This is a genomic window from Brevibacillus sp. NRS-1366 (assembly GCF_050467985.1).
In genome coordinates this window covers 279,597-337,267 of sequence record NZ_JBITPN010000017.1, presented here as the reverse complement: position 1 = coordinate 337,267, position 57,671 = coordinate 279,597, and the positions used below count along the sequence as shown (strand labels likewise).

General features: G+C 46.8%; 58 protein-coding genes (2 of these 58 cut by a window edge). 15 read left to right on the top strand and 43 right to left on the bottom strand.

Annotated elements, in window-relative coordinates:
• Window positions 1-298, top strand: partial view of an aminopeptidase gene (locus ACIFQN_RS10760; RefSeq protein WP_429833016.1) — the 3' end only. 929 nt of this gene lie to the left of the window's left edge; the window shows 298 of its 1,227 coding nt (coding positions 930-1,227); its start codon lies off the left edge, out of view; its stop codon occupies window positions 296-298.
• 228 nt (window positions 299-526) lie between these two features.
• Here ACIFQN_RS10760 and ACIFQN_RS10755 read toward each other — a convergent pair whose 3' ends face one another.
• The 16 genes from ACIFQN_RS10755 to ACIFQN_RS10680 all read right to left on the bottom strand — a co-directional run bounded on the left by ACIFQN_RS10755 (window position 527) and on the right by ACIFQN_RS10680 (window position 17,022).
• A complete protein-coding gene (locus ACIFQN_RS10755; protein WP_429833015.1) occupies window positions 527-775 on the bottom strand; it encodes a hypothetical protein in 249 nt (82 codons plus the stop codon).
• A 56-nt stretch (window positions 776-831) separates the two neighbouring features.
• Complete coding sequence (locus tag ACIFQN_RS10750) at window positions 832-1,203, bottom strand: hypothetical protein (protein WP_429833014.1); 372 nt, start codon at window positions 1,201-1,203, stop codon at window positions 832-834.
• A gap of 418 nt (window positions 1,204-1,621) precedes the next feature.
• On the bottom strand, window positions 1,622-2,233 hold the full coding sequence (gene cdaS, locus ACIFQN_RS10745; RefSeq protein ID WP_429833013.1) for a sporulation-specific diadenylate cyclase CdaS: 612 nt from the start codon (window positions 2,231-2,233) through the stop codon (window positions 1,622-1,624).
• Window positions 2,234-2,328: 95 nt separating this feature from the next.
• Window positions 2,329-3,090 (bottom strand): LamB/YcsF family protein, encoded by a 762-nt coding sequence (locus tag ACIFQN_RS10740; protein ID WP_429833212.1) that lies wholly within the window; start codon window positions 3,088-3,090, stop codon window positions 2,329-2,331.
• Window positions 3,091-3,094: 4 nt separating this feature from the next.
• Window positions 3,095-4,102: a biotin-dependent carboxyltransferase family protein gene (locus ACIFQN_RS10735; RefSeq protein ID WP_429833012.1), complete on the bottom strand. Its 1,008-nt coding sequence runs from the start codon at window positions 4,100-4,102 to the stop codon at window positions 3,095-3,097.
• On the bottom strand, window positions 4,099-4,815 hold the full coding sequence (gene pxpB / locus ACIFQN_RS10730) for a 5-oxoprolinase subunit PxpB (protein WP_429833011.1): 717 nt from the start codon (window positions 4,813-4,815) through the stop codon (window positions 4,099-4,101). The genes ACIFQN_RS10735 and pxpB overlap by 4 nt, the downstream gene beginning before the upstream one ends.
• Window positions 4,816-4,890: 75 nt before the next feature.
• Entirely contained in the window at window positions 4,891-5,538 is a 648-nt protein-coding gene (gene pcp, locus ACIFQN_RS10725; protein WP_429833010.1) for a pyroglutamyl-peptidase I, read from the bottom strand.
• Window positions 5,510-8,713: a M14 family metallopeptidase gene (locus tag ACIFQN_RS10720; protein ID WP_429833009.1), complete on the bottom strand. Its 3,204-nt coding sequence runs from the start codon at window positions 8,711-8,713 to the stop codon at window positions 5,510-5,512. The genes pcp and ACIFQN_RS10720 overlap by 29 nt, the downstream gene beginning before the upstream one ends.
• Before the next feature lie 12 nt (window positions 8,714-8,725).
• Window positions 8,726-9,640 (bottom strand): ABC transporter permease, encoded by a 915-nt coding sequence (locus tag ACIFQN_RS10715; RefSeq protein ID WP_429833008.1) that lies wholly within the window; start codon window positions 9,638-9,640, stop codon window positions 8,726-8,728.
• Window positions 9,637-10,572 carry a nickel ABC transporter permease gene (gene nikB, locus ACIFQN_RS10710; protein WP_429833007.1) on the bottom strand — a complete coding sequence of 312 codons (936 nt, stop codon included), beginning with the start codon at window positions 10,570-10,572 and terminating at the stop codon, window positions 9,637-9,639. The genes ACIFQN_RS10715 and nikB overlap by 4 nt, the downstream gene beginning before the upstream one ends.
• Window positions 10,573-10,642: 70 nt before the next feature.
• Complete coding sequence (locus ACIFQN_RS10705) at window positions 10,643-12,229, bottom strand: ABC transporter substrate-binding protein (protein ID WP_429833006.1); 1,587 nt, start codon at window positions 12,227-12,229, stop codon at window positions 10,643-10,645.
• A 65-nt stretch (window positions 12,230-12,294) separates the two neighbouring features.
• The gene (locus tag ACIFQN_RS10700; RefSeq protein ID WP_429833005.1) at window positions 12,295-13,281 is read right to left on the bottom strand and encodes an ABC transporter ATP-binding protein; all 987 of its coding nucleotides are present in this window, start codon (window positions 13,279-13,281) and stop codon (window positions 12,295-12,297) included.
• Window positions 13,282-13,287: 6 nt separating this feature from the next.
• Window positions 13,288-14,286, bottom strand: a complete 999-nt coding sequence (locus ACIFQN_RS10695) for an ABC transporter ATP-binding protein (RefSeq protein WP_429833004.1) — start codon at window positions 14,284-14,286, stop codon at window positions 13,288-13,290.
• The gene (locus ACIFQN_RS10690; RefSeq protein WP_429833003.1) at window positions 14,286-15,068 is read right to left on the bottom strand and encodes an IclR family transcriptional regulator; all 783 of its coding nucleotides are present in this window, start codon (window positions 15,066-15,068) and stop codon (window positions 14,286-14,288) included. The genes ACIFQN_RS10695 and ACIFQN_RS10690 overlap by 1 nt, the downstream gene beginning before the upstream one ends.
• 159 nt (window positions 15,069-15,227) lie before the next feature.
• On the bottom strand, window positions 15,228-16,109 hold the full coding sequence (locus ACIFQN_RS10685) for a YitT family protein (RefSeq protein WP_429833002.1): 882 nt from the start codon (window positions 16,107-16,109) through the stop codon (window positions 15,228-15,230).
• A gap of 103 nt (window positions 16,110-16,212) precedes the next feature.
• Complete coding sequence (locus tag ACIFQN_RS10680; RefSeq protein WP_429833001.1) at window positions 16,213-17,022, bottom strand: alpha/beta fold hydrolase; 810 nt, start codon at window positions 17,020-17,022, stop codon at window positions 16,213-16,215.
• A gap of 198 nt (window positions 17,023-17,220) precedes the next feature.
• Between ACIFQN_RS10680 and ACIFQN_RS10675 the strand changes: the two genes are divergently transcribed.
• From ACIFQN_RS10675 to ACIFQN_RS10660, 4 genes are all read left to right on the top strand, one after another.
• Window positions 17,221-17,496, top strand: coding sequence for a hypothetical protein (locus ACIFQN_RS10675; protein ID WP_429833000.1), 276 nt, complete (start codon window positions 17,221-17,223; stop codon window positions 17,494-17,496).
• Window positions 17,497-17,772: 276 nt separating this feature from the next.
• On the top strand, window positions 17,773-19,377 hold the full coding sequence (locus ACIFQN_RS10670; protein ID WP_429832999.1) for an SWIM zinc finger family protein: 1,605 nt from the start codon (window positions 17,773-17,775) through the stop codon (window positions 19,375-19,377).
• Window positions 19,374-22,238, top strand: a complete 2,865-nt coding sequence (locus ACIFQN_RS10665) for a DEAD/DEAH box helicase (RefSeq protein ID WP_429832998.1) — start codon at window positions 19,374-19,376, stop codon at window positions 22,236-22,238. The genes ACIFQN_RS10670 and ACIFQN_RS10665 overlap by 4 nt, the downstream gene beginning before the upstream one ends.
• 1 nt (window position 22,239) lies before the next feature.
• Entirely contained in the window at window positions 22,240-22,377 is a 138-nt protein-coding gene (locus tag ACIFQN_RS10660; RefSeq protein ID WP_429832997.1) for a hypothetical protein, read from the top strand.
• A 31-nt stretch (window positions 22,378-22,408) separates the two neighbouring features.
• Here the strand turns inward: ACIFQN_RS10660 and ACIFQN_RS10655 are convergent, their stop codons facing one another.
• The 6 genes from ACIFQN_RS10655 to ACIFQN_RS10630 form a co-directional block, all read right to left on the bottom strand.
• Window positions 22,409-24,688, bottom strand: a complete 2,280-nt coding sequence (locus ACIFQN_RS10655) for an EAL domain-containing protein (protein ID WP_429832996.1) — start codon at window positions 24,686-24,688, stop codon at window positions 22,409-22,411.
• A 247-nt stretch (window positions 24,689-24,935) separates the two neighbouring features.
• Complete coding sequence (locus ACIFQN_RS10650) at window positions 24,936-25,718, bottom strand: (2Fe-2S)-binding protein (protein WP_429832995.1); 783 nt, start codon at window positions 25,716-25,718, stop codon at window positions 24,936-24,938.
• Window positions 25,719-25,758: 40 nt separating this feature from the next.
• Window positions 25,759-27,507 (bottom strand): ABC transporter ATP-binding protein, encoded by a 1,749-nt coding sequence (locus tag ACIFQN_RS10645; protein ID WP_429832994.1) that lies wholly within the window; start codon window positions 27,505-27,507, stop codon window positions 25,759-25,761.
• Window positions 27,508-27,710: 203 nt separating this feature from the next.
• Complete coding sequence (locus ACIFQN_RS10640) at window positions 27,711-27,824, bottom strand: hypothetical protein (protein WP_429833211.1); 114 nt, start codon at window positions 27,822-27,824, stop codon at window positions 27,711-27,713.
• A 32-nt stretch (window positions 27,825-27,856) separates the two neighbouring features.
• Window positions 27,857-28,309 (bottom strand): YheC/YheD family protein, encoded by a 453-nt coding sequence (locus tag ACIFQN_RS10635; RefSeq protein WP_429832993.1) that lies wholly within the window; start codon window positions 28,307-28,309, stop codon window positions 27,857-27,859.
• Between the two features lie 220 nt (window positions 28,310-28,529).
• Window positions 28,530-29,711: a P1 family peptidase gene (locus tag ACIFQN_RS10630; RefSeq protein ID WP_429832992.1), complete on the bottom strand. Its 1,182-nt coding sequence runs from the start codon at window positions 29,709-29,711 to the stop codon at window positions 28,530-28,532.
• Between the two features lie 276 nt (window positions 29,712-29,987).
• Between ACIFQN_RS10630 and ACIFQN_RS10625 the strand changes: the two genes are divergently transcribed.
• The gene (locus tag ACIFQN_RS10625) at window positions 29,988-31,442 is read left to right on the top strand and encodes a SulP family inorganic anion transporter (RefSeq protein ID WP_429832991.1); all 1,455 of its coding nucleotides are present in this window, start codon (window positions 29,988-29,990) and stop codon (window positions 31,440-31,442) included.
• A gap of 85 nt (window positions 31,443-31,527) precedes the next feature.
• Here the strand turns inward: ACIFQN_RS10625 and ACIFQN_RS10620 are convergent, their stop codons facing one another.
• A complete protein-coding gene (locus ACIFQN_RS10620) occupies window positions 31,528-32,514 on the bottom strand; it encodes an NAD(P)H-quinone oxidoreductase (protein WP_429832990.1) in 987 nt (328 codons plus the stop codon).
• A 301-nt stretch (window positions 32,515-32,815) separates the two neighbouring features.
• Between ACIFQN_RS10620 and ACIFQN_RS10615 the strand changes: the two genes are divergently transcribed.
• Complete coding sequence (locus tag ACIFQN_RS10615; RefSeq protein ID WP_429832989.1) at window positions 32,816-34,045, top strand: MFS transporter; 1,230 nt, start codon at window positions 32,816-32,818, stop codon at window positions 34,043-34,045.
• 224 nt (window positions 34,046-34,269) lie between these two features.
• Complete coding sequence (locus ACIFQN_RS10610; protein WP_429832988.1) at window positions 34,270-34,779, top strand: DoxX family protein; 510 nt, start codon at window positions 34,270-34,272, stop codon at window positions 34,777-34,779.
• Window positions 34,780-34,915: 136 nt separating this feature from the next.
• Here the strand turns inward: ACIFQN_RS10610 and trpB are convergent, their stop codons facing one another.
• From trpB to ACIFQN_RS10540, 14 genes are all read right to left on the bottom strand, one after another.
• Window positions 34,916-36,079, bottom strand: a complete 1,164-nt coding sequence (gene trpB / locus ACIFQN_RS10605) for a tryptophan synthase subunit beta (RefSeq protein ID WP_429832987.1) — start codon at window positions 36,077-36,079, stop codon at window positions 34,916-34,918.
• Window positions 36,080-36,207: 128 nt separating this feature from the next.
• Entirely contained in the window at window positions 36,208-36,753 is a 546-nt protein-coding gene (locus tag ACIFQN_RS10600; RefSeq protein WP_429832986.1) for a GNAT family N-acetyltransferase, read from the bottom strand.
• 6 nt (window positions 36,754-36,759) lie between these two features.
• Window positions 36,760-37,386 (bottom strand): LysE family translocator, encoded by a 627-nt coding sequence (locus ACIFQN_RS10595; protein ID WP_429832985.1) that lies wholly within the window; start codon window positions 37,384-37,386, stop codon window positions 36,760-36,762.
• Window positions 37,387-37,488: 102 nt separating this feature from the next.
• Window positions 37,489-39,633, bottom strand: a complete 2,145-nt coding sequence (secD, locus tag ACIFQN_RS10590; RefSeq protein WP_429832984.1) for a protein translocase subunit SecD — start codon at window positions 39,631-39,633, stop codon at window positions 37,489-37,491.
• Window positions 39,634-39,662: 29 nt separating this feature from the next.
• The gene (locus ACIFQN_RS10585; protein ID WP_429832983.1) at window positions 39,663-40,007 is read right to left on the bottom strand and encodes a hypothetical protein; all 345 of its coding nucleotides are present in this window, start codon (window positions 40,005-40,007) and stop codon (window positions 39,663-39,665) included.
• 123 nt (window positions 40,008-40,130) lie between these two features.
• A complete protein-coding gene (locus ACIFQN_RS10580; RefSeq protein ID WP_429832982.1) occupies window positions 40,131-40,715 on the bottom strand; it encodes a TVP38/TMEM64 family protein in 585 nt (194 codons plus the stop codon).
• A gap of 130 nt (window positions 40,716-40,845) precedes the next feature.
• On the bottom strand, window positions 40,846-41,340 hold the full coding sequence (locus tag ACIFQN_RS10575) for a GyrI-like domain-containing protein (protein WP_429832981.1): 495 nt from the start codon (window positions 41,338-41,340) through the stop codon (window positions 40,846-40,848).
• 62 nt (window positions 41,341-41,402) lie between these two features.
• Window positions 41,403-42,353, bottom strand: a complete 951-nt coding sequence (locus ACIFQN_RS10570) for a helix-turn-helix transcriptional regulator (protein ID WP_429832980.1) — start codon at window positions 42,351-42,353, stop codon at window positions 41,403-41,405.
• 103 nt (window positions 42,354-42,456) lie between these two features.
• The gene (locus tag ACIFQN_RS10565) at window positions 42,457-42,666 is read right to left on the bottom strand and encodes a hypothetical protein (protein ID WP_429832979.1); all 210 of its coding nucleotides are present in this window, start codon (window positions 42,664-42,666) and stop codon (window positions 42,457-42,459) included.
• A gap of 83 nt (window positions 42,667-42,749) precedes the next feature.
• Entirely contained in the window at window positions 42,750-43,580 is an 831-nt protein-coding gene (gene eutC / locus ACIFQN_RS10560; protein WP_429832978.1) for an ethanolamine ammonia-lyase subunit EutC, read from the bottom strand.
• A 22-nt stretch (window positions 43,581-43,602) separates the two neighbouring features.
• Entirely contained in the window at window positions 43,603-44,964 is a 1,362-nt protein-coding gene (locus tag ACIFQN_RS10555) for an ethanolamine ammonia-lyase subunit EutB (protein WP_429833210.1), read from the bottom strand.
• Window positions 44,965-45,072: 108 nt separating this feature from the next.
• Complete coding sequence (locus tag ACIFQN_RS10550; protein ID WP_429832977.1) at window positions 45,073-45,462, bottom strand: response regulator; 390 nt, start codon at window positions 45,460-45,462, stop codon at window positions 45,073-45,075.
• A 200-nt stretch (window positions 45,463-45,662) separates the two neighbouring features.
• Window positions 45,663-47,105: a sigma 54-interacting transcriptional regulator gene (locus tag ACIFQN_RS10545; RefSeq protein WP_429832976.1), complete on the bottom strand. Its 1,443-nt coding sequence runs from the start codon at window positions 47,103-47,105 to the stop codon at window positions 45,663-45,665.
• A gap of 109 nt (window positions 47,106-47,214) precedes the next feature.
• Window positions 47,215-47,652, bottom strand: coding sequence for an Rrf2 family transcriptional regulator (locus tag ACIFQN_RS10540; protein WP_429832975.1), 438 nt, complete (start codon window positions 47,650-47,652; stop codon window positions 47,215-47,217).
• A gap of 61 nt (window positions 47,653-47,713) precedes the next feature.
• Here ACIFQN_RS10540 and ACIFQN_RS10535 point away from each other — a divergent pair, with 61 nt between their 5' ends.
• Both ACIFQN_RS10535 and ACIFQN_RS10530 read left to right on the top strand, forming a co-directional pair.
• Window positions 47,714-48,826 (top strand): acyl-CoA thioesterase/bile acid-CoA:amino acid N-acyltransferase family protein, encoded by a 1,113-nt coding sequence (locus ACIFQN_RS10535; RefSeq protein ID WP_429833209.1) that lies wholly within the window; start codon window positions 47,714-47,716, stop codon window positions 48,824-48,826.
• Between the two features lie 135 nt (window positions 48,827-48,961).
• Complete coding sequence (locus ACIFQN_RS10530) at window positions 48,962-49,300, top strand: histidine triad nucleotide-binding protein (protein WP_429832974.1); 339 nt, start codon at window positions 48,962-48,964, stop codon at window positions 49,298-49,300.
• Window positions 49,301-49,305: 5 nt separating this feature from the next.
• Here ACIFQN_RS10530 and ACIFQN_RS10525 read toward each other — a convergent pair whose 3' ends face one another.
• Window positions 49,306-50,283 (bottom strand): YpdA family putative bacillithiol disulfide reductase, encoded by a 978-nt coding sequence (locus ACIFQN_RS10525; RefSeq protein ID WP_429832973.1) that lies wholly within the window; start codon window positions 50,281-50,283, stop codon window positions 49,306-49,308.
• 148 nt (window positions 50,284-50,431) lie between these two features.
• Here ACIFQN_RS10525 and ACIFQN_RS10520 point away from each other — a divergent pair, with 148 nt between their 5' ends.
• The 4 genes from ACIFQN_RS10520 (at window position 50,432) to ACIFQN_RS10505 (ending at window position 53,762) form a co-directional block, all read left to right on the top strand.
• The gene (locus ACIFQN_RS10520; protein ID WP_429832972.1) at window positions 50,432-52,039 is read left to right on the top strand and encodes an S-layer homology domain-containing protein; all 1,608 of its coding nucleotides are present in this window, start codon (window positions 50,432-50,434) and stop codon (window positions 52,037-52,039) included.
• 338 nt (window positions 52,040-52,377) lie between these two features.
• The gene (locus ACIFQN_RS10515) at window positions 52,378-52,962 is read left to right on the top strand and encodes an adaptor protein MecA (protein WP_429833208.1); all 585 of its coding nucleotides are present in this window, start codon (window positions 52,378-52,380) and stop codon (window positions 52,960-52,962) included.
• A gap of 118 nt (window positions 52,963-53,080) precedes the next feature.
• Complete coding sequence (locus tag ACIFQN_RS10510) at window positions 53,081-53,449, top strand: hypothetical protein (protein ID WP_429832971.1); 369 nt, start codon at window positions 53,081-53,083, stop codon at window positions 53,447-53,449.
• Window positions 53,450-53,525: 76 nt separating this feature from the next.
• A complete protein-coding gene (locus tag ACIFQN_RS10505; RefSeq protein ID WP_429832970.1) occupies window positions 53,526-53,762 on the top strand; it encodes a YozQ family protein in 237 nt (78 codons plus the stop codon).
• 104 nt (window positions 53,763-53,866) lie between these two features.
• On the opposite strand, the gene ACIFQN_RS10500 is transcribed toward ACIFQN_RS10505, so the two are convergent.
• The 5 genes from ACIFQN_RS10500 to ACIFQN_RS10480 all read right to left on the bottom strand — a co-directional run bounded on the left by ACIFQN_RS10500 (window position 53,867) and on the right by ACIFQN_RS10480 (window position 57,402).
• The gene (locus tag ACIFQN_RS10500) at window positions 53,867-54,022 is read right to left on the bottom strand and encodes a hypothetical protein (RefSeq protein ID WP_429832969.1); all 156 of its coding nucleotides are present in this window, start codon (window positions 54,020-54,022) and stop codon (window positions 53,867-53,869) included.
• Window positions 54,023-54,059: 37 nt separating this feature from the next.
• Complete coding sequence (locus tag ACIFQN_RS10495) at window positions 54,060-54,395, bottom strand: hypothetical protein (protein WP_429832968.1); 336 nt, start codon at window positions 54,393-54,395, stop codon at window positions 54,060-54,062.
• Window positions 54,396-54,560: 165 nt separating this feature from the next.
• Complete coding sequence (locus ACIFQN_RS10490; protein ID WP_429832967.1) at window positions 54,561-55,523, bottom strand: L-threonine 3-dehydrogenase; 963 nt, start codon at window positions 55,521-55,523, stop codon at window positions 54,561-54,563.
• Entirely contained in the window at window positions 55,520-56,713 is a 1,194-nt protein-coding gene (locus tag ACIFQN_RS10485) for a glycine C-acetyltransferase (protein ID WP_429832966.1), read from the bottom strand. Before ACIFQN_RS10485 ends, ACIFQN_RS10490 begins: the two co-directional genes overlap by 4 nt.
• A gap of 311 nt (window positions 56,714-57,024) precedes the next feature.
• Complete coding sequence (locus ACIFQN_RS10480; protein WP_429832965.1) at window positions 57,025-57,402, bottom strand: (2Fe-2S) ferredoxin domain-containing protein; 378 nt, start codon at window positions 57,400-57,402, stop codon at window positions 57,025-57,027.
• Window positions 57,403-57,572: 170 nt separating this feature from the next.
• On the opposite strand from ACIFQN_RS10480, the gene xerS reads away from it, so the two are divergent.
• Window positions 57,573-57,671, top strand: the beginning of a protein-coding gene (gene xerS / locus ACIFQN_RS10475) for a tyrosine recombinase XerS (protein WP_429832964.1). The gene runs 1,014 nt beyond the window's last position; only the first 99 of its 1,113 coding nucleotides appear in the window; the start codon lies at window positions 57,573-57,575; its stop codon lies beyond the right edge, outside the window.

Genomic DNA, 57,671 nt, shown 5'->3' with positions numbered 1-57,671 from the left:
TCATTATCTCGGTGAAGTAGCTTTGGTGCCGCATCTCTCCCCCATCTCTCAATCGAACATCATCTTTTACAATACGTTATTTGATGAGAATGCATCCAACCATTTGGCGATTGGCAATGCTTACTCGGTCAATATCCAAAATGGAGCGAGCATGACTAAGGAAGAGCTGGAACAGTACGGCATCAATACGAGTATCACACATGTAGACTTTATGATTGGTTCGTCTGAGATGAACATCGACGGGGAAACTATGGAAGGCAAGCGAGAACCGATCTTCCGAAATGGGAATTGGGCCTAGACGAGTGCAAAATGAAAAGGAGAGGCAGACACCTTATCCATGCTTTAATCAGAAGAGGATACTATGTCCATGATAAGGGCATATATCCTCTTTTTTCGCCCGTTCGTACTACTGAACGCGTCGAGAAATGGTTTATGCGTTCCGATTGATTGAGTGGATGATTCAGCATGTCCGAGGGAGATTGATAAATATAAAAGCCAGATTACTCTTGGTGGCAGAAAAATAAATTTATTTGCTATGATGAATGATATCGTTGGCCAGATGGATATCATCTGCACGAACTAAGATATGATAGGTTGTTGCAAAACCATAACCCCCCCCTTGCCCACCACCACCGCTGAAAGTTTCTGTTTTTGTCCTAATACTTTTTGCCTGAAGCTTGGCTATTACTTCTGAGTATTTTTGAACATCTTGTGTTGAATAAACAATTTCCCACTTCTCTGGTCGAAAAAGTTTTTGAAAGAAGTTGTTTGGCATGCACTCACCTCTTTAAACAAGGCGACAGGTTAATAAGCACCTATCGCCTTAAGATATTATTGGTAACCCGGTACCTCGGTCAACGAACAATAACCTGACCAAGTTTCAGTGCCTCTTTTAATATCGGAACTTACTTTTGAAGAAATTTGGCCTACACTTGTTGCTCTTGCAACGGCTTCCCAAGTACTAGGGGCGTAAGCTGTTGTATAAGAAGAGGAAACATCGTTGGCAATTATCTGGTTATAATATACATGTTTACCAGAAGTATATCCTTGGCCTTCCTGTACTGCAAGAATATCTTTGTTGGTTATTTGTACTGTGCTATCAAGGAACTCCCATTTACCATAAACCTTTGTTATTTTTAAGAAATACTGTGTCGTACCTGATTTAGTATAAGAATCCCAATACATTGTGTTATAATACTTCACACTTATTGAACTATCCGTTTTACTAGACGACTTATTGTAGGATTGTACTGCAGCGATACCAGTAGTTGCATATGAGGTTATAGTTAGGTCTCCTTTTTTTACTTGTTTGATTTTTTGTGTTGTAACATGCTTTTCCTTAACCTTAAAATCATTATCTGAATTTCCTGAATTTTTTAGAACGTTTTAGGGACGTATCCCTTATGTGGACAAATATAAGTTTTGCCAAAAAATAATTAAAAATTTGTGATGCTGAACGCTCTCTTCCATTCTCATGGGCATAAAAAAGCTGCGAATATGTTTTTTCCCCAGTTCTCAGTGCATCTTCTGTTTTTGGCAAATATTTTTATTAAAGCTACTTCGTAAGTAAAAGAGAAAGCCGGTATTCCTTAGCGCAGGAAAAACCGGCTTTTAGCGATCCTCAGTGAGTAATAATTGGATACAGATTTCCCTGTAAGGCAAACGAAGCTTTTCCTGTTTCCTCCGATACTACAATGATTAGTGCATCACTGACTTCACTGAGGCCGATCGCAGCACGATGCCGAGTCCCCAGCTTCTTCTCTCCTACCGCTACATGTGACAAAGGAAGCACGTTGGCGGCAGAAACAATTTGATTCTCCCGAACGAGGACAGCTCCATCGTGCAGTGGACTACCGGGAAAAAAAATCGACTCCAACAACGAATGACTCAGCCAGGCACCAATCGGGATACCTGCCTGTAATAGCGCACCGAGTGAATCATTACGCTCCACTACAATGAGTGCCCCCTGTCTTCTCTCGGCCAGATGTTGAACAGCAAGGGATACATCCGCGTATTTTTCCGTGTAGGGAGCTAAATAACATTGTAAGTAAAAGGATGCAGCAACTGTCTCCAGGGTGTTGAATCTGCTTCTGATTTGTTCGAAGGTTCCCAGAAGACAACCATTTTCGTTTTCTAGAACGTCGATGCTCTTTTGCATCGCAGTTGAAATTGCCAGTAGCTCTGCTCGTAATTCCTGTTTCAATAAGGAAGTATCACAGTTTACATGCTCCATGGAAACCCCTCAATCACCAAGTTCTCTTGATGATTGTTCCCATCTATTTGTAAAAGCATGCTAACCGTTTGATCTTTGCAAGGCTTTGCTCGTGATCAAGCATGAAAAGCGGTAACGGATATGTTAGCCGTCATCAAAGCTTGATGAATGAGTCGAGCGAAATTCAGAGCGTTGGCCCCATCCCCATGGATACAAATCGTATGTGCGGAAATAGGGACATCTATTCCTTGTTGGGAAAGAACGCGCCCCTCCGCTACCATTCGGACGACCTGTGACACTGCTTGCTCCTGATCAGTTACCATCGCATTCGGTTGGTTCCGCAAAGTGAGTGTCCCATCCTGTTGGTAGGTTCGATCGGCAAATACTTCATGAGCAGTACGCAAACCGATTTTTTCCCCCGCCAATGTGAGCTGACTGCCTGCTAGTCCATACAGGATCAGATTCGGATTTACCCGATAAACAGCTTTTGCAATGGCTTCTGCCAAAGGCGCTCGTGTCGCCGCCATATTATATAACGCCCCGTGCGGCTTGACGTGCTGCATGGCGCCGCCTTCTGAGCGGACAAAAGCTTGTAGAGCCCCTATTTGGTATACGACGATATCGTACGCTTCTTCTGCGGAAATCTCCATGTTGCGGCGACCGAATCCGACCAGGTCAGGAAAACCAGGATGAGCCCCGATAGCCACTTTGGATTCCAAAGCCATCCGAACAGTCTTTTTCATCGTCGCCGGGTCTCCAGCGTGAAATCCACAAGCGATATTCGCCGAGCTGACATAGGAAAGAATCTCCTGGTCATTTCCCAACTGGTAGGCACCAAAGCTTTCGCCCATGTCGCAATTGACGTCCACGGACTTCATCATGTTACCTCCATCCTGCGTATAGTTCTATCCCCAGCTTGATTTTCTTCAGCATTTCATCCCGTTCGAATATGGCCTGTTGGGCATCACGAAGCGAGATCTCTACAAAGCGAACCGTTTCACCAGGCCTTAATTGAGCGACTATTCCCAAGTCCACTGTAGCCACATAGCCAATTTTGGGATAACCGCCAATCGTTTGCCTGTCTGCCATCAGAATGATCGGCTGACCGTTTGGTGGTACCTGTATCGTTCCGGCAGTGACGGCAGCCGAGATCATTTCAGTCGGAGTCGAAAGCGCAAGCGTCGGTCCTGTTAAGCGATATCCCATCCTGTCTGATCGCGGAGAGACTTGAAAGCTCTCCTCGAAAAAGCTTCTCCGACTCTCTGCCGAGAACTCTTCGAATTGACCTCCCCGTATCACCCGTATAACTGCTTCTGAATGGGCCGTACATCGACCACCAGAAATAAACCAATTCGCCTCTGAAAAAAGAGCTGTCCCCGCCTTTTTTTCCAATTGTTGTTCGAGAAACGAACTGAATGGGCACTTAGGGTTTTGTCCAAGCAGGTCGCCGGTTTGCAGCATTCTTCCCTCCACGCCGCCAAAGCCTGCACGTACGTTGGTGCTTCGGCTTCCCATGACTACAGGGACATCCCACCCGCCTGCTACAGCAAGATAGGCACGACAACCTTTTTGGGCATGTCCAAAATGCAACACGCTGCCGCTTCTAATCCATACAGGACGGTTGGACAATACCGGCTTTGTATCAATCGTCGGAGAAAAATCACCGCCACAGATCGCAATCAGCATATCTTTGTGAAACAGCAAAGTCGGCCCTTTTAACGTTATTTCAAGAACAGCATCATGATACGGATTCCCGACCAACAGATTGGCCATTTGTAGAGCCAATTCGTCCATCGCCCCACCTACGTTGACGCCATGCTGCTGATAACCGTATCTGCCAAGGTCTTGCACAGTTGTACTAAGTCCGGGAGAAATGACCTCTATACTCAAAGGGACACCTTCTTCCTGTCATCGTATTCCCTTTCGGAAATGGGACGAAAGCGTACTTTGTCACCTGAGCGCAAGAGACTGGGAGATTTGTCATCTGGCTGAAACAAGCTCTGCGGGGTCCTCCCGATAATTTGCCATCCACCTGGACTCTCGACCGAATAAATACCGGTTTGCGAACCCCCGATCCCGACACTCCCCATCGGAATCGCGAGACGAGGTGATGAGCGGCGCGGGGTCGCGAGTCGTTCATCCATTCCACCGAGATACGGAAAGCCTGGAGCGAATCCGATCATATAAACGAGGTATTCGGTAGACGAATGGATCGCGATCACCTCTTCTGAACTAAGACCGTTATGAGTGGCCACAGCCTCCAGATCTGGTCCAAAGCTCCCGCCATAGCAAACAGGAATTTCCACTAGCCGATCCTCTCCCATTTGCCTTTTCTGGAGCTCCCCTACCATTTGTCCTAGAATCGCAAGGACACGCTCGTAAGGAATCACATTACTTTTCGGATCAAAGAGAAGGACGGGATCATAATAGACCGTCATCGTTGTAAAGCTGGGTACGAATTCTATCATTCCCGGAAAAGGATGCTTCTGGAGGTATTCAGAAAACGTTACTACCTTTTCATGAGTCTTTTGATCAATGACGTCCCCTAGTTTGACAATGACACCCGAATCCCCAAGAGGAGAGAATTCATGGTTAGGCAACATTTCCCCCTCCATTTCGATAATCGGTACTGTCACTTTACCTGTAAGAAAAGAAAAGAGGAGGTTCCCCCCTCTTGATCAACTGATTTGTCCGCCGCTCACAACCATATCTTGATCATGGGTTACAGCGGCATCAATTGCCACTTGCAGGCCTTTTACAATGGTCTCCAACGCCATACTTGGCTTTCCAGCTTGTCTCGCAGCTTGTTCAGGCAAATACGGAATATGAATGAATCCTCCACGTATTGGTGCCTTTTTCTCGGCAACATAATGCATCAAACCATAAAAGATATGGTTGCACACATACGTTCCTGCTGTCTGCGAAATGGAAGCAGGGATTCCTTTTTCGATTAAGTTATGCACGATCGCTTTGATAGGAAGTGTGGACCAGTACCCGACGGGGCCACCTGCTTTAATGGCTTGATCAATCGGCTGGTTGCCTTCGTTATCCGGAATACGGGCGTCGTTCACGTTAATCGCTACACGCTCGATTGTAAGATCTCCTCGTCCACCCGCCTGACCGATACAAAAAACGATATCAGGATTGGTTTCCTCGATCGCTGCATATAGATGCTCGATGGACTTGTCAAAAACAGTCGGAATTTGACGCACTTCTACTTTATACAGGTCAGATTTGATCTCCCCCAGCTTTTTCACAGACTCCCAAGCGGGATTGATGGATTCTCCTCCAAATGGATCAAACCCTGTGACTAGAATCGTTTTCATGATGGAATCCTCCTATCTGCATCGGTCGCATCCGCTTGATCCGGATGCTATCCTGTTCACTATGCCGCTTAACAATCTGCGGGCAGGATGCCACACTCGCGAGTACAGCACGGTTAAAGACTTTATGTGTTTCGATACAATCGCGCAACGCTTCTCCCTCTACCGTCTCATCCGCCGCCTCCGTGATCAGATCCAGCGTCACCCATTCAGGAAAACGAGAGAGTAAAGAGGTCGACGAACGATCCGGTTTCGTCGGCCAGCGATAGAACAAGAGATCGTCATCATCTGGTAACGGGAATACCGTAGGATCCCAGTTATGGCCATAGCGGATATAGCGTTCCACATATCGTTTATTTTTGTTCCAAAGATACGGATTCTGCCTCATACCGTCCTCTGTTGCTTTTTGGATTGTATCAAGAGCCAAAGCATGGTGAGGATACTCAGACCGATCCATTTCCCGGCCAATTCCGTAAAAAAGCGATATCGGGATCCAATAAGATACAGGAAATCGCGGCGGACTGTTGTAACCGGCAAATGGCTGTGTCCATTCATGGGAAGGAATCCCATGATCGTCGATGATGACGTCGGGCAGCCACCGATAAAACAGCTGGGGAACAACTCGTGATTCACCAAAAATACTCGGCTTAAAACGATGCTGCGTATATTCTAACCCCACTGCATTATAGCGAGCGGCATGATGCTTCCAAAACGGGTTATCTTTTACGAGCTCCTGATGAAGGGCGATTCCATCCGGGTTGGCAAACGGAATGACGACCAGATTAAAGCGATGTAGCCATTCTTGTTTTTCGGTAACAATCTCTTCAACCAGCTCGCGTATGGCTGGCATGCTTGACACTTCATTTGGATGGTGTCCAGCTTCAATCAAAACAGTAGCTTTGTGAAGTGATAGTTTGTGGGTCGCGACGTAAGTAGATACACGCGGTGCTGTTACTTCAACCGCATAAATCGGACGAGCTTCAAACGATTTTTCCACTTCCCAAATATGAACAGACGGATGTGATGCCAATTCAGACCATGCTGCAAGCGTTGGGCTTTGCTTTGTCTCCACAGGTGGACGTTTCCATTCTTTCACACTGCGGGTAGTCCCATTCGAAAGCACGAGGCTTGCCCCCACTGGATCGGCATGATGAGCATCGAAAAACAAATGGGTGGTTTTCATGGTGACAGTTTGCTGCTCACTATATTCTTTTACGCGAATGGTTGCATGTGGGGAGACCCCTGGTTCGACATGAATGAAGGGACGAATAGCCCCAGGGGAATTCCATTCTACTCCCGTCTGCTTTTCACCCATGTGCGCATAATAGTCAAGGGTATTAAAGTAAATATCTTCATGGAGCGCCTCTAATGATGAGATGGTTTCTTCATCAATGTCTAGACGCTCTTCTTGCTCGCTCATCGTGACACTTACATCAATCGAGTGGAAAAGAGGAATGTTTCCTCGGTACGGTACCGCTTGTTTTTGCAATAACGCTTCTGTCAACTCAGGTAAAAATTGCTGCGAATAAAAATGCCAGAACCTTTCCCGGTCTGTAGGAATGAAGTACCGGTCTACTGTCGTTCCATATGTAATGAAAAGTCCAGAAGTCGTCGGATAAACCTTTCGGAGCGGATCGACATAAGGGACAGCCGCTACGGGCACGTCCAATTGCCATTTTCCAAGAAGCTTCTCGGCTTCTCCCCAAATCTCCACTTGATAAGTAGTCGGGAGCTCTTCCTCCATTTGGAACGAAATCTGCGACAATGAGATTCCTAGATTTTTTTCCAGCAGCTGGTCAACAGGATATAGCTCCTGCAGCCATCGATGCGCCAGCTCCATCCCATCCTCATGTGCTTCTCTCTGAAAAGAAATCGAGACACGCTCCACTCGCTTTCCAGAGCGAATTACTTGCGGAAGGATCGTTTCCTTCACCCAGCAAAGACCCGGTTTGAAAGCGGAATGAATATGTATCGTACAGGTGATATCGGGAAGCAAATTCGAAATGATGCTGCACCAGCTTTTTTCCAGTGCTCGTCGAATTTCCTCTGGTTCGGATAAAAAGGCAGCAATGACAAGCGGTGAAGGTACGTCCTTCCCAGACGCGACTTGACCTGCGAGCGTTTCCAGCTCCTTTTGGAACAATTGCTCCATTTCCATTCTTTCTCCCAAGTCACTCCATGATTTCTCTAGAAATACTGGAAATTCCTGCTGTTGTGAGTCTTCAGAAACGGACTTTTCCCATGCGCCGAATGTCCCCCCGAAACGATAGGAGGTAGCTGTACCCAAATAATCCAGCGCCGCAATCACTGCACGCTCTCCCCCTGTGAAATGCACAACTCTGGCAGTAGCGTCTCTGTCATCCTCGCTCACTTCAACTACGCATGCTTCCTCTGGGGTTGTTTGTTCCATTTTTACAGAAAAAGTGAGCTCTGCGATCCGATTCGTATCGCCTGTCAGCGGGAAGCGGATTCCCGTCGAAGCAAGACCTATGCGTGCCGCGAACCGAGCCGCAGCCGTGACAGCCTCTGCCGTAGTCATTCCTGTAAAGAAGACATCCGTTTGAGCCGTAACATCCGTACGCCCCGCTTGATAAAACCCGGCTGTCGTCCAAAGATCAACGAGATTATCCAGTGGAACTGGTCGATCTACCGATTGCTTTGCCTCGACCAATTGTTCTCTTTCCGATGTGATCGCAATCTCGCAGACAGGCTGTCCGTCGGCTTCGTGGTACAAATGAATCTCGCGTGTCAGACAGTTGATCTTCACAATGCCTTGTGCTTCTGCCTCTGTCACCAATCCCACTGGCCAATGTGCTGCCATCCAGCGTAATAATCGGTTGAGGCTGGCTTCACTCCCTCCGCAGAATTCGAGCCGATATCTGTCTGCATCCAACTGACAGATCGCAAAATCCATCTCATAGGATGGGTTGACACATACCGTGCACAACCATTCTCCGTCTCTACCTGCTCGTACGTCGGCAAGTGTTTCTATCATGCGAATCTGTGGAAGATCCAATTCACTTGTTTCCAATCCCAACCGTGCACAAAAGTCGATCAAGCCCTCTACAACGATCCCCGATTGAACATAAAAAGATACAGACAAGCAATCAGCCACACCGTCTTTGTTTCGATCACCTACCAGGCCTGCAGTCGTAAAGATGTCACTTAGTCCTCTCACCTGTCTGCCCCCTTACACGCGCAAATTTGGATCCAGCTCATCACGCAGCCAATCCCCGAGCAAATTAATCCCGAACACCGTAAGCATAATGGCAATGCCAGGGAAAGTAGCTACCCACCATGCTGTCTCTAAATAGTTACGACCGTCTGCAAGCATGCCGCCCCATGTCGGGATCGAAGGGTCAACCCCCAGACCAATGAAGGTCAAGGATGCTTCCAGCAAAATGTTTACCGCTACATTTAGCGTCGCTAATACGATAATAGACGACATCACGTTTGGGAGAACGTGCTTTCTGATGATGCGCAAATTGGTTGCCCCAATGGCCTTGGCTGCCTGGACGTACTCCATTTCTTTCACGCTCATGACCTGACCGCGAACCAGTCGGGCAAATCCTACCCAGTTACTTATCCCCAGAACAAGAATAAGCTTCCAGAGTCCTGCGCCAAATACCGTCATGACGATGATTGCGAACAGAATAAAAGGAAAAGCAAGCTGGACATCTGCCAAACGCATCAAGAGGTCATCCACCCACCGCCCATAAAAACCAGCAATTAAGCCAAGAATTACACCAATGACGAGAGAAATGAAGACAGAGACGACCCCAACGAGTAGCGACACCCGGGCACCATAAATAATCCGGCTCAATAAATCACGTCCAACCTGATCTGTCCCGAGGATATGCTCAGATTTTCCCGTTTCGTCCATCCACGAGGGAGCTGTCAGCCGCGCACGCAAATCAGCCTTATCAGGAGTCGTAGGTGCGATGACAGGAGCAAACAAGGCGGATAATACAGCGAGCAGGAGCAAAAACATCCCGGTCATCGCCCATGGGTTGCGGACAAAGCGCCTCCCCATTTTGTTCCATTTTCCACGTCTTTTGATTGGTGGATTCGTCGTCTGTTTGTCTGTAACAACCGTTGTCGTCATTCGCTTTTTCCTCCTCCCTGCCTGATGCGTGGATCAATAAAGCCGTAACTGATATCAACCAGCAGGTTCACAAATATCATCAAGAAGGACAAAATGATGACCGATCCTTGAATAACTGGAAAATCACGCTGAGAAATCGCATCGATCAGCATCCGCCCAATTCCCGGCCACGAAAAGACTTGTTCGATAATAACGGTACCGCCGAGCAATGTTCCGAATTGCAAACCGATGAAAGTGACAGTAGGAATCAAAGCGTTGCGCAAACCGTGCTTGATAATGACGATCCATTCCTTGATCCCTTTGGAGCGAGCCGTGTTAATATACTGCTGATTCAATACTTCCAGCATGGAAGAGCGAACGAGCCTGGCTAAAATTCCTGACAGGATGAGCCCCAGTGCAACGGACGGCAGAACTAAATACTCCAGTCCTTGATATCCGGAAGCAGGGAACCAGCGCAGCTTTACGGCAAAGATAATAATCAGCATGATCCCCAGCCAGAAGTTCGGGAAGGAGATTCCCAGCAACGAAAAAATTCGGCCGAAAAAGTCTGCAGCGCTGCCTCTGCGAACAGCGGAGATAATGCCGACTGGAAAGGCAATCAAGAGAGCGACAAACATTCCGCCGAATGCGAGCAGCAGCGTTGCCCCCATCTTTTCTTGCATCATGCCAATTACCGTTTCGCCCGTTCGAAACGACGTGCCCAAATTTCCTGTAAACATATCTTTTACATACAGGACAAATTGGACGTAGACTGGCTCATCCAGTCCGAGGTTTTTACGAAGCTCTGCGATGGCTTCTTTGGTAGGTTCGCCGGCTTGAAACATGATCGATACCGGGTCTCCAGTCAAACGAACAAGTACAAAAATGACAAGAGTGATAGCAAGAACGACAAAAATACTATGTAGCAAGCGTCGAATCAAAAAGGCTGTCATCCCGCTCCTCCTTTTTTAAAAGTGAGGGGAATAGAAGAGACATCTTCTACTCCCCTGTTCAATCCACCTACTATTCTACCGATACATCCCGCAAATCGATGCGCTCATCTGCTGGAGGCTGGAATCCTTTTACGCGTTTGTTCACTGCCCACAAGTTGATTGCTTGATAGAGCGGCACTTCAGGCACGAGCTCATACAGACGTTTGTTCAACTCTTTAAAGGCTTCGAGACGCTTGTCTTGATCAAATGTGGAGCGTTCTGCTGCAAGCAATTCCTCTACTTTTTCATCATAGAAGTCCGGGTTCCAGAACTCGCCCTTGTGATACATCAGATATGCGGTGTTATCAAAATCAAGTGTCCAGCCGCCCCAACCGTTGCGATACATATGGCCGGCTTTTCCGTTTGGAATCAGATCGGAGGTAAACGTGGAGGAATCAACCAGGTTCAATTTCACTTTCAGACCAACTTGACCCAATTGAAGCTCTACTGCCTGTGCTACTTCTTTAAATGTAGCATCTGTACCTGGGAGGAAGAGCTCCAGCTCGGTTCCTTCCTTCACGCCTGCTTCAGCAAGCAATTGTTTTGCTTTTTCCGGATCGTAATTGCGCAATGGCAGACTTGGATCATGACCGAAAGACATATCGCTTTGGAACGAATTTACACGCTTGCCATAACCGCCGAGCAATGTGTCGATGATCAGATCGGCATCAATTGCATACGCAATCGCTTCACGTACTTTTACGTTGTCAACTGGCTTCTTGGTCGTATCAAAGCGAAGTGCATAAACGGTTGGCGAACCAACCTGCATCAGTTCAAGATCAGACATGCCCTTGATCGAATCGGTTTGGCTGATCTCAACCTTTTTCATGACATCGATCGCGCCTGTCTGCATTTCAGCGAGACGTGTCGTTGCTTCCGGAATGAAGCGGAAGGTTACTTTGTCCAGCTTTGGCAGACCTTTTTTCCAATAGTTTTCGTTCTTCACAAGAACAACCTTGTTGTCTTTTTCGTAGCTTTCCATTTTGAATGGTCCAGTTCCTACTGGATGGGTATTGAAGTACTCGTCCCCTTTTTCTTTGAAGTATTGAGGTGGAACGATTACGCCACCATAGCCAGCGAGCTTGGTAATCAGTACTGGATCTTTTTCTTTCAAAATCATGTTTACCGTAAACTCGTCTACTACTTCTACGTGATCAATGGAAGCGTAGTTTGCTTGTTGTGGTCCTTTTTTCCCCTCTTCGCCCAGCAGACGATCAAAGGTAAATTTTACTGCCTCTGCATTAAATGGCTCGCCATTGTGGAAAGTGACACCTTGACGAAGCTTGAATTGGAGAGTCTTATCATCTTTGAACTCCCAAGATTCAGCAAGTCCCGGTTGGATTTTCAAGTCGGTGGAACGCTCTACCAAGCCTTCAAATACCGACGTTGCCACTGTACTCCAGTCAAGCAGGAAGGTATCAATCGGATCCCACGAGTGTGGGTCTCCGTTGACGCCAAGTGTCAGCTCATTCTTTCCTGCAGCAGGTGCCGCTGTCTCGGTTTTCGGTTGTTGGTTTGCTTGTGTACCGGAATCAGCCGGCTTGCTGGAGCATCCGGCCAACGCCGTTGCCAATAGCAACAATGCTGAGCACGCGGTGATACCTAACTTCTTTTTCAAAATCAAATCCCCCTTGCCTGTTCTTGTATTTATGCAAAAAAGTATATGAGAGCTGCCATTTGTTCCTATTGGTTATACAAATGACAAGCAACATATCGACCGTCGCCCATAGAATGAAACTGGGGCTTTTCCGTCTTGCAAATCTCCATGCAATCTGGACAACGCGTATGAAAAGTACAGCCACTTGGAGGGTTAGCCGGACTCGGTACGTCGCCAGTCAAAATAATTCGCTCACGCTTCACTTTTGGTTTGGCAATGGGAACGGCTGAGAGTAAGGAGCGCGTGTATGGATGCAACGGTTCTTCATACAAATATTTTTTAGGCGACAGCTCTACCATTCGGCCCAAATACATCACGCCGATTCGGTCGCAAAAGTGTTTCACAACACTCAGGTTGTGAGAAATGAATATATATGTAAGCCCGTATTCCTTTTGCAAATCCCGCATCAGGTTCAATACCTGTGATTGAATTGACACGTCCAGTGCAGATACGGGTTCATCTGCCACGATGAGCTTGGGATTGAGCGATAGCGCCCGTGCAATTCCGATCCGCTGACGTTGGCCGCCACTGAATTCATGGGGAAAACGTTCCGCATTTTCCGGTTTAAGACCAACAACCTGCATTAACTCGGCTACTTTTTCCTTACGCTCTTTTTGTGTTCCGTATAGATTGTAGATGAGCATTGGTTCTTCAATGATTTCACCGACGGTCATCCGCGGGTTCAGCGAAGCAAATGGGTCCTGAAAAATGATTTGCAGGTCTTTGCGCTTCATCCTCATTTCGTGAGGAGAAAGCTTGGCTAAATTTTCTCCCTGAAAGATCACGTCTCCGCCAGTAGGTTCAATCAATCGCAGGATCGCTCTCCCTGTTGTCGACTTACCGCACCCGGACTCACCTACAATCCCGAGTGTTTCGCCTTTTGCAACAGTAAAAGAAAGATCATCGACCGCTTTGACATGATTGGTTACTTTTTTCAATAATCCGCTGCGGATCGGGAAGTACTTTTTTAAGCCTTTCACTTCCAGCAAGGGTTTCGATTCAGACTTGTCCAATTACTTTCAACCCCTTTTCTCCATCTTCGGTGCTTCTGTTCCGCCTTCAGCCGACTCATGGAGCCAGCATCTGCTTTTTGTCCCATCATGTAAATGAAACAACGGGGGTGCTTGTTCCTTGCATTTGTCAAAAGCTTGATGACATCTTTCTGCAAAACGGCACCCGACTGGCATCTGCCCGGGGCTCGGTACGGTTCCGCCAATCGTAAACAAGTACTCCTGCTCTGTATCCATATCAGGTATGGAACCGAGCAGCCCAACTGTGTAAGGATGCTTCGGGTCGGCAAACAGCTTTTCGACCTCAGCTTCTTCGACGACTTGTCCCGCGTACATAACCACTACCCGATCACACATCTCGGCGACAACGCCCAGATCGTGGGTGATCAGCATGATCGTCATTTCACTTTTTTGCTGGAGCTCACGCATCAGGTCAAGGATTTGCGCCTGAATAGTTACGTCCAATGCAGTCGTAGGCTCATCGGCAACCAGCAGTGAAGGACTACAGGACATCGCCATCGCGATCATCACACGTTGCCTCATCCCTCCCGAGAGTTGGTGGGGATATTCATTCACGATTTCTTCCGCTCTGGGGATCCCGACCAGCTTCAACATCTGGACCGTATGTTCTTTCGCTTGCTTTTTGTTCATGGTCGTATGATTCATTACGAGCTCCATGATTTGGGCACCGATTGTGTACACCGGATTGAGGGAGGTCATCGGTTCTTGAAAGATCATCGCGATCTCTTTACCGCGGACCTTTCTCATCTGGTCTTTTGAATAAGCCACCAGATTTTCACCCTTATAAAGAATTTCCCCTCTGGTGATTTGTGCAGTCCTCGGCAGCAGACCCATGATAGAAAGGGAGGTGACGCTCTTTCCACACCCCGACTCTCCTACCACTCCGATGGTTTCGCCCTTGTTGATTTGAAAGCTCACCCCGTCCAAAACCGTAATTTCGCCATTATCCGTTCGAAATTTCGTCTGAAGGTTTTTAATTTCCAGCATCAAATTCCCCCCTTTGCTTCGACATATCCAAGCTTGCTCATGATCTGTTTGGCAATTTCTTTTGTTTCACGAACGAGATCCTCCAACCGATCTTGCTGAAAGCGGGATGTGGCTCCAGCCAAGCTCAAACCAGCAATGACTTGTCCGGTAAAATCTCGGATCGGTACGGCAATCGCAGCGGAATCCGGTTCCAATTCGCCGTAGCTCACTGTGTAACCGCTTTCGCGCGCATCGTGAATCCATCGCCACAGCAGTTGTTTATCCGTATTCGTGTCTGGCGCAATTTTTTGCAGTTCCACCCGCCTGAAGTATTCTTCAATTTCTTCATCGGACAAATACGATAACAAAATGCGCGGGCACGCTCCAGCGTACAACGGAGACTTTCGACCTACTTGGGTGTAGAGCCGCACGTATTGGCGCGTATCTACTTTTTCAATGTAAACGCCCTCATCTTGGTCGCGAATAATCAAATTGACGGCTTCATCGACCGAATCGCGCAATTGCAGCATGTACGGAAGTGCGATCTTCCTGATCTCCAGACGCTGAGCCACGATATTTCCAAATTCAAGAAGTTTCAAACCCAATTGGTACCTTGGCGGATTATGTGTGGTCGTTTTTGAGACGAAACCACGCATTTCAAGCGTTTGGAGGATCCGAAACACCGTACTTTTCGGCATGCCGGACAATTCCACTAATTCAGTCAAGCTCAATTCGTTGTTCTGAATGAAATATTCTAAAAAGTCAAGCGTTTTCAAGACACTTCGGTTCGCTGTCTTTTCCACTTTTTATCACCGCTTTTCGTCCCAAAATACGGAACGATATTTTGTATTTTGGTATGATGCTGTCATTTTAAAATATTCTGTTATTACGGTCAATACATTTTTAAACCCCTGCTAGCAGATCTTTCTTCCTGCAAGCTAGGGGTTCTTTGTACTCACACGCTAATGAATGTTCTTTTTCTTGAAACGTCCGCCCGACACGTCATGAATATGGCCGATAGCGAGAAAGGCTGAGGAGTCGATCTCCTCCACGATCGATTTGAGCTTAGCTTCCTCTAAGCGGGTAATCACGCAGAAGATCACTTTCTTCGATTCCCCTGAATACCCACCTTCCCCGCTCAAATACGTAATCCCCCGCCCAAGACGTGCAGCCAAGGCATCCCCAATTTCGTCCGGCTGATCGCTAATAATATAAACGGACCGAGACTGTTCGAGACCCACCATCGTCAAATCGATCATTTTGTAGGCAATATAGTAGGCGATCAAAGAGTACATCGCCCGATCCCAGCCAAAGATAAATCCTGCACTCCCCAAAATAAAAAGATTAAAAAACATAACGACTTCGCCAACAGAAAACGGGCTTTTACGCGTGAGCAGAATCGCTACGATTTCCGTTCCATCAAGCGAACCACCGGCACGGATGACCAGTCCAACGCCAATCCCAACTATAATTCCTCCAAAGACCGCCGAAAGCAGCAAATCCTCTGTCAAGCTGGGAACATGATGGAGCAGGGCTGTTCCGACTGACATGATGGCTACACCAAACAACGTCGAGATGGCAAAAGTCTTTCCAATCTGTTTATACCCAATGATTAAAAATGGCAGGTTCAATACAAACAAAAATAAGCCCAATTTGATTCCGGTCAGGTGAGACAGCATGATCGATAGTCCTGTAACACCGCCATCAATGATGTTGTTTGGGACTAAAAAGATTTCCAGTCCTACTGCAACCATGATCGCCCCGAGTATAATCGCGAATGCCCGGATCAGAATTCGTCTTTTTTTCGTTCGCTTACGGGGGGACTTCCCAATCGTTTCCTCCATCAACATCATCCTTACCCGTTTTTGATTTCTCTGCTTCATCATTCCCCGCTTGGGCAAAAAAAATAGCCAACCCGTATAGACTGGCTAACTCTCGGCTTTTGTCTTACCCAATGAACTGGGCAAGCTCTCGATTAAACTTCTCTTTTTCACAATAGAAAAGCCCGTGCCCGCTTAATTCAAACGGGATTAAACTGGATCCTCTGATCCCTGCATGCAAGGATTCTGCAAAAGGAAATGGACATATTTGGTCTTGGACACCGTGGAAAATGGCTGTCGGAACCGTAATTTTAGACAAATCGGGGCGCAGGTCTTCATCTCTGAGTGCAATCAGTCCCTGTGCTGTTGCATGCCCGGATGCCTCCAATCCCAAGCTGTTAAACCATCCCCTAAAGCTATCTGTAATAAACCGAGCAAAAAAGAGGTTTGCGAACTCTGCAAGCATCTGCGGTCGATCTTTGTAAGTAAGCTGGATCAATTTGTTCACTTCATCTTTGGTCATTCCATACGGGTAATCGGGCCTTTTAGTGAATGCAGGAGCTGCTGCCCCAAACAATGCTAGCTTGGATACACGCTGATCCATGTACCTGGCCATATAGCGAATGACAATCGCGCCCCCAATCGAGAAGCCTGCCAAAGCAAAATTCTCTAGACCAAGTGTATCAATGACGATCCGAATGTCATCTGCCATCCGATTATACGAATAACCATTCCACGGTCGATCTGAATTCCCGAAACCACGCAAATCGAGTCCGATACAACGATACCCCATCTTTGGCAGCTGATCGAATTGATATTCATACATTTTATGGTTAACGGGCCAACCATGAATGAACAAGATTGGCTTCCCATCCCCTGGATCAACGTCCTCGACGAACAAATTCACATTACGCTCAACCGTGATGTAATACCCCATGAAAACTCCTCCTGAACCGTCATGCTTTTCTCTTCAGCCTACCGCTATCTTATGAAGAAACAGCCTAGGAGGAACACACCCCTCTGCGTAAAATTTAAGACATTCTTTGTCAATCGTGTCTTTTCTTTTTACTCCCGCGCATACATACGTGTAAGTGGCATTCCCTTTGTCATCTTTTTTAGAAAGAGGTGGTGACGATTGTCTCCTTATCCGCCATTAGGTAAGGGTCAAATTGATCAGTTGTTTCTCGCCTACATTGGCTACAGCATCGGTTCTGACGGCACACCTCACTATCAATTTTGGGAACCAAACGATTTTGTCCCCCTTCTACAGCCCAATACGATTTCAATGTTCAGCATCATTTGGATGCCGCGGCTGCTTCTGCCTACAGGAAGGGTATGGGAATCGACATCGAGTTTGATTTGGGCGTTACGTATGACCAGACCAAGCGCGATCGGCTCCGTGCGTATTTAACGGCAGGCGAAACGGGGGTGATTCGATTCTGCTGGCAGATCCTTTGCAGCTTACATGTATGAAGCCCCTATAGCTTGGTATACAGGAGGGTGGTTTTTTGGCAAAAACGGCGTAAGCAAGCACTCGTGAGCCTATCTCAATCGAACGATCCGCTTTACGAAGAGATTTTCCGATTTATCAACGGCATGGTAGAACTTTAGATTCTCTTCTTTTTTCCATTCCCCCGTTTTTGGGGTATAATGGAGGGATGACACTTCGTTCGGAGGATCTAGGCACATGCTGCAAAAAGAGTTGACACGGGAACAAGTCAATCAGGTAGGAGAGCAAATCCTCACATTTGTGGAGGGACATATAATTGAACGGGGCTATTCCTACTTTTCTGATGGCGTCGTCTTTAACACCCGTGTGGAAAAAGGCACACGATTAGCCAGCGATGTACAAGGAACGGCGGTCTATCATGTTACCTTGGATTTGGAAGCCGTGCAGAACAGCACCTGTAGCTGCCCGTATTCTCGTCTGTGCAAGCATATCGCTGCAACCTTTTTTCAGATGTATAGCGTATTTGAGAATCCGCGCCATTATTTGGCGCGCGCACAGAAACCACGACGGGCAAAATTTTCGCAAGCGATGCTCACTCCGACCTATAAAAATGGGAGTAATCTCGCCGCCCTAAGCGATTCCGTACCCGTACAATCACCCTTGACCGCTCTAAGCCCAGTGAGCGACTGGTGGGCTTTTTTTGAAAATTGGACACGAAACCTTTCGTCTGCGATGGAAACGTATCGCGCTTCTACCGAGTTATTTTCCAGCTATCAGAACGTGCTCGGGGTGGCTAGTTCTTGGCCGGTTGAACGAGCGCAGCTTTTTTCCATTCACGCCAATTTGTTTCATCTCCTGAAGCTGCAGGACTTTGTGAAGACTTATCGTCAGTCGTACTGGTTTGTGGACTTATCGCAAACAGCGGAGAGATTGCTCGAGCAATTGGAAGCCTCCTTGTTCTATGCAGATATCCCGAGTCTAAGGGAGCATCATCCTGCTGCCTTGCAAGAAACACTTGCTGTCGTCAAAAGCATGAAGGATAGCGAATCACCTTCTCTCTACTGGATGTTTGCCTATCAAATGATGTGGTGGAACCTCCTGTATGACCCTAGCTGGATTCAAGAAGAACGCACTCAATTGGATAAAGTCATCAACGATCCCCTCACGTCGGTTGCTGTCAAAGAAAAATACTTGCTTCTTCGCGCCCACTTTTATGTCATGGAGTACAACGATGAAGAGGCCCTGAACATTTGGCTTCCAAATCGACAATTGACGCTTCCCTTTTACCTGCCCTACCTGAAATCTTTTGCACGAAAAAACGAGTGGCGAAGATTCCTTACCTGGATGGAGTGGCTGGAAAAGCTGGTGGGTCAAGCAGAAACACCGCACTATCGGTTGGTGACCGCCATTTCGCAAGAGGCGATGGAGCAAATGGGTCTTGAAGACGAAGCGGGCTCCATGCTCAAACGATTTTTACCCAATAGTTTTCATGAGTACGCGTCCTATTTGTACGAGAATAGGCTGTTCAAGCAGTGGATAGATTTACAAATGTCTTATAACGTCCCACTCACTGAAATTACTGCCGTACAGACAAAGGATATCGAAGAAACATGTCCATCTCTTCTCTTTCCACTTTATTTGCGTGAAGTAAATCAGTTGATTGGCGAACGTAATCGCCCAGCCTACAAGGAAGCGATCAAGCTATTGAAAAAAGTACGGACGACCTACCACAAAGCAAACGAAGATGCTCGTTGGGAGCGGTACCTTGGTCAATTGTCAGCAAAGTATAACCGCTTGCGTGCTTTTCAGGAGGAACTAAGGAGAGGAAATCTGAACATATGAGTACCGTCACTACACTGGTTCTTACCGGAGAGCTTTTGGCAGACGGACGATTCCTGATTGCCGGCACAGGTCAACACGGTGAACTGATTGATCCCACAGAATTGGCAGGAGCATTGTTTGCCTGGGATGAGAATTCGTACTATGGCACGTTCCTGGAAAAATCGGAGCAGGGGTTGCTACTCACCCCCTCCGAAGCCCTATCCTTTTTTACAAATCCACCTTGGCTTGCACATCGCGACTTTTCATGGAGTGATTCTTTTTCGACTTTACGTGAGATAGCTATTACGATCCACCGGGCACTGGTTGAAGGAACAATCGTACCCGACTATCCTACGTGGAAAAAAGGCCGTTTAGGCTGGAAAATTGCCTGTGCACCTGAGGAAGTTTCTGCTCAAGCGAATCGGTGGCTCTCCTTTGCCTTGGAAGAGGTGATCATGGGTACAGGCGAAGTCGCACGGGCATGGGATCAATTGGTGACACAATTCCCTGCTCTCGCTGTCATGGGCGAAGAACTGTCTCCTCATTTGCAGGAGCGCGAATGGCTGCAATCAATCGGGTGGTTACCTGATCTCACGCCGTTTCGCACATGCCTGCAAATCGTGGAGGCAGAGGGCAGTATGGGTGAGTGGTTGCTTCATGTTTATTTGCAAGACCGCGCACAGCCTGATCGACTCTTTTTACTTGAGCCTGACCAGTTACGCTCTGAAGGCGCAGCTACCGCCGAGATTCCTTTTGCCTGGCGTGAGCACTGGGACCGCTTCCTCGCTGACCTTCAAAAGTGCTCGGAGATTCTGCCCTGGCTTCACCAAAAAAAGACTGGCCCCAATCCGTTTGTCACTCGCCTTTCCAATGAACAGGCATGGACATTTTTGACAGCGAGCAGCCTGCAGCTCGTGCAAGCCGGCATCCACGTCTTTTTACCCGCCTGGTGGGAACAGGTTCGCCGTGTCAAGCCAAAGCTGAAAGCAAAAGTGACATCTTCTGTCGGTTCTAGCAGGCAGTCTTTTTTAGGCATTTCACAGGTCATGGATTTTGAATGGAAGCTCGCACTAGGATCAGTGGAGCTGACGGAGGAAGAATTCGAACAACTGATTAAACAAAAGCAACGACTCTTGAAGATCAGAGGGCATTGGGTCCAGTTGACGCCTGATTTATTTACGCAATTACAGGAAGCGCTGAAGAAATCAAAAGGAAAAAATGCCTTAACCTTGCGCGATGTGATGAATATGCACTTGACTGCCCCGGTAGAAGTAGAAGAGGTCGCTGAGGATGATCCAGATGCACCCTACTCACTTGCGGTCGAAGTCGAGTTGAATCAGCATCTGCTCGAGCTCATGCGTCAATTGCAAGAAACGCGGCATATTCCGCTACTGCCACAGCCCCTGGACTTTCACGGAACACTGCGAAAGTATCAATTGGAAGGCAGCTCGTGGCTGCTGTTCCTGCGCAGATTTGGTCTTGGGGCTTGTCTGGCGGATGACATGGGACTTGGGAAAACCGTCCAGTTTATCACGTATCTGCTTCATCTGAAACAAAATGGGGTATCCGGCACTCCCTCTTTACTGATCTGCCCTACGTCGGTGATTGGGAACTGGCAAAAGGAGCTGCAGCGGTTTGCCCCCTCGCTTAACGTCTTTATTCATTATGGAAACGCACGTCACAAAAAGGATGACTTCCTGTCTGCCACTCAGTCAGCCGATCTGGTGATCACATCCTATGCCCTCTCTCACCTGGATGAGACCGAGCTATCCTCTGTGACATGGAATACCATCTGTCTGGATGAAGCGCAAAACATTAAAAACGCCTACACAAAGCAGGCATCAGCAGTCAGAGACCTTCGTGCCTGGCATCGAATTGCCCTAACAGGCACGCCAATCGAAAATCGACTCAGCGAATTATGGTCCATTTTTGATTTTTTGAATCCTGGATACCTGGGAAGCTTGAGTGAATTTTCACAGCGATTCGTACTGCCTATCGAACGAGATCAGGATCAGGCACTCATAACGCAGGTTCAACGCCTGATTCAGCCGTTTCTGCTCCGGCGCGTGAAGACGGATCCGAGCATCCAATTAGATTTACCTGAGAAAAGTGAAGGGAAAGAATACGTCCCGCTGACAGCCGAGCAGGGTGCTCTATACGAAACAGCCATCCAGGATATGTTTGACCGCATGGATAATGCCTCCCCTATGGAACGCCGCGGTCTCATTCTCACTACCCTGACACGCTTGAAGCAATTGTGCGATCATCCCGCACTCATTCTCAATGAAATCACGACGACAGATGAAACCGTTCGTTCACATAAGCTGGAACGCATACTGGAGCTGATTGGAGATATCCGGCAAAAAGGAGAACGCTGTCTGATCTTTACGCAGTATATCGAAATGGGCAACATGCTTCAGCGCGTCTTAACTCGGGAAGGCTACGGACCTGTAATGTTCTTGAACGGAGCAACGAAAAAAGAAAAACGGGACGAGATGATCACGCGATTCCAAGATCCATCTCTACCCGATGATGAGCGTGGCGCTATTTTCATTTTGTCCTTACGTGCAGGCGGTACCGGGCTGAATCTCACAGAAGCCAATCACGTCATTCACCTGGACCGTTGGTGGAACCCTGCCGTCGAGAATCAAGCCACAGACCGTGCTCATCGGATCGGACAGCAGCGCAACGTCCACGTCTATAAATTCATTTCTCTTGGAACGATTGAGGAACGCATTGATGAGATGATGGAGAGAAAGCTCTCCCTCAGTCAGCAAATTGTCGGAAGTGGAGAATCGTGGATTACCGAGCTTTCTACCTCCGAGCTGCGGGAGCTGTTCACTCTGCGTCATGACTGGTTAGATAAGAAAGGATCGATGTGATTTGCAAACACCGGAAGAGAAATCAGAGGATACCTCCATCGCCTATGATAAACAAGAACAGCCATCCCAGCTTCCAGGCGCTTGGCGCCATTTCTTGGAGACCGTCCAGCGACATTATGACGAGCAGCAAAAAGAGTAACGCATTGCTACCATGAGAAAAGGTCCGATCATTATTTTGATCGGACCTGATTTATCGGTAAATATACTTCAACAGTCGTGCCCTTATTAGGCTCACTGGAAAAATGGAGATAGCCTTCATGATTCTCAATCATTTTATAACTGATCATAAGTCCAAGACCTATTCCTTTTTCTTTCGTACTGTAAAAAGGCTCGCCTAGTCGCTTCAATCTCTCCTCGCTCATTCCACAGCCTTTATCTGCGATGCGAATCATTACCTTGTCATGGCCCTCGGGCCGGGCGAGTATGTGAATAACCCCTCCCTCGTCCATCGACTCCATTGCATTTGATAGGAGATGACCGATGACTTGCTTGATTTGATCGGGGTCACACCACATTCGCAGTTCATCTAGTTGAAAAAGTGTCAGCTCCAACTCATGTATGACAGTTTCGGCTTGAAAAGCAGACGTAATATTCCGAAGCATGCTCCCTACATCTGTGAGCTCATAATGATTGGAATGTTGTTGAGTAAGGAAGACAAACTCTCGCAAAATACTTTCCAATTGTTGAAATTCTGCCAGCATAATATCAAAATATTCTTTCTTTCCTTGGTCACGACGAAGCAATTGAACAAATCCTTTGATTGAGGTCACAGGATTGCGTATTTCATGCGCTACTCCTGCCGCTAGCTGGCCAACCACTGACAGCTTTTCCATCTTCCGTAAAAACTCTTCTGCCTGCAACTGCGCCGTAACATTACGGATAACGAAGATGATTTGTCCTCCCGCACCGCAATCTTTCATCACGGGGGTTCCTTTTGCTTCGAGGATGATCTTGTTTCCATTCTGCTGGATCCAAGAAAACGTGATGAGCCTTGGCAGCTTCGTGGCTATTATTTCTTGCAAAGTCTCTTTGAGCCGTTCTTCCTGATCTTTGGGAATGAAAGAAACAATCGGCAGGTGGAGCAGTGCCTCAGGTGAGACCCCCATCACTTGATCAACAGAGGGTGAAACATAACTAATCATGAACTGGCTGTCCAGAATGATAATGACATCAGACATATTTTCTGCGATCAACCTGTATTTTGCTTCACTGATTCGCTTCTCTTCTTCTGCCTTTTTAAGCTCGGTAATGTCTACACAAGACGCAATTACCTCTTTGACTTGTCCACTATCATAAATAGGACGTAGGGCAGCCAAGTAATGAACCCCGTTTACAAAGCCTTCGTAATTGACATTGTCCTCTCCATTCCATGCACGTTCATAATATCTTTCTTTTCTGACAGCTTCGGACTCAGGTAAAATCTCAATGAGTGGTTTCCCGATCACGTCTTCTGGTGTGAGACCAATCTTGTAAAGCAACTCTCCTACGCATAATGTATGTATGAATTTATCTCCTTGTTTTTGAAAGGAAAAAGTCATTCCTTGCTGTTTTCGCAAGGCATCGCTGAGCTCTAGCTGGGTCACGGGGGACGCGGCCCTTCCAAAAGATGGTGCGTTCTCGATCTGTGCCCCATCCCAGTCCAGCAAAACCTCTTCTGACCACGCCAATTTCTCAATCAGCTTTGTTGCGGGAACGGCCTCGCAAAAGAGATGCCCTTGTGCTGAGTCACACTGATTATGTTGAAGAAAGCGCAACTGTTCCTTGGTCTCCACTCCTTCTGCGGTCACTTGTACCTGCATATTTACTGCCATTCCGATAATCATTTTTACGATAGCAGCATTTGTCTGATCAATTTGGCAATTTCGAACAAACGTCTGATCTATTTTTAGCCGATCGATAGGAAAGAGCCGCAACTGGTGTAACGAACTATAGCCCATCCCGAAATCATCCATGCAAATCTGTACCCCTATGCGCTTTAGCTGCAACATAATGGAGAGGGTACGCTCCGCATCCATCGTCAATGCTTCGGTAAGCTCCAGCTCCAAATAACGTGGTGTAAGACCGGTTTCGATTAATACACTTTCGACTGTTTTTACAAAATCCATATGAAAAAATGAGAGGGCAGATATATTGACGGATACAAGGAAAGGCTCGAATCCCCACTCCTGCCATTGCTTATTTTGTTTGCAAGCAGTAAGCAGTACCCATTTTTCAATAGGGATGATGGCCCCGCTCTTCTCAGCCTGCGGTATGAAAGTTCTCGGTAAGAGGATACCCTTCTCAAGATGATACCGGCGTAGCAGGGCTTCCGCTCCGATCAGTTTACCTGTCTGTAAATCAACGAGAGGCAGAAAGTGTAGGGTAAGTTCCTTACGATCAAGTACTTGGAAAAGATCCGGTTCCCACTCATCCGGCTCAGCCATGTCATCTTTTTGCTCCCACTTTTGCAATACGTACCACGTCCTCTTGTCGTTTTTGAACTCCGAAGTTTTCACGCTGCTCTATGTAGCACCATTTTAAGTAAGCGCTTTCAATTCCATCCTACCTCTACTTTATAGGATGAATGCGCAAACTGTCCAGATAACTATCACCTAGCTTACCGAAGTTTCCCCTTTTTCTTCCTCCCCCTTCTGCTCATACAATAAGACCCGGCACCATGATGGCACCAGGTCTTGTTGGAACAAAATGCAATGTCACTTATGCTTGTTTTCTTCGCTGCGCACGATCGCTTTCCTTTAATCGTGGGCACGTGTAGCAGTATTGTCCACCCTCTGTTTGATAGTAGAGGCAGCATTGGTTTTTCAGGCGAACGTTTTTGTCTGGCTCTCGCAAATCCCGAGTCCAGCGAACCTTCACACGAAACGGATTCTTGTTCAAGCCAAATATTTCGCCCTCAAACCCCTCTTTTAGGAAGCGATAGTCATCTTCGAGACGTTCTTTACTTACCGGATCTGTCAATGTCCTCATAAATATGTCCATGTAGTAATTGAATCTAGTGGGCAATTGTCCCCAGAGTGCTCCCGGTGAATTCCCCGTTGCTGCAGCTATAGACTGGATCAACGGCTGCAGCGTATTTTGATAAAAATCCCGTAATTGCCGCTCTCGCCAGCTACCTCGTTGCGGTTCATCCAATGGAGCCATGTTTGGCTGAATATCTTGACATAAGAATGCGAATTTACTGTAGTCCCCATCCCGGTATAGCTCAATCGTCAACTGATCCAAGCCTAAATTCAGGGAACCGTTCGAAACAGAAAGCATATATTGGTAACCAAGGGCGAGTCCACCTAGCCAACCGCAAAAGAATGTGCCAGCAGCCGTCACCTCTTTAGCTTTAATCATCGGGGCATAGGTTTGGACAAGCCATTCCATGTTTTGTGGTTTTATTAGTTCCCTCGCTTTGATCGACACGAGCGGATTCTTATTGGCTTCTACCGTAATTTGAAAGTGCTGCTCCAACTGTTGGAAATCTATTTGACTCATTTTTGTGTCCTTCTTTCTACGCGATAGGTGCGACTCTCCACTAACTCGAATAAACATTGCGCGTCTGTTCGAGGTACGAGCCGAATTGCGCATGATAGAGTCGGCTATACACACCTTCTTGCTCAAGCAATTGATCGTGACTGCCTTGTTCGGTTATCCCATTTTCTGTAACAACGATGATCCGATCGGCATTTTTAATAGTCGCCAAGCGGTGTGCGATTACCAGTGTCGTACGCCCTTTAGACAACTCAGCGAGGGATTGCTGAATGGCCGCTTCTGTTTCTGTATCAAGGGCTGACGTAGCTTCATCGAGGATCAGGATGGGCGGATTCTTCAAGAACATCCGTGCAATTGCCAGACGTTGTTTTTGACCACCAGACAACTTTACTCCCCGCTCCCCAATGATGGTTTCAAGACCTGCAGGCTGCGAACGAATAAATTCTTCCAGCCTCGCCCGGCGAGCAGCGTCCCAAATCTCTTCATCCGAAGCAGTTTGCTTCCCATACACGATATTTTCCCGAATCGTACCTGAAAACAGGAACACATCTTGCTGGACGATACCAATCTGGCTACGCAAAGAAGACAGCTTAATCTGTCTGATATCTATACCATCTATGGAAATACTGCCTCCATTGATTTCGTAGAAACGTGGTAGCAAACTGCATAGTGTCGTTTTGCCCGCACCTGATGGACCGACAAATGCGACCGTCTCCCCTGCACGTATATTCAAATCGATTTTTTGTAACACGCTGGATTCACGATCGTAACTAAAAGTAACGTCCTTGTAGCGAATATCTCCACGCAGCTTTTCCACTTCAATCGCATCCGGTGAGTCAGCAATATCTGGCTCCGTGTCTAGAATTTCGATATAGCGCTTAAAACCGGCGATCCCTTTTGGATAGCTCTCGATAATCGCATTAATTTTTTCCAATGGACGGAAAAACACATTGGTCAAGAGCAAAAACGCTACGAATTCGCCATACGTCAATTGGTTCTGGATGACAAACCAGCTACCGCAAATCAAGACAAACAGCGTGACCATCCGCATCATGATATAACTGACCGAAGCATTTTGGGCCATAATTTTGTAAGACAAAAGCTTGGTCAGACGGAACCGCTGGTTATTCTCGGCAAAACGCCCGTTTTCAAAAGTTTCATTCGCAAAGGCTTGAACGACACGCATTCCGCCCACATTGTCTTCCACACGAGCATTAAAATCAGCCATATCACCATATAAGCGGTGGAAAGCAGCCGTCATTTTGCGATTGAAGAAAATGACAAAAAATATCATGACGGGGATGACCAGGAATGTAAGTATCGCCATGTCTTCGTTGATACTAAACATCAGCATAAACGCTCCGACCAAGGTCATGATCGCAATAAACAAATCTTCAGGACCATGGTGAGCGACTTCCCCGATTTCCATGAGATCGTTGGTCAGTCTCGATAACAAGTGACCTGTTTTGGTATTGTCAAAAAAACGGAATGAAAGCTTCTGGATATGGTCATACAATTTTTTGCGCATGTCCGTTTCGATATTAATTCCGAGCATGTGCCCCCAATAGGTGACCACGTAGTTCATGACTGAATTGATCCCGTACAGGACTAAGAGGCCAATGCACGCCCAAACAATCAGCTCCCAATCTTTGCTTGGAAGTAGTTGATCGACAACCATATTTACCGCAAGCGGAAATCCCAATTCTAATAGGGCAACAAAAATTGCACATGTGAAATCCAGGACAAACAATCCTTTATAAGGGCGATAATAGGAAAAAAACCTACGAATCATTAAGGCAGCTCCTCTCTATTTTGTTGAACGCTTACCGCCATTCACCACTCGAAGGTGATAATCATTTTCATTATATATGTATTTCCTGACAAATTCGATCTTTTGTTGGTAATTTTTTCACGATCAGCCGTTTTTGGTTAGGCTTGATGCTTTCTTGATTGAAACCAGAAAAGACCTTTTCTTAAGGTCTCCTGAAGTGCTTGCTATTTTCTCCTTTTGTAAGCCCACGCCAATCTATTGATATTTTTGTAATACGATTTGTCTTTCAACCGCAAAAATAACGCATGCGAGGGAACTTCATGATTGACCTCAATCAAATAAATTCGTTCGAAACGATCTACGGCAAAATCTATCCCCAATTGGAGCGGCGTCTAAAATTTCCGAAGTGCTTGCTGATTTGATAGCCTAGCTGTATCAACTTTTGTTTTACTCTCCTAATTTTATCTTTTGACAACGTAGGAGCCAGCGCTGTTCCTACTTTCAAGGCGTACCCGCCGCCTCTTGATATGCCGCGTGCCGCCGCTTCGCTTCCTGATTTTCTCGTACAGCTCATCCACCGAACTCTGTGACTTTCTCTCCCCTTCTCCCTGACAAACGTATAGCGTCCATTTTTCTTCCATACTTTGATGATACCTTTTCCCATGTGTTCCCTGTCCGGCTTGATAAACACAGAGGATGAGCGGGAAAGAAAAGATTTCAAGGTCTTGCGTGAAAAAATCGCTGTAGGAGGGAGATATTGCCTCAGACTAGATGAGCGAGAGTAATGATTATGGAGAGCCCATTTAGATGAATTGAACGGCATTATCTGTTCCCCTTTCATCGTAGGTATGGCATACATCACATGTAGTCAATATATCCACTCCGGATGCAAGTGGAACGGCGTATATCCTCAGGTCCAGAACAAATGCCTGCATGAAAAAAAACACCCCAGTTCAAACGACTCTCCCCGTTGAAAGGAGAAAGTCGCTTAAACCAGGGCAGTTTGAATGATCTTACTTACTTTCTTTCTTACTTTCATTTCCCTAATGCAAATCGTGATAGGATGGAACACCCCCCGCTCCTTTGGCAGCAAGGATGGCATTGACAACCGCTTCTGCAAGCACCTCGACACTCAATGTACCTACGAGATTCACTGATGCATTTACTCCACCGGTAGCAATAGCAAAAATCGTATCTCCATCACTCATCGTATGGACCGGGTGAATCGTTTTCGCGAGGCCATTATGGGCCATTTGCGCGACTTTATTTGCCTGCACCTTATTTAAATTGGCGTTGCTCGCTACTACAGCAATGGTTGTATTGGTTCCTGAGGGCACTGGTGGCGTACTCGCGTCTATCATCCAGGACAGGCTGTCGCGAATTTTGCCATCGTCTCCTCGTGCACCAGCCAGAATTTCACCGGTTGTGGGCAAGCGCACTTCCCCAACCGCATTTACCGCAACGATTGCCCCTACAACTAAACCATTTGGAAGACGACGAGAAGCAGAGCCCAATCCTCCCTTCATCGCTCTTTTCATACCCGCCATTTTGCCAACTGTAGCCCCGGTCCCAGCCCCGACATTGCCTTGCCGAACAGGATCTTTGCTCGCGATGCTCGCTGCTTCGTACCCCATTTTCTGATCAGGGCGAATTTTTGCGCTGCCAATGGATAAATCAAAAATGACCGCTGCCGGGATAATTGGCACGACTCCTACCCCAACGTTGTAGCCGAGGCCCTGCTCCTCCATGTAGCGCATGACACCACTCGCAGCATCCAATCCATATGCGCTGCCACCCGTCAATACGACAGCGTTTACCTCCTGGACTTGATTGATCGGATTTAGCAGATCGGTTTCGCGTGTACCCGGAGCAGAACCTCTCACATCCACTCCACACGCTGAGCCTTTTTCCAGCACAATCACTGTGCAGCCCGTCAATGCCTTTTCGTCTTGTACTTGTCCCACTTTGACACCTGGAACATCAACGATCGTCCCACTAGCCATCTCTGGTAAAACGGTAGACAAGGCACCAGCCATCCCTTCTTGTGCCTTTGCCCCCTCCTCTGCTCGAGTAGAGCTGAGAGCGAATAAAGAGCCGGGAACAGCAGCAGCCAAACCGAGCATAGCTGTCTTCTTTAAGAACTTTCGCCGTGAAACGCTTTGGTCTCCTCGTTCTGTTTCAGCTTCTTGCTTGCTCTGTAGATCTTGCTTCCAATCATTGGCCATAGTCGTACCCACCTTTTAAAAGAGATATGATGGATGTATATTATTATCTGAAATTTCAGGCTCTTTCATTATCATAAACGGATTACGAGACTAGCTCAATCGCATCTATTATTTTTGAGCGAAAAGGCATAGATCAATTTTCCTGTATGGGTCTTCTCAGAGAAAAAAAGGCTGGATAACTCCCCACTTCTTTTTTATAATAGAAATCTGTGAAAAACGGCCCCGACTTTTCTGAAAGGGGAAAGTCACTATACAACGTAGAAACGAGGTACGGTATTGAATATTCAACAACTGAAAATGGAATGGTTTTTCAACGTACGCGCAGATGTTCTTGCGGGGATTACCGTGGCACTCGCTTTGATTCCTGAAGCCATCGCTTTTTCAATTATCGCTGGGGTAGATCCGATGGTCGGCTTGTATGCTTCTTTTTGCATCGCTGTTACGGTTGCCTTTGCGGGTGGACGGCCAGGGATGATTTCTGCTGCCACTGGTGCAATGGCCCTATTGATGATTACTCTTGTCAAGGAGCACGGGATCGAGTATTTATTTGCCGCGACCATTTTGACCGGGATTCTGCAATTTTTGATGGGCGTATGTAAGATCGGCAGGCTCATGACGTTCGTTCCTCACTCTGTCGTGATCGGTTTTGTCAATGCTCTCGCCATTCTCATCTTCATGGCGCAATTGCCGCACTTTATCGGCGCGACCTGGGTGATGTACGCCATGCTCGCAGGGACACTCGCGATTATTTATCTGCTCCCTCGCTTGACCAAGGCCGTTCCCTCTGCACTTGTCGCCATCATCGTCATGACAGCAATCACGATGTTCGTCGGCTTGGATTTGCGTACCGTTGGTGATATGGGCCAAATTACACGAGCATTGCCCCTGTTCCACGCGCCAAGCGTTCCGCTAAACTGGGAGACTCTATGGATTATTTTGCCTTACTCCTTCCCCCTTGCTTTGGTTGGCATACTGGAGTCCTTGATGACGGCAGCGATTCTGGATGAAATGACAGATACGCGCAGCAACAAAAATAGAGAAGTAAAAGGTCAAGGCATCGCGAATGTCGTGACCGGCTTCTTTGGAGGAATGGCTGGCTGTGCCATGATCGGTCAGTCCGTCATCAATGTAAAATCAGGTGGGCGTGGACGATTATCTACTCTCATCGCCGGGGCCTTTCTGCTATTTTTAATCCTCGTCTTAGGCGATATCGTGAAACAAATTCCGATGGCTGCTCTCGTCGGTGTCATGGTGATGGTCTCCATTGGAACCTTTGATTGGCAGTCTGTTCGGGATTTGCGAAAAATTCCGGTTGGAGATGCGTTCGTCATGATTAGCACGGTCATCGTTGTCGTTGCTACACATGATCTGGCTAAGGGCGTCATTTCTGGGGTAATCCTGAGCGCACTTATTTTTGGGTGGAGAATGGCCCGGTTAAACTCCACTTCGTATATGAGTGAAACAGGGGAAAAAGTTTATGTCATCACTGGGCAGTTGTTTTTCGGTACGATGACTCATTTCGTGGAACAGTTTTCGATTCAGGATGACCCGGATCAAATTATTATCGACTTTTCTCGCTCTCACGTCTGGGATCATTCGGCAGTAACTGCAATCTCCAAGGTCATTCACAAGTACAGTCAATTGGACAAATTCGTGATCATCACTGGTCTTAACGAGGAAAGCAAACTTCTCGTTGAGCGAATTGGCATCGGAGCTCATACCAGTCATTAACGACAACATCCCCTCCTTTTCGGTGAAAGCCTTGCTTTTTCTACCGTTTGGAGGGGATGTTTCCTTTCCTCGAATCACTCTTTTCTTATTCGGAAATACCAAAAACCAGTTTACCGATGTTCTGATTTTCTTCCATCCGTATATGGGCGAGAGACATCTCTTCGAGTGGATAGACCCGGTCGATAATCGGCTTGATCTCACCTGTCGTGAACAGAGGTAAAATCTTTTGTGCAAACTCCTGGCTTAACTCTGCTTTGTATTCGTCGCTGCGCGGTGTGAGCAGTGTACCCGTTACTTGCAATCGTTTTCCCATGAGCACCATCAAATCGATCGGTTCGGTCTCTCTCCCGCCCAATATGCCAATCAGGACGATTCGCCCATCCATGCTTGCACTCTGAATGTTCCTTTTCCAGTAGGAGGCGCCGATAAAATCCAGAATGAGATGGACTCCCTGGCCATTTGTGAGCCTCTCTACCTCTTCTTCAAACGATCTCTCTTTATAATTGATCGCGTAATCAGCACCTAGTTCCTTGCAAAAAGCCAATTTTTCAGCTGAACCAGCTGTCACGATAACCGTTGCCTTCGCTACTTTTTTGGCTAATTGGATCGCAGCTGTCCCCACGCCACTTGCTCCAGCATGAATCAGCACCGTCTCATTCTCCTTTAGCTTCCCTATCCAAAACAACGTTTGGTACGCCGTTAAAAAGACCTCTGGAATCGCTGCCGCTTCTACAAATCCAAGTGGCTCTGGTATAGGCATGGCCCGATTGGCGGGGATAATGGCATATTCAGCGTAACCTCCAGATACTAGACCCATTACTTTGTTGCCGGGCTTCCATGTCGCAACCTGATTCCCCACCTGCTCAACGATTCCTGCAATCTCTACACCTAACCTCGCCGTTTCCTTTTTAAAATCAGAGGTTGCCCCTTTTCTCGCCAGTATATCTGTACGGTTGACAGCACCTGCTTGGACCCGAACCAGCAAATCGCCATCGCCAGGGACTGGTGTCGGAATGTCAACGATTTGGAGTACCTCTGGACCACCTGGTTGCTTCACGATGATTGCTTTCATTCGTAGAACTCCCTCCTTCATTCGTTCAATGATCAGCTAGATTTTATGCAGCAAGCACCAAAAAACAGAAGAAAACGTGAATGAGTCCAGTCTGGAAGACGGGAAGTCAGACGCTTGCGAAAACGCACTTTCTTAGCATTTTTATACAATTAGAAAGAAAAATCAATACGTCAAGGTTTTTCCTTATTTCATTTTTGCAATAGTACGATCACATTTCTTTATTGGTCACCTTTCAGAACCAGTGCTAGAATGATCCATATGATTATCCCTGCTTTTTAACTGCAAAGGTTGTGACAGAAATATGGATTTTTCTTGGAAACGAAATCTAATTGTACTTTGGGTAGGCGTCTTCTTCTGTAGCACCGCCTACTCTATCTCCATACCATTCCTGCCGATCTTCCTCAACACCACTCTTGGTGTTAATGAGCATTTGGAAGCCTGGTCTGGTATTTCGTTCGGCATTACTTTTCTAGCGAGCGCCCTCATTTCACCGTACTGGGGATCACTTGCGGACAAATACGGGCGAAAACCGATGTTAATTCGATCCGGTTTTAGCCTGGCTTTGCTGTATTTTCTGACTTACTTTATTACAGATCCTTACTTGTTTCTCGTTCTTCGCATATTCCAAGGGCTGTTGGCAGGGTACGTACCTGCCGCGATTGCACTGGTCGCTACGAATACACCAGAAAAGCATGTCGGATATGCACTGGGGGTCATGGCGACTTCTGGGGCAACTGGCGGTATTGTCGGTCCTTTGGTCGGTGGAGTCGTGAGCCATATTTTCGGCAACGCAGAAGCCTTCTTGTTTTCGGGCTGTGTCGTGCTCGTTGCAGCAGTGATTGCTACCTTCCTCGTCAAAGAAACGAACATGAATCGTTCCGGCGTGCGCTCCAACGTTCGTGAGGATTTACGCTCGGCAGTAGCCAATCGCCCGCTCATGTCCATTCTTGGATTGAGCTTGATGGTAACCGTATCGGTCATGCTTTTAGAGCCATTGCTCACCGTATATGTTCTCCAGCTCGGAGCTTCGGAACAGGAAGCATCGCTTAGTGCCGGGATTATTTTCGCAGCGGTGGGGATAGCAACAGTCATTGCCGCTCCTCAGTGGGGCAAGTTGGGAACCAAGGTAGGTTACTCGAAGATTTTGTTTATCGGATTAATGGGCGGGGCGTTGGGCAATCTCTTGCAGTTCTTCTTCACCAATCTGTATGGATTCGGAATTTTGCGATTCCTGTATGGCCTGTTTTTTGCCGCAGTTTACCCATCCATCAATGCCATGATTGTAAAAGTCACCGATCCTGAGTTCCGGGGAAGAGCGTTCAGTCTGAATCAATCCTCTACTCAGCTCGCTACCATGCTCGGACCTGTTTTGGGTGGTGTTCTCGGCGGGCTCATCCCTATTCGGGTAGTATTCATCATCAACGGTATCGCCTTGTTGGCAACAGCGATCCTCATTCACTACAAAAAGCCGGAGAACGCCGGGCAAGTAGTAAAACAACAAGCGTCTGATACGCAATTGGCGACAAAGTAACCTAGTCCCATACCCGTAACTCCCCTCATGAACGTAAAGATTACGAGCCAATTCGTGATCTTGCTTTCACAAGGGGAGTTTTTCGTTCCTATTACCAATCAGGAAACTATGCCTATCATCTTGATATTTTAAACAGGAATATTTACCCTTGTTGTAATAAAGCTTGTAAATGATAATAATAATCACTCGCAAATATCATTTATCTTAAAAAAGGAGAGAATTACATGTTTGTTCGTTTTTTGAGAGAAAACGTCTATGCCTCTTACCTGCTTACCATACTTCGGCTTTATCTTGGTTGGGTATGGTTTGAAGCTGGATTCAAAAAAATTAGCGCCGGTTTTGATGTTAGTGGTTTCCTGCGTGGAGCTGTCGAAAAAGCAGTTGGTGAACATCCGGCAGTTCAACCTTGGTGGGCTGATTTCATAAATGGTTTTGCTCTACCAAACGCACCACTCTTCAATTTTTTAGTTCCTTGGGGCGAATTTCTGGTTGGACTAGGACTTATTTTAGGTACTTTTACAACTTTTGCTGTATGGATGGGAGCCCTTATGAACTTTTCCTATTTGTTTTCTGGAACAACCAGTACAAATCCTGAGATGGTTTTGATGGAAATCATAATCCTTGTAGCCGGATTTAATGGAGCAAAAATAGGGATAGACCGCTGGCTTATTCCACTTCTAAGAAAAAAATTCACACGAAAAAAGAGCATTCTACGAAATGCCGCCGAAGTGTAACGAAAAGAGCTGGTCCCCCCTTTTATTCGAGGGTCGTATAGCACATAAAGACAGAAAAAGGGTTGGGATTTATGTCCCAACCCTTTTATCAACACTCACTTACGAAAAAAAGTTTCTCCACAACCGAACCAGGTATCTACTTTTTCAACATATGAAACACTTGTTCTACATCTTTATCTCCTCGACCGGAGAGGTTAACAATGATAATTTGATCTTTATTCATAGTAGGAGCCAGCTTCAGCGTATAAGCTATGGCATGTGCGCTCTCCAAGGCCGCCAGAATTCCTTCCGTTTTCGAAAGAACTTGGAATGCTTCCAAGACTTCTTCATTTGTTACTGTATAGTACTCAGCCCGTCCCGATTCTTTTAAAAAGCTATGTTCTGGACCGATACCAGGATAGTCTAATCCAGCTGCAATGGAGTAGGTTGGCTGAGGGTTTCCATTCTCATCAAGCAACACCAAACACTTAAAACCATGGATGACAGCTGGTACACCGTGTGTTAGCGTAGCGGCTTTATCTGGTTCCACACCGATGAGACGTACATTTTCCTCTTGCACATAGTGTGCAAATGCTCCAATCGCATTGCTTCCACCGCCGACACAAGCAATCACCGCATCAGGTAAACGACCTTCCTTTTCGAGGATCTGACGTTTGGATTCCTCACTAATAATCGATTGAAAATGTTTTACCATCGTCGGAAAAGGGTGAGGTCCTACAGCAGAACCGAGAAGGTAGAATGTATCCTTGTAATTTGCCACCAGATCATTCAATGCTTCATCAACTGCATCTTTAAGCCTTCCCTGCCCTTTTGAAACAGGTATCACTTTTGCGCCCAACAGTTCCATCCGAAATACATTCAATGCTTGACGTCTTGTATCTTCCGCCCCCATATAGATCGTGCAGTCCATATTGAACATCGCACATGCTGTTGCGGTTGCAACCCCGTGCTGGCCTGCCCCTGTTTCGGCAATCACTCGCCTTGCTCCCATACGTTTTGCTAGCAGAATTTGTCCAATGACGTTATTGATTTTATGGGCCCCTGTGTGATTTAAATCTTCGCGTTTTAAATAGATTTTTGCACCATTTACCTTTGCTGTAAGGTTCCTCGCAAAAGTTAGCGGATTATCCCGACCAACATATTCTTTTAAATAGTACGTATATTCTTCCTTGAAGTCTGGATCATCTTTATACTTTTCAAATTGGGCTGCTAAATAATCTAATACCTCTTGCAATTCCGGCGGAACAAAACTTCCCCCAAACTGACCAAAATAGCCCTTCTCAAGCTCCACTCCACTCATACTCGTTCCTCCTTAACTCGTCTATAACAAAAATTATTATTAGATTACAATTTTTATACTGTTTATTTCAAAAATTGTCAACCAAGGATTATTGAAAGAATAATAAACTCCCGCTGAATGGCTGCCTTTTATAGCGTAAGCTCCAGCTGGATATCCAGAGGCTCCCTCTCAAGGATGCTTTGGTTGATTTCTTCGGCGTACGTGCACCCGACCGAACGATAAAAATGTTGTGTCTCCTCAGAAGGATGTGCCGCTATGTAGAGCTTTTCGGCGCCTAACAGTCTGGCCTCTTCACAGGCTAGCTCAATCAGCTTTTTGCCAATACCGGTCTTCCTCGCTTCACTCGACACGTGAATGTACGGAAGCTCTACGTATTGCATAGATGAGCCGAACAATTCATTCTGAACATTGGCAAAGCCGATCAACTCATGATCGACAAAAGCCCCGACTACCGCTCCCCCAGATGCTACGCACTCCCGCAGTTCTTGTATGACCAGCAGCTTTTTCCCATCGTCCCACTCGTCGATAAAATGGTCATTCTTGACGTGAAAATGCCCCTCTTCTTGATACCAGACGCGTGTAGTTTCTTGGTAACGCTTAAATCGAGCCAGCAAGGTCGGTGCAAAATCGTCCAGCCCGAGCTTTCGATAACGGATATTCTCCCTTTTGATCATTGGACATCACCTCTGTTGAATTGCAACCTTTACTCCCAAAGCAATATAGACCGTACCTACGATCTTGCCGCTCCAGCGACCAATCCAGGAAACCCGTTTTACCAAATGCCCCAATGGACGGATACTGAAAGCGATCAACGTTGTGTAGAAGAAACCCAAAATGACGAAAATCAATCCAAGCACGAGAAATTGCAACACGGATGCTCCCCGTTCCGGGTGTACAAACTGAGGCAAAAACGCCAAGAAAAATAACGCTGTTTTTGGATTGAGGATTTCGGCAATGATCGCTTGCCCATATGATTTTAATGGCGACAATGGAGCCACTGTAGGCAGCTTTGGGTCAGCCGGTTTTTCCAGCAGTGCACGAATTCCCAAATAAACCAGATAAGCAGCCCCAGCGATCTTTACCATGTTAAATGCTACTGCGGAGGTCATCAAAATCGCAGAAAGACCTACCGCTGCAAAAACCGTATGAATGAAATCACCCGTTGCAATCCCAAAGCCAGCCATGATTCCTGCTTTACGTCCTCCCTGTACGGTACGTGTAACCGTCAGCAATACAGCAGGTCCCGGTATCAAAAAGAGACCGATGACCACCGCCAAAAATGCTCCCAATGTAGAAAAATCAATCATGATGTCTTCCCCATTTCTTTTCCCCAATTGCTCACAGACACCCTCATTATATTCCTTGCAGAACATTGCGACAAGTTATTAGCTTCCTACTTAACTGGCGGATCATTCCATCTTTTTGTGGAGGGCGAACTCTCGTTTTTTCAATGTCACCCATACTTGGGCTGCGATAAAGATCGACGAATACGTCCCACTGACTAACCCGAAAATCAAGGCAAGAGAGAAATGGTGAACCCCTTCACTACCGTACAAAGCGATCGCCAGCACTGTGATAAACACGGTCAGCACCGTAAAAATGGAACGGCGCATCGTCTGCCACAGGCTCACGTTTACGATCTCCTGTAGATCCTCAAAGCTCTGAGCCTTCATCGTTCTCAAATTTTCACGAATGCGGTCAAAGATAACTATCGTATCGTTGATGGAAAACCCTACAATCGTGAGTATCGCCGCGATAAAGGTAAGATCCATTTCTATTTGAAAAACCGAGAAAAGCGCAAGCGGGACAAAAACATCGTGCAGAAGAGCGATCACGCAGGCAATTCCAAACAATAGCTGGAATCGCAATGCGATGTAGACCGTTATGCCAATTGCAGCCAGAATCACTGCCATTGCCGCTTTTTTCACCATTTCATCCGCGATGATCGGATCAACCGTCGACTCCTGTGTGCTCACCTTGTTCCCGTAGTTATGCTGCAGATTATTTTGAATCATCTCTATCTGAGCCTTTGCAATCGGCTTCTCGAATGTTGTGGTTGCCCACTCGTTATTACTGCCAAACTTGGTTATCGGCTTGAACTTGACATCAGGCACATCCTTTTGGATCAACGTGCCGATATCTGCTGTCGCAAATGCCCTTCCGATAAACATGTCCAGCCGCGTCCCGGCTTTGAAATCAACCCCTAGGTTCAGTCCAAACAATGCCATGGAGCAAAGACCGAGGATCATGATACTCGTGGAAACGATGTAAAAACTGCGCCGTCTCTTCACGATGTCAAACTTGATGACTTTGGCAGGTTCTCTCTCACGGATGTCTTGCTCCGCTACACCGTACCAATGTGGCTTCATAAACAAGTTGGTCTTGAGCAGCAGCGAGAGCAACCAGCGAGAACCGAAGACGTTTGTAAACAAGCTGACAATCAACGTCATAATGAGGATGATCGAGAAGCCTTGAATCGAGCTTGATCCAAATGCCATCAGTACAAGTGCTGCGATGACGGTTGTCACATGAGAATCAAGAATGGTAATAAAGGAGCGCCGCTGCCCCGTACGAAAAGCAGAGAGTGCTGTTTTTCCACTGCGCAGCTCCTCTTGGATGCGCTCATACGTAATGATGTTCGCATCAACGGCCATCCCTACGGATAAAATAAAACCCGCGATGCCCGTCAATGTAAGAGTGGCTTGCATCCAATATAGCACCAGCAGACATACATACGTAAAAAATACGAGGGTCAGATTGGCGATCATACCAGGCATTCGGTATACCCACAGCATAAACAAAAGAACGACACCGAACCCGACATAACCGGAAAACACGGTCTTTTGCAATGCCATTGCCCCTAAGCTGGCACCGACTGAGTTGGCCTGGAGTTCAACCAGCTTCGACGGAAGCGCTCCCGAATTCAAGATATCTGCGAGCTGCTTTGCTTCCTCTACCGAATGCTGTCCTCTGATTTGGGCACTTCCGGATGTAATCACTTCTTCAATGACTGGATTGGTTAACATCTCGTCATCGAGATAAATCGCTATTTTTTTGTTCAAATTCCTTTTCGTGACGTCAGCAAATTTTTGGGGCTCTGCAAATTTCAATATAATCAGTGGTCTTTTTAATTCGTCAAAATCAACACTTGCCCCATTCGGTGCCAGGTCATAGCCTTCCATGACCGTATTTCCACGCTCATCCCGGAAAGTGAGGACAGCAGGTTTCCCGATCAAATTCCGGAGCGTTTCCTGATCAGTCACCCCTGCAAGCTTGACGCGGATACGGTCAGGATTTTCAATGGTAACCTCCGGCTCCTTCACCCCGCCGATGTTAACCCTCTTTTCGATCATCGTTGCCGTCACTTTTAAGAGATCTGTTGAGATTTCTGCTCCTGGGTGCAATGGCTCCACTTTGTACAAAATTTCAAAGCCACCCTGTAAATCCAGCCCTAGATTTATCTTTTCCGTTATTTTTGTAGTCGTAGCTACCATCAGCATGCTCAGTACGATGACAACACCCATAAATACGGCTAATTTGGACCATTTCTTCACGTTATTACTCCCCATTTCATTCTAACTGTTTAGATGAAATGAGACTGAACTATGTACCTGGATTCAAACTTGATCGGAAATAATAGAAAGATATTTTTCAATACGGGAATACAGGATAAAAGATAACTTCTAATTTTTGACCGATAAAAGACATAGAAGAAAGAAATAAACAAACAAAACAAGAGAAGGATCGTAACAAAAGAAGGAACCTGATTATTTTCCTTGTAGAAGGTCGCGTGTTCGACGAAAGGTGTATATTCCATGAATAAAGACTGTTCCAGGCTCGTTTCTGTTCCACGCGGCAATTGGATCGGATTCAAGCAAAATAAAGCAATCATAATACCGACAAGTACGAATTTGATGATTCTTTGCATCGTAACACTCCACCTCCTAACAGCGACCATTCTGCCTACTTGTTTCTGTTCGATTCCATTATCTACGATAAAAGAAAGCGAAAGTTTCATGTTTGGAAGGAAAAAAATGGGTTTGCGATACGGTTACCTTTCTTCTGGTCGCCCTTTCCCTGTTTTCCAAAAAAGGATCAGGACCAGCACACCTATTAGTAAAGAGATGATCAGACGGAGCTTGTTTTCGCCAAAATAGATGAGATCATGACCGACAAATGTCTCGAAAACCATCGAAGGAATTTTTCCAATCAGGGTTGCGAGCAGGAAATCTCCAAATGATAGGGTGGTGATGGCTGCTCCCAGGTTAATCACACCCGACGGAATAAATGGATTCAACCGTAACAGCACAATGGCCAAGCCCTTTCGAAATCGTGACGTATCGTTGATTCGATGTACCCATTGGAACGATTCCATTTTTTTCAGCTTTTTGTTTTTACGAATTCCATAACGATACAATTGAAAGGCTACTGCCGCCCCGATTACCTCACCCGTAAGCGATAGTAGAAAACCTCCGTACAAACCAAATACAACGGCATTTGCCCCTGATAGGAAAATGGAAGGCAGGACCCCTGCCACGCTAATGACGATGTTTAACAGGATACTCCCGATGATCCCCAGCATCCCCCAGGAACGAATCCATTCTGCCAACCCTTCTACATTTGTCAACCAATCCATTCGTGTTTGGGACTCCTCTCTCGTCTCTCTCTCTACAGAGTAAACCAAACTTGTGAAGAACACCAAGAGAGGTAAAAAACAAACTGCATAGCCGATCAGCTACAGCAGTTTGTTTTTTACATTCCCTATTCTATTCTTCTGAAAGAGCGATATAAATGTCCACCTGCGCATGGTTCGGATCCGCACAACGTATACCATCATAGCGTTCAAAATCAGCGATAAACGTACGCTTGTTGCCTGGCTGCTTGCTCCACTCCCATATCTTTGCCCATGCCTCAGTTACCACTTCGACTAGGGGACCTACTCTTGTCGTAAAGACTGCATAGGTAGCAGCCGGAACGGTCGTTACTGTTAGCTCAGCAGGGATAGATGCTTCCTTTTCCACTTCGACACCCACTAAAAGCGAATAGGCTCCCGTTTCATCGATTTCGTACTCCGAATAGATACCGTACACAACACCTGGATCCGTTTGCTGGGGAGTGCTGGATGGATAGCCCTCTGTATAATATCGCTGCCAGAGCGCTCCGATCTTGGCGTTTGGACCGAACTCTGCCTCGTTTGTCGTTCTGATCTGTAGACCTGCTATTCGTTTTTCGTCCACTTTCACAATCGTAGGGGTCAACATTTTTCCACGCTCCTCATAAATGGTTGCTTACAAGAAACAGTATACCTAAGGTACCCTGACAACTATCTGTCAACGTTCTCTTCTTTCTCATAGTTGCTTAGTATTTTTTTTGTCGTCTCCCAAATCCGCTTCCTCACATAATCCGGTTCAAGGACAGTCAATGACGCCCCAAAGCTAAGCAGCATCCCGCGCAGCCACTCGTCATCGACCATCATTGTCCGCACCAAAAGGGATCCATTCTCTTCTGTTTCAATCGCAGCAGGATCCAACATATCGCGAACCCGAACATGCACTTCAGGAGAAAATCGAAGCACTAGTGGTATTCGCTGCCCTGTATCCCATTCCTCTCGCCACTCTAGCTTGCCTACGTGGGCTGTATGAGGAGGAAACTCCTCAGTGAGCACACTAAGCTTTTCAATCCGCGACAGGCGAAACAAGCGGTATTCCATTCGACATAAACAAAAACCGTACACATACCAGACGTACCCTTTGATAATCAACGTGACAGGCTCAATCGCTCGTTCCAGCGAATCACCTTGTATTTTGGTATAAACAATGCTTACCCGCTGTCTCTTCTCAATGGCCTCCCGCAGCTCTGTTACCTTTTGAGCAATCCCAGGTGCACTGCCCCAAGGATTGAAATCGTAGACGACCGGATGATCGCTATTCGGTATCCCGGAAGGTGCAGCGAAGAGCAATGCCCTGATTTTGTCCAATAACTGTCCGATTTGTTTATCCGCCGTCGAAGAATGTACTCCCTTCAGAGCCGCAATAACCGCCACCAGCTCTTCGATCGAGAGATATTGTCGGTCAATCGTAAAATTTTCCATAATTTCGTAGCCGCCGCTCGCTCCTGGATACGCCACGATCGGAATTCCCGCGGCGTTGATTGCTTCCAGATCGCGGTAAACGGTGCGCATAGAGACTTCAAAGTGGTCAGCCAGCTCACGTGCGCTCACCCGGCGCTTATTTAAAAGCATCATGATGATGGCCAGCAATCGTTCTAATTTCATAGGTGTACTCACCTCATATTACATACGAATAAAAGCAAAGAAGGGAATCGCAGCGAATATCCTGCTGCAAATTCCCTTCCTGACACTTCAGCACACGAAAGTCTTAGACGCCCGTACGTCTGCGTTGATTGTTTGGTTTTTTGGTATGTTGGCTTTTCACCGTTTGATTTTTTGCCTTTTGATTAGCGGGAGTATTGGCTTGCGCCTGCGCTTGCTTTTTCTCCGCCAATTTACGCTTCATTGCCTCTTGAAGACTAATTTTTCCCGGTTTTTGTTCTGCCGTTTCTTTTTCGTTTTGATTTGGCTCCGTCATGCATAGCAACCCCTCATAGAAAATGGTCTTCTCCCTTGTATTCTAGAGCAAGATAAGAGGAACTGCCAGTAGGAATCAACCCGTTATTTCGCACGTAGCTGCATATATTTGACTCCGCTCGCCTGATACTTCAGAATTTCCTCTAAAAGCTCCGCCAGATAAGCCCCTGCCTCGATGGGAAGGGTCCCTCCGCGATGAATATTGGAAATGACTGTACGATCTGATTCTACCGTATTCGTATCCGGTTTGTAAATCATGTAAGCACTAAGACTTTCTGCGGTAGCAAGCCCTGGCCTTTCTCCGATCAAGGAGATGACGACCTTACATTTTACGATCGACGCCACCTGGTCTTGAACCCAGACTCGTCCCCGGTGAATGAACACCGGTTTTCCCACACTGATATTGCGCATGGCCAAGCCTTGCAGAAGTGCTGGGAGCAAGTCTGGTATGGTTGCCTCGCACGCTGATGTACTCAATCCATCCGAAATGATAATTTGTACATCTTTTCCTTTATCACCGTTTCGTTCCAGCCACTCTGCTGACTCATCCGAGAGCACTCGCCCGGAATCCAGGTTCATTAGGTAGTCAGTCATGTCTTTGGCTTTGGTATGCAAAGCGGGCAGCTGCAGACTTTCAAGCAGGGTCGGGCTGATTGTTTTCATGACGGCGTCATGTGCAGCGGCTTGGTCAATACGGAATTGCAAATAGCTGCCTGTTTTCATACGGGTACCTGCACGTCCGATCCCGATCCGTGCCGGGGTTCGATTCATCGCTCTCTCCAAAGCCTCCGGATTTTTCGGTCGCATTACGCCCTGCTGCTTTTTCTCCGGGAAATGGATTATATCGTCGTGATTTTTCCGGTTAAGCTCATCCATAACTCGTTGGACCAGGTCATCCAGATTGATCTGTTTCATCTTGTTTGCCCTCCCCTTCTAACTAGTCAAAAATGGTTAAATCCCCTGCCTGCTCTGTCAAACGTCCGTTTTCCATGATCCCCATTTTTTCTAGCCACTTCTCAAATTCACGAAGCGGTCGAAGTCCGAGAAGCTCCCTGTAGCTGGCATCGTCATGATAGCTCGTATCCTGGTAGCTGAGCATGACATCGTCTCCGCCAGGCACACCCATATAAAAATTGGCTCCGCCCAAGGTTGTCAACATCCCCGCGATTTCTTGGTCATTCTGGTCAGCATGCATATGATTTGTATAGGTCGGAGCGATGCCCATCGGCAGTCCATGCAATTTCCCCATGAACAAATCCTCTAAATCAGCACGGATCATCTGACGGCCATCGTACAGAGTCTCAGGTCCGATAAATCCGGAGACATTGTTGACCATAAAAGGCTTCCAATGTCGGCAAAAACCGTAGGTACGCGCCTCCAGGGTTTGCATGTCTACTCCTTCATGGGACTCGAGCGAAACCTCCGAGCCTTGCCCTGTTTCGAAGTACATTACGTTCGGACCTGTAGCTGTTCCTTTGCGAAGCATCAGCTCCATCGCTTCGTCCAGAATCTCCTTGCTCACGCCAAACGCATCATTCGCACGCTGGGAGCCTGCTAGACTTTGGAACATCAATGAAATAGGAGCACCACCACGAAGGGCCTGCATTTGTGTCGTGATGTGGGCCAGCACACAGTTTTGGGTCGGAATCTCCCAACGCTGCATGAATTCATGTGTCATCTTCAGCAGCTTGGTTACGCTTTCAACTGAATCGTTATTTGGATTAATTCCGATCACAGCATCCCCTGAACCGTATGAGAGTCCTTCTTTCATCGAAGCGAGGATACCTTCCGGGTCATCAATCGGGTGGTTTGGCTGACACCGAAAAGCAAGGCGACCCGGCTCCCCGATCAATGTATTGCAATAAGCTTGATGACGCATCTTTTGCGACGCCATCACTAAGTCAATACTGGACATCAGCTTTGCTGTTGCCGAAATCATTTCACTGGTCAGTCCTCTGCTGATGCGTGTCAATTCAGGCATCCCTGTCGAAAAGGAAAGAATGTACTCGCGCAGCTCGCCGACTGTCCAATTCTTGATGTCATTATATACAGAAAGATTCATGTCATCGTAAATGATCCGGGTCACCTCGTCCGTATCGTACGGAATAACCGGATTTTCATAAATATCCGCGAGTCGCATCTCACTCAATACGACTTTGGCCGCCATTCTTTCCAAAGCGGATTGGGCAGCCAGTTTGCTCATGTGATCGCCTGATTTCTCTTCACTAGCTTTAGCCAGCACTTCTCTTACGGAGTCAAATTGGTAGGTTTGCTTACGAATCACACAAGCTAATTTCATTTTCAGCTTCACTCACTTTCTCGTATGAGTCTGGAAAAAAGAAAAAAGCGCTATGAATAACAGACGGATGATCCGCCCTCCTTCAAAGCGCCTTTGCTTTTCGCGTGTTTACTTTTCAAATACAACTTCTTTTTTAGCAAGAACCGATTCTACGGTAGGCAGCAAATCTTCTTCCATAACGGGCTTTGCTAAGTACCCACAGATGCCTTTGGCCTTGGGATCGCCCGCCATATCCTTTTGACTGTAGGCGGTCAGCAAGAGTACGTCTACATCCGATTCTTTCCGAATGATTCCGGTGGCTGTCAGTCCATCCATGACTGGCATTTTCACGTCCATGATGATGAGATGGGGTTTCCACTTTTGCGTCAATCGAACGGCTTCTTCCCCGTTTTTCCCTTCCGCTACCACATCGTATCCTTCCGCTTGCAGCATTTCGGTCAGGTCCATTCTGGTAATGGGATCATCGTCTATAATAATGATTCGATAATGATGACGCAATATTCCACCTCCCCATTGCAGAGAATGGACGTGCCAACACTTCTTGCAAATAACTGACAAAAACCGACGCCTTTGTCGGCCTTACCCTATTCTTTTCAGAATAATACTATTATTATATCCGTAATTTTTTTCTATTTCCACCCCTTAATCCTTATCGTCAAGGACGGACCATGCAATAAATCGGCTCTCACATGACATAACTACAATTGATATTTTTTTAATTTTTCATAGAGGACAGACCTGCTGATGCCAAGTAAGCGAGCTGCTTTTGCCTTGTTCCCGTTTGTTTCACGCAAGGCCCGTGCCAATTCTGTCTTTTCTGCTGCGTAAATGATGTTTCTTCCATTCCCCTCAGCAGCTTTTTGGAGCAATTCATCTGGCAAGTCGACATAGGAGATCATCCCCTTTTCAGCCATGATCATTCCTCGTTCTATGACGTTGCGCAATTGACGAATGTTTCCGGGCCACTCGTATTGGTAGAATAGCCTTTGTACCGATTCATCAATCCCCGTAACAGCCGTTTCCAATATCGGATTCAACTGTTCGATAAAAGAATGGGCCAAAAGCATGATGTCATTCATTCGCATTCGTAACGGGGGAATGGAAAAGCTGACCACATGCAGACGGTAATAGAGCTCCTCCCGAAATGTTTTTTGCTGAAGCATTTCTTCTATAGGAGCATTCGTCGCTGAAATAATGCGTACATCAGTCTGAATGGGCTTGGTTCCCCCAATTCGATAAAATTCCTTTCCTTCAATCGCACGGAGTAGCTTGGCCTGCAAGTTTATTGCCATATCTCCGATTTCATCTAGAAACAAGGTTCCTTTGTGAGCTAATTCAAATTTACCGATCCTTCCTGCCCGATCAGCTCCGGTAAAAGCCCCCGTCTCATAACCAAAAAACTCCGCTTCCAGCAAGTGTTCGGGGACAGAGGCACAGTTGATCGTAACAAAAGGGCCTGAAGCACGGGGACTGGAATTGTGCAGGGCGTGGGCAAACAGTTCTTTGCCTGTCCCACTTTCACCCCGAAGCAAAATGGCCGTATTTCTACGTGCGGCTTTATGGGCAGAAACGATCAAGTTTTTCATTGCTTTATCTCTGGTCAAAATATGATCCCAGTGGTACGTAGCTTGATGGACTTGTTTTGAGGTGCCTTTTTCCGCGAAGCGATTTCCACCGTCAGCACGATGCAGCGATTCAGCCTTTGCCGTGTGCATGATCGCTTCCAGCTGTTCGAACTCTTCACGCATGTCATTTTCGGAAGCGACGAGGGCATTCACAGTACTTGTCTTGGTCAATACGCCCACGATCCGCTGTTTGTTGTCTACGAGGACGCTTTCTTCCGTATAACCTTTTTGAATATTCTGTTCATTATGACCAAACGTCATCTCGTACAGCAGGCCAAGTGAGGTAGTCACGGCTTTTGTTTTGATAAAACCATGAATAGATGTATCGGAAGGTAGCTTTTCAAGAATCATCCTGTAAAGTGTGCTCCGCGAAAAAACACCTACCAATCGCCCCTGTTCGTCTCCGACAGGAAGTACATCCATGCGCGTCTCCAACATGACACGAGCAGCATCTTCCAGTGTATCGTTTGGGCGTAGGTAGGTGGTAATTGGGTGAATCATCTTTTCCATCGTCATACGTTCCCCGCCTTTTCGATACGATGAAGAAGTCTCATCTAATACCATACGACACGACGGTGGTTATCCCTTCTATGTGGTGCCCCTATCAGAATAGACCAGCAGTTCCCTAGCTGGTCTCCCCTATTTTTTGGCGAAGATCGCAAACCAATTGGGACATGGTCACTCCACCCAAAATGTCCTCCATGGCATTCTGTGCTCGGGTCAGTATCAGCTCCAGGACGAACTGGATGTTAGCTCCTACCGGACACTGCGGATTGGGCCCTTCGTGAATATGAAAAAGTTGCCCCTCTTCTACTACTTCTACAGCACGGTAGATCTCCAGCAACGTAATCTGCTCTAACTCTTTTGCTAGGGTTGCACCACCCGCGCCTGCACGAACATGCACGAGTCCTGCTTTTTTCAATTGTCCCAGGACTCTGCGGATGATGACAGGATTCGTATTGACACTCCCCGCAATCCATTCAGAAGTGCTATGGGAATTTGAGTCGATGGACAGAAGCGACAATATATGAACTGCTACCGAAAAGCGGCTACTAATTTTCATTTGGGTCATCCTTTCGTTGTAATGATTATAGTTACACCCTTCACAAGAAGTCAAGTTAACCATTCCGACACATATAGACCTGGTTTCACAAGCCCCTCTCTTTGGAACCTATGAAGGAATAGACCCCATGGGATTATTTTGGTCTATGCACATAAAGACTTTGCGCTTTTACAGTCCATACAGCTTGGACGACTTCGAGTTTTCCCCCCGCTCCACTGAGATTGTACTTACCGCTGAAGTGAACGAGAAAGCTGTTGCAACTGCGACTGTCAAAAGGATTTTTGTCTCACGCGATGTTTCTATTAGCAAGGTTCGAGAAAACGGACTTGTCGGTCAATTTTTTTACAATCCACAATCACAACCCCGTCCTGCGATTCTGGTTTTGGGTGGAAGTGAAGGGGGAATCGGTTCCTGCTCCCAATTTGCCGCCTTGTTTGCCTCTCATGGCTATCCAGCTTTAGCCCTCGCTTATTTCCAATGCGATGATCTCCCTGATGATATTCGCCAAATTCCACTAGAATATGTGCAAAAAGCGGTTCAGTGGTTAAAGCGGCAGCCTTCTGTTGATGGTGAAAAAATCACAGTATTTGGTCGTTCAAAAGGTGCCGAATTAGCGCTTGTCATCGGCTCTATAGATACCGAGATAAAAGCAGTCATTGCTTCGAGTCCCAGCTCCACCGTGTCCATCGGGAGTGATCGCGAATTTGCCGACTCCGAAACATTTTCACCGCAATCCTCCTGGTCCTTCCGCAAAGAGCCGCTCCCTTTTGTTTCCTGGACCGAAGAGCAGGTACAGGAATCACAAGCGCTCCTTGATGCAGGCAAAAGAATTGACCATATTCACGCTGCGGCATGGAAGGCATGTAAGTGGATAGAGGACGCTGCCATCCCTGTCGAAAAGATTAACGGCCCGATTCTCTTGCTCTCATCCGATGACGATCACTGGTGGCCCGCGTCCGAGCATTGCGAACAGATGGTTGCTCGCCTGAAGGAAAAGAATTTTCCTCACAGGGTCGTTCATTTACGTTACGCGGATACGGGGCACGCCATCCGCTTTCCGTATATCCCGACTACCCGCACACAATTAAATGGGGGAACAGCCAAAAATAATGCATACGCTTCAGAGCATTCATGGCGTGAGGTGCTTCGTTTCCTTGAGGCCACATTTCCATAAAACTACCGTCTACACTGTGATTGCCTTCGGTTTTTTTTTGCTTGAAATCATTGGCGCATAGAAACAGGTAAAGCCTACTTTGATGACGAAGTAGGCTTTACGTTTATTTTCAAAGAGGAAAGGATGTCGAGTAGCATGGACTGCATTTTTTGTAAAATTGTAAACGGTGAAATCCCTTCTAAGAAAGTGTATGAGGACGAGCATGTTGTCGCTTTTCATGACATCAACCCTATCGCGCCTGTACACGTATTGATGATCCCAAAAAAACATATTCAGTCGGTAATGGCCATCGAGCCAGAGGACAAGGAATTAATTGGCCACCTCCACCTCTCCCTGCAAAAAGTAGCGGAAGAACTGGGTGTCCATGACCAGGGCTTCCGTATCGTGACCAATATCGGCGAGCACGGCCAACAAACGGTTTTTCACTTGCATTACCACCTGATTGGCGGAAAACAACTGAAGTGGACTATGTAGCTTTTTTAGCGAGCTAATCGGGATGTGATGTGGCGGGCGATTCCCTCTCCGTGAAATCGGCCATTTTCAATGAAGATGGCATTCGCGTGATGACCCGCCGCAATCACACCGGCAATGTAGAGATGCGGCACATTCGTCTCCATCGTTTCTGTGTTATGCTGCGGGATACCTGTCTCTGGATCTGTCTCAACACCGAGTGAATGCAGAAAGGTCCGATCCGGTCGATATCCGATCAACGAGAAAACATGATCGTTCTCCAACGTAATGATCTCTGACTCGGTATTGACACGGATGCTGCGTTCTTCAATGCTCTCTACGTTTGCTCCAAAATACATGCGGATGCGCCCTTTATTGATAAGACTCTCAAATACAGGCCTTGTCCAAGCTTTTACTTTATCGGAAAGTTGCGGTCTACGGCAGATGACGGTTACGTGGGCCCCAGCCCTCTCCAGCTCCATCGCTGCATCTACTGCTGAGTTGTTTCCTCCTACTACCGCAATATTCATTCCGGCATACGGATGGGCTTCCTTGTAGAGGGATGAGACTTTCGGAAGCTGTTCACCGGGCACACCTAAACGGTTCGGATTGTCAAAGTACCCCGTCGCGATAATCAGATTTTTGGTCTCATATTTATGATTTGTTGCAAAACGGTCCAGCGTTGTCACATGAAAGCCATCTGCTGTCTGTTGTGCCCCCGTAACGGTCTCATAGACATGGACGCGCAAATTTTCTCGCGATGCTACCAACCGATAATAATTAAGCGCTTCTTGCCGTGTTGGCTTGTCATGAGCAGTTGCAAACGGAATACCGCCAATCTCCAACAACTCAGGTGTGCTGTGAAATATCATATATGTCGGGTACCGGTAGATCGAGTGGACGAGCGATCCTTTTTCAATAATGATCGGCTCAAGTCCGGCTCTTTTGCAGGCAATCGCTGCTGCTAGTCCACATGGCCCTCCCCCTACGATAAGTACGTCTTCCATTTCTCTCCCGCCTCGTTTCTTTACTTCTCTCTCCTGCCTTTTGCCTTCTCATCATACCATATCGCTACTCTCCCCAAAGAGTTCGCAGCGAACTTATTACCAATAAATAACCAATGAAAGACTGGTTATCTCTCCTTATACTGGATGTATGATGAATAAACAACAACGCATACATATCTGGTTTGTCTCACTTGTATTTCTGATGTATGGCCTCACTCTTGCAATTGGAGTTCCTGCCTCCACGGCTTCCTCGAACAATTTGCATGATATTGCAAACAGCTATGCGAGGCAGCAAATCCAATCTCTGCATGAAGCAGGAATCATCGCCGGCGATGAAAACGGGTATTTTCATCCTACCCAGCCAGTCACCCGAGCTGAGTTTGTTACCATGCTCAGCCGCACAGTAGGGATCAAGCCGGTTTCTGGCAACATCGTCTCCTATACAGATGTCCCAAAAAGCTATTGGGCATACGGATACGTTCAAGCCGCTGCTGCCCTGAACATCGCGAGCGGCATTGGTCCGTCCACCTTTGCACCTAAGCGGACGATTTCTCGCGAGGAAGCGGCTACCTTTCTCGTACGTGCCCTGGAACAAAACGCCTCGCAAACGACAAGCCTCACTGTAAAGGACGCTAAATCCGTTTCGAGCTGGGCACGCAACTCGGTGAGCCGGGCCATGCAAAACAATTGGCTGGTCGGGTATCAAGGTTACTTCCGCCCCAATGCTGCTTTGTCCCGCCAAGAGACTGCTGTTATTTTGCAGCGAATTTTGGATGATCTGAACAAACAGACGCCTTCAGCAAAGCCACTCGTTTCTCTCGGATGGCAGTACCAATCAACTACGGAGGAATTCATTGCACAAGTCAAACGCAGTGGTGTCAACACACTCTCACCACGCTGGTACTTCCTGGAAAAAGATGGAACACTCAGTGACTTCACTGATCTTTCTCTCGTCCATTGGGCACATGCCAACGGCAAAAAGGTATGGGCTCTCTTTGGAAACAAATTTGATTCAGCCGCTACACATACGGCCTTGTCCGATGTGACAAAGCGTCGGGCTATCGTTCAAAAATTGTCAAGTTACATAGACAAGTACCAATTGGATGGAATCAATGTCGATTTCGAAGGATTTGCACCTGCAGATCGAAACAACTTTACTCTGTTCATCCAGGAGCTGGGGACCGCCCTCCACGCGAAAGGAGCAATCCTCTCCGTCGATATTCCGCCCGACTCCGGCACCGATTGGAGTGAACCTTATGACTTTGCCAAGCTGGCAAAATATGCAGACTATCTCGTATTGATGGCCTATGAAGAACATTGGGTTGGAGGGACGAAATCGGGCCCAGTCGCTTCTCTCCCTTGGTTTAAAGGCGTCATCTCGGATTTGCTCCACGAAGTGCCTGCTCAAAAACTGATCGTCGGCATGCCGCTTTACACACGTGACTGGTATCAATCCGGTAAGCAGTTGCAGTCTGTCGATTTGAGTATTCCGCAGTCGTATCAACTCATCTCGCAATACAAGGCAACGACAAAATGGGACGAGTCCATCGGTCAATATCGTTCCACCTACAAAAAGCAAGGAGTGACACACACCATTTGGCTCGAGGAGAGCCGTTCCATGGGTCTGAAAGTTCAGGCTAGCCTGCAATGGCAAATTGGCGGATTAGCCTACTGGTCCGTCGGTTCAGAATCAACCGATATGTGGACGGCGATCGCCAACTCGATAATGCTCAAACAAGCACGTGAAAAGCTGTAAGAATAATGGAGATGATTGTGGCAGCCGACGGATACCTACAAGTTACCGTGGCTCCCGCAATCATCTCTTTTTATAATCAGCATGAAGCGCTAGTTATCTACACGTCGAGGGCTTTGAACGTTTTGAATGTCCTAATAAGTCACCGATGAACCTTCTCCGCCAGGGTGTTCGGGAGGCTGTATCTTTCTAAACCATATATCCAACAACCCCCTATTGTTTTGCCAAAGAATATTCCGTATATTTAAGTGCTACCCCCTACACTCTCTTTCTATTTTTTAAGCTTTTTGACGACGTTTTACCATTCAGAATAATAGATAAAGGAGGAATCAGCAGTGAAGATGGAAATTTTGGATAACCGGACCATTTCGATTTTTCTGAACGAGACTGAACTCTTGAGCCGTGGATACAATCATGATGATCACGAAGCCAATCTTGCGCTGATCAATCATTGGGTAGATGAAGCTCTCCTTTTTGCTGAATCGACTCATGAATTTCCAGCCATAGATATGCCCTGCCACACTGAGGTCGCATTTGTGCCTGCTCAAGGCATGTATATTACAATTACGTTGACGGACCAGTCTGAAATAAACACTGAAGCTGCTTCTGCAAATCCTGCCGATACGTGCATAGGTATTGTAATCTTCGCGTTTCGTGACTTCGAAGATATCGCCAGATGCGCAGCCAAAATGCGTGAGGATTTGCGTAAGAGCGGAAAGCTCTATTTCTTCAAAAATGATTACTTGCTTTTTATGCAAGAGACCGAGTTTTCCTTGACCGTGGATTACCAAGACGCGCTCTCTATCGTAAGTGAATACGGAGAAAAATATACAGATGATACGACTGAGGTCGTCGATACCTACGGAAAAGCCATTTTCGAGAAGGATGCGTTATGTGAGATTGCCCGACTTTTCCCTTGTAACTAATTAGTCTTACCCTCTTACCATTACTTGATAAGCCAGCCGTTACAGCGCTGGCTTTTTTCTTATGGATGAGTTTCTCCTTCCTTATTCATACTGAAGAGGAGTAAAGGAGGAAACAAAATTGTCGGATATTTTGATGAGCCCTGAACTAAAAGCAAAAACAGAGGAAGCCATTCAGGGTCTAACCTTCACGAAAAATTTTCGCTCGGCAACAGCCGAAGAATGGTATCTTTTTCTGCCGGGATACCAGGACCCCCAATCAAAAGGAGCTTGCGGGAAAGTGTTCATTCATTATGATTTGTTTCGAAATCGGGATGTATTCATCCATACAACCGTGATCCTCGATGACCCAAGGCTTTACGATCCTACCCTCCACCCACTTGTCTACGCTGTAGTGGATGAGATTGTCAATCGCCTGGTGGGGTATGCGAATACACTGCTTTCGGTACACGCTGGTACAAATTCCTATACAGCGGAATACGTTAATTAGGCACTCTTTGTACAGATTACTAGTAAGGCATGACGGCGTTCATTAATGGATAATACTTCCATATCCACAGGAGGACATGATGAAAAACAATCAGGATCAGTTCCAGGCATCCGATGAGGTCGCTGAAAAGATGTACGAGTCATCCTATTACAAGAGCCACTCGGTAACAGAGAAGGGGCTGGCTATTACGCATGAACAGGTAAGTGACGTTTATATGGAGGGTACGAACGACGGGAAAATAGATAAAAATGCGGGGAAGAAAAAAATCGAGATAACTGAAACCGGTTATGAAAACATGTTTCAGACAGAATAATCCATGGCTTATGTACATGAACACGATGGTAAATGCGTATCAGAACCAGCCAATGCTCGTGTAATCGACAAAACCGTCCTCATCTGGGACGGTTTTTATTATGATCAGTCGTTTTGCCCTAGTGTTTCCGTGTTATTGGACCATCCCCAGCTCTCAATCCTTTTTGTTTCTCCTTTACCTTTATCGCTGGTTGTCTGTGCAGCCTGTGTTTCCGCTTCCTGCTTTGCTTCGTCAGGTGTCAAGTCTGGTCGCAAATCCATTATTCTCACCCTTTGTTTTCATTCATTTTTTGTATGATTACTCTGGAGAATAACCCTCTGATTCATTCGTTAAGCCCTCATATTGGGTAACGGCTGAAATCAGCTCTGGGCGGGTATCTCTGTTGGCCTCAGCTACTTTTTTCAGATCGAAATAAGCTTCCGATAAGCGAAAAAGTGGATTGGTACGGTCAGGTGGCTGATAGGATGCCGAACGTGTCACGACTCCATTTGTTTCCAAAAAGAAAGTATCGGAAGAAACACTTTCTATATCCTGTTTGACTTCCTTCAACAAAGTTTGAACATGCTCGGGTAAAATATCGTTATGTTTCTCGAAATTTTCTAACATCGTGAGCACATAATCTTTTTTGGTCATAATCCTTGTCATCCTTTCGTCCGGGCTTCTTTGTTAATGTGCCCGCACGAATGGAAACACATACAATAAGCACCCGATCCCCAAACCATTCCTTTCACCACGAAAAAAACGGCCACCTCTGTATTTCTACAGAAGTGGCAATTGCTTTTTGAGAACCCTATTCGTTTACCCGACCTTTTGCAGCAGCTTTCCCCGCAGTTTAGCCAGCATGTCCTCTGTCATTTTATCCAGATCATACTGTGCCTTGAAGCCCCATTCCATCGCCGCTGCTGAAGCGTCAATAGAATTCGGCCAGCTGTCGGCAATCGCTTGACGCACAGGATCCACTTGATAGGAGAGCTTGAACTCAGGGATATGCTTGCGAATAGCTGCAGCTACGTCTTCTGGATCAATGCTCATCGCGGTGACATTGAAAGCATTGCGGTGAATGAGCTTGGACGCATCTGCTTCCATGAGGCCGACAATCGCACTGAGCGCATCCGGCATATACATCATATCCATGTAGGTACCTTTCGCAATGTAAGAGGTGTAGGTGCCGTCTTGAATCGCTTTATAGTAAATGTCGACCGCATAATCCGTCGTACCTCCACCTGGTGGCGTCACATAAGAGATCAGGCCAGGGAAACGAACACCGCGCGTATCTACGCCAAATTTTTGGTAGTAGTAATCACAAAGAAGCTCACCAGATACTTTATTTACGCCGTACATCGTCGTTGGTCGCTGGATGGTGTCTTGTGGCGTGTTGTCTTTTGGTGTTGATGGACCGAACGCCCCGATCGAGCTCGGTGTGAAGAACTGGCAATTCAGCTCGCGAGCTGTTTCCAATGCATTTACCAATCCGCCCATATTTAGATTCCAGGCCAACAGTGGCTTCGCTTCCGCTGTTGCGGACAATAATGCAGCCAAATGCATGATCGTATCCACTTGATGGGTTTTGGCCAGTTCGAACATCCGTTTTCCATCCGTTACGTCCAAAATTTCAAATGGTCCTGCTTGCACGACCGGATCGTCTTCTCTTTTACGGATATCGGTTGCCACTACCTGCTCTGCGCCGTAAATTTCACGCAGCTTCGTAATCAGCTCTGACCCGATTTGTCCTAACGCCCCGGTTACCAGTATCTTTTTCATTTGAGGATCCCCATTTCTTTCCCAACTTTTTCGTAGATGTCAAGGGCACGATCCAACATTTCCTTCGTATGAGCCGCAGTCGGCATATTGCGCACGCGTCCAGTTCCTTTCGCAACTGTCGGAAACACGATCGCTTTTGCGTATACGCCTTCCTCGTACAGTCGTTTACTGAACTCCTGCGTTTTGTTTTCATCACCGATGATGCATGGAGTGATCGGTGTTTCGCTCTCCCCAATATTGAAACCGAGTTCTTTCAATCCCTTTTTCAAATAATTCCCATTGTCCCAAAGCTTGTCATGCAGCTCGGTGCTGCTCTGCAAAATTTCAATCGCCGTAATAGACGCAGCGACATCCGCAGGAGTCAGCGCTGTAGAGAACAGGAATGGTCTGCTGCGAACTTTGAGCCATTCGATCAGCTCCCGGCGTCCAGCCACATAACCACCAACGACACCAATGGCTTTGGAAAGCGTCCCGATTTGGAAGTCGATTTTATCCGACAGGCCGAAATGCTTCACCGTTCCAGCTCCTTTGCCGAGAACACCGGAACCATGTGCATCATCTACGTAAGTAATGAGGTCAAATTCTTCGGCAACCTCTACTATTTCCGGCAGTTTGGCAACATCGCCATCCATCGAAAAGACGCCATCAGTAATGACCATCAGTTTTTTATATTTACCAGACTCTTTTGCTTCCTTAGCTTTGGCACGCAGATCATCCATATCCGAGTGATTTACGCGAATGATCTGTGCGCGGGAAAGGCGGCAGCCATCAATAATCGAAGCATGGTTCAACTCGTCAGAAAGAATGGCATCATCTTTATCCATAACGGCAGAAATTGCTGCCATATTGCAGTTGAAACCGGACTGATAGGCGATGGCTGCTTCTGTATGTTTAAAGGCTGCCAATTTTTTTTCTAGCTCAATATGAAGATCTAACGTACCATTAATGGTTCGAACTGCCCCTGCACCTACCCCGTACTTCTGTGCGGCTGCGATTGCAGCATCAATCAGTCGTTGATCTGTCGCCAAACCGAGGTAGTTGTTGGAGGAGAGGTTGATCAGTTGTTTTCCGGATATCGTGATCATAGGGCCATTCGCGCTTTGCAATGGATCAATCACATTGTATAGTCCTTTGTTTTTCAGTTCAGTCAGATTTTCATGTAAAAAATGCTCCAATGTTTTGCTTGCCAACGAGAATCCCTCCAGCATTCGACCCATGGTTTGCGCATCTGAGAACGAGGAAAGTAAATTCCACAAAAACAAATGTACACTCCACGAGGACGTTTTATTTTTAGTTAAATCGCGTAATATCAGCTTTATTTGTTATTAGATTACCACCTTTTTCTTTTTATGTCCATATGACAAAGACATAATTGGTTGCGCTTACACAAAAAGTTCTTCTGTCCGTCTTCATAACTTCTCCCTTTGGAGCAATCTTAGACTTTTGCTAGCAAAAAACAAAAAAACCACTCTCCACTTTAAAAGTGGAATGTGGTCTCGGATCATTTTTTTGCTTTTTGCGATTTTAGAATCCCGGGTTGAGCAGTTGGTGTGCGTTCAAAGCCATCAATCGTGAAACGGTGAGTGATCAGTGATTTAACCGGCTCGCCTTTGATAAAATGTTGCTCCACCAACAGCTTTGCATCATCCGGCGCTACATTCTGGTACCAAATCCCCTCTGGATACACAATCATGACACAAGCATCCTCGCATCGCCCGTTACAGCGCGTACGGGTAGTATGTACATAATCATCCAGGCCAGCTTGAGTAATCGCTTCGCGCAGGGCGATGGTAACTTCCTCCCCGCCCTTTCGCATACAGCTTCCGCCATTACAGATCAATACATGGTGCCTCGTTTTGGATAAATCCCATGTTGCCAACCACACCCACTCCTCTCGAAATAAATCGTAATGATTACGTTTATCTACCGTTTCACTATAACTCTTCTCATCATGCCTGTAAATAGCACAATTAGCAATTCCCAGAACGTTTTCTTTTTGATAGAATATATGTTCGTATACAGTAATACTGAATGATTGGTGGTGAAGGCATGTCCGTGACCAAGCAACGCGACGCCTTGCAGCTTCTCGAAATGATGGGTTCCTATCCCTGGTATGTGGAGAAATTCATCGAGCATAAAAAGGCGAAG

Bases quoted from the DNA above. Each gene is read 5' to 3' on its own strand.
- ACIFQN_RS10530 (WP_429832974.1), top strand. From the start codon at position 48,962: ATGGACTGCATTTTTTGTAAAATTGTAAACGGTGAAATCCCTTCTAAG.
- ACIFQN_RS10755 (WP_429833015.1), bottom strand. From the start codon at position 775: ATGCCAAACAACTTCTTTCAAAAACTTTTTCGACCAGAGAAGTGGGAA.
- ACIFQN_RS10680 (WP_429833001.1), bottom strand. From the start codon at position 17,022: ATGGGGTATTACATCACGGTTGAGCGTAATGTGAATTTGTTCGTCGAG.
- ACIFQN_RS10495 (WP_429832968.1), bottom strand. From the start codon at position 54,395: ATGACCAAAAAAGATTATGTGCTCACGATGTTAGAAAATTTCGAGAAA.
- ACIFQN_RS10620 (WP_429832990.1), bottom strand. From the start codon at position 32,514: ATGAAAGCAATCATCGTGAAGCAACCAGGTGGTCCAGAGGTACTCCAA.
- ACIFQN_RS10555 (WP_429833210.1), bottom strand. From the start codon at position 44,964: ATGAAATTAGCTTGTGTGATTCGTAAGCAAACCTACCAATTTGACTCC.
- ACIFQN_RS10630 (WP_429832992.1), bottom strand. From the start codon at position 29,711: ATGGCCAATGATTGGAAGCAAGATCTACAGAGCAAGCAAGAAGCTGAA.
- ACIFQN_RS10610 (WP_429832988.1), top strand. From the start codon at position 34,270: ATGTTTGTTCGTTTTTTGAGAGAAAACGTCTATGCCTCTTACCTGCTT.
- ACIFQN_RS10670 (WP_429832999.1), top strand. From the start codon at position 17,773: ATGCTGCAAAAAGAGTTGACACGGGAACAAGTCAATCAGGTAGGAGAG.
- ACIFQN_RS10635 (WP_429832993.1), bottom strand. From the start codon at position 28,309: ATGCCGTTCAATTCATCTAAATGGGCTCTCCATAATCATTACTCTCGC.
- ACIFQN_RS10490 (WP_429832967.1), bottom strand. From the start codon at position 55,523: ATGAAAAAGATACTGGTAACCGGGGCGTTAGGACAAATCGGGTCAGAG.
- ACIFQN_RS10525 (WP_429832973.1), bottom strand. From the start codon at position 50,283: ATGGAAGACGTACTTATCGTAGGGGGAGGGCCATGTGGACTAGCAGCA.
- ACIFQN_RS10585 (WP_429832983.1), bottom strand. From the start codon at position 40,007: ATGCAAAGAATCATCAAATTCGTACTTGTCGGTATTATGATTGCTTTA.
- ACIFQN_RS10645 (WP_429832994.1), bottom strand. From the start codon at position 27,507: ATGATTCGTAGGTTTTTTTCCTATTATCGCCCTTATAAAGGATTGTTT.
- ACIFQN_RS10715 (WP_429833008.1), bottom strand. From the start codon at position 9,640: ATGACGACAACGGTTGTTACAGACAAACAGACGACGAATCCACCAATC.
- ACIFQN_RS10520 (WP_429832972.1), top strand. From the start codon at position 50,432: ATGATGAATAAACAACAACGCATACATATCTGGTTTGTCTCACTTGTA.
- ACIFQN_RS10650 (WP_429832995.1), bottom strand. From the start codon at position 25,718: ATGAGTCAAATAGATTTCCAACAGTTGGAGCAGCACTTTCAAATTACG.
- ACIFQN_RS10575 (WP_429832981.1), bottom strand. From the start codon at position 41,340: ATGTTGACCCCTACGATTGTGAAAGTGGACGAAAAACGAATAGCAGGT.
- pxpB (WP_429833011.1), bottom strand. From the start codon at position 4,815: ATGTTGCCTAACCATGAATTCTCTCCTCTTGGGGATTCGGGTGTCATT.
- ACIFQN_RS10595 (WP_429832985.1), bottom strand. From the start codon at position 37,386: ATGATTGATTTTTCTACATTGGGAGCATTTTTGGCGGTGGTCATCGGT.
- eutC (WP_429832978.1), bottom strand. From the start codon at position 43,580: ATGAAACAGATCAATCTGGATGACCTGGTCCAACGAGTTATGGATGAG.
- cdaS (WP_429833013.1), bottom strand. From the start codon at position 2,233: ATGGAGCATGTAAACTGTGATACTTCCTTATTGAAACAGGAATTACGA.
- ACIFQN_RS10685 (WP_429833002.1), bottom strand. From the start codon at position 16,109: ATGGAGGAAACGATTGGGAAGTCCCCCCGTAAGCGAACGAAAAAAAGA.
- ACIFQN_RS10570 (WP_429832980.1), bottom strand. From the start codon at position 42,353: ATGAAATTAGAACGATTGCTGGCCATCATCATGATGCTTTTAAATAAG.
- ACIFQN_RS10540 (WP_429832975.1), bottom strand. From the start codon at position 47,652: ATGAAAATTAGTAGCCGCTTTTCGGTAGCAGTTCATATATTGTCGCTT.
- ACIFQN_RS10600 (WP_429832986.1), bottom strand. From the start codon at position 36,753: ATGATCAAAAGGGAGAATATCCGTTATCGAAAGCTCGGGCTGGACGAT.
- ACIFQN_RS10615 (WP_429832989.1), top strand. From the start codon at position 32,816: ATGGATTTTTCTTGGAAACGAAATCTAATTGTACTTTGGGTAGGCGTC.
- ACIFQN_RS10545 (WP_429832976.1), bottom strand. From the start codon at position 47,105: ATGACGATGGAAAAGATGATTCACCCAATTACCACCTACCTACGCCCA.
- pcp (WP_429833010.1), bottom strand. From the start codon at position 5,538: ATGAAAACGATTCTAGTCACAGGGTTTGATCCATTTGGAGGAGAATCC.
- ACIFQN_RS10665 (WP_429832998.1), top strand. From the start codon at position 19,374: ATGAGTACCGTCACTACACTGGTTCTTACCGGAGAGCTTTTGGCAGAC.
- ACIFQN_RS10580 (WP_429832982.1), bottom strand. From the start codon at position 40,715: ATGGATTGGTTGACAAATGTAGAAGGGTTGGCAGAATGGATTCGTTCC.
- ACIFQN_RS10740 (WP_429833212.1), bottom strand. From the start codon at position 3,090: ATGAAGTCCGTGGACGTCAATTGCGACATGGGCGAAAGCTTTGGTGCC.
- ACIFQN_RS10500 (WP_429832969.1), bottom strand. From the start codon at position 54,022: ATGGATTTGCGACCAGACTTGACACCTGACGAAGCAAAGCAGGAAGCG.
- ACIFQN_RS10515 (WP_429833208.1), top strand. From the start codon at position 52,378: ATGGAAATTTTGGATAACCGGACCATTTCGATTTTTCTGAACGAGACT.
- trpB (WP_429832987.1), bottom strand. From the start codon at position 36,079: ATGAGTGGAGTGGAGCTTGAGAAGGGCTATTTTGGTCAGTTTGGGGGA.
- ACIFQN_RS10505 (WP_429832970.1), top strand. From the start codon at position 53,526: ATGATGAAAAACAATCAGGATCAGTTCCAGGCATCCGATGAGGTCGCT.
- nikB (WP_429833007.1), bottom strand. From the start codon at position 10,572: ATGACAGCCTTTTTGATTCGACGCTTGCTACATAGTATTTTTGTCGTT.
- ACIFQN_RS10565 (WP_429832979.1), bottom strand. From the start codon at position 42,666: ATGACGGAGCCAAATCAAAACGAAAAAGAAACGGCAGAACAAAAACCG.
- ACIFQN_RS10695 (WP_429833004.1), bottom strand. From the start codon at position 14,286: ATGCTGGAAATTAAAAACCTTCAGACGAAATTTCGAACGGATAATGGC.